Source organism: Kitasatospora sp. NPDC091207, assembly GCF_044768625.1.
In the GTDB taxonomy this organism is placed as follows: domain Bacteria; phylum Actinomycetota; class Actinomycetes; order Streptomycetales; family Streptomycetaceae; genus Kitasatospora.
Genome location: NZ_JBIVVS010000017.1, coordinates 109432 through 166681 on the forward strand (window position 1 = coordinate 109432; position 57250 = coordinate 166681).

Genomic DNA, 57250 nt, shown 5'->3' on the forward strand with positions numbered 1-57250 from the left:
CCGACTTCAGCGACGCGGAGGGCGCGGCCGCCACCCGGACGCTGCTCTCCCGCCCCCGGCGGCCCACCGCGATCATCTACGACAGCGACGTCATGGCGGTGGCCGGGCTGGGGGTGGCCGGTGAGATGGGCGTCGCGGTGCCCGGGGAGCTGTCGATCGTCTCCTTCGACGACTCGGTGCTCGCCCGGATCGTCCACCCGCCGCTGACCGCGCTCAGCCGGGACACCTTCGCGCTGGGCGAGCAGGTCGCGCGCAGCCTGCTCGCGGTGATCGACGGGACCGGCCCCGGCCGGGACCTGCAGATGCCCACGCCGCGGCTGACGGTCCGCGAGTCCACCTCCCCGCCGGCCCCCGGATCACTCGCCGGAGTGGCAGTTGCGCGGACCGTTGACAGCCGGTCTGAACCGGTTTAGGTTCGCAGCGCCGAGCCGGTCCCGCTCGGCGTGCCACCGCGGGCGGGGAGTCGGGCGGCTCCCGGCCGCGCGCCGTGCGCCGGGGGCGTCCGTTGGCCCGGGGCGTCCGTTTCCGCCCGTGGCACCCAGGGTGTCGGGTGCCCCGGAGCCCCGCGTTCGTCCGGTGCGGGGCCGGGCCCGCCTCCGCGCTCCGCCCGGTACCGCACGGCAGGGCGGCCCGCACCACCCGTCGCACCTGGCCCACCGGCGACGCCCTCACCCGGCACCCCGCCGGCCGAGAAGCGAACCACCCCGTTGATCAGCGCCGAGCGCAGCCGCGTGACCACCCGCACCTGTACGTACCTGCCCAGCCGCACACCCGCACGTACCTGCCCAGCCGCCCGCACATGCACCCGGGCCGCCCCTCCCCGGCGGACCGCCCCACCCTCCTCCGCTCGATCGGAGCCACCGCATGTCACGACACCTCCCCCTCCTGCTGAGCGCCGCCCTCGGGGCCGCCGTCCTCGGCGCCGCCCCCACCGCCCACGCGGATCCCGCCCCCGCGCCGGCGGCCCCGGCCGCCGCCGCGGCGACCGGCAGCCAGCCCTACGCCTCCTACTGGTACCCGAACACCATCCTGACCTGGGACCCGGCCACCGACCCGGACGCCCGCTTCAACCGCTCCCGCGTCCCGCTCCAGCCGCGCACCAGCGACCCGGCGCTCAAGGCCAACCCCAACGCCCGCGCCGGCGAGGGCAAGGTCGCCTCGCTGGTCTCCTTCGGGCCGACCTCCAACAACCCCTCGCAGGGCTCGGCCGACCCGAACTACTACGCCTTCGGCTACTGGCAGTACGTGGACAAGCTGGTCTTCTGGGGCGGTTCGGCCGGCGAGGGCCTGATCCTCGCCCCCAACCCGACCGTCATCGACGCCGCGCACCGCAACGGCGTCAAGGTCTACGGCACCGTCTTCTTCCCGCCCGCGGCCTACGGCGGCCAGCTCCAGTGGGTCCGCGACTTCGTCCAGAAGTCCGGCACCCGCTACCCCGTCGCCGACAAGCTCACCCAGGCCGCCCAGTACTACGGCTTCGACGGCTGGTTCATCAACCAGGAGACCGGCGGCGGGGATTCGGCCCTGGCCGGCGAGGTCCGCAACCTCATGCAGTACACCAAGGCGCAGACCGGTACCGAGTACATGTGGTACGACGCGATGACCGAGTCCGGCCCGGTCTCCTGGCAGAACGCGCTGACCTCCGCCAACGACGCCTTCCTCCAGGAGGACGCCAGGCGGACCTCCGACTCGATGTTCCTCAACTTCAACTGGAGCGCCGGCGGCCTGGACTCCTCCCGAACCCTGGCCCGGGGCCTCGGCCGGGGCGAGTACGACCTCTACTCCGGCATCGACACCGAGTCCAACGGCTACAACACCTCCGTCGACTGGAACGCGCTCTTCCCGGCCGGCAAGCCGCACACCACCTCGCTCGGCCTCTACCGCCCCGAGTGGACCTGGAAGTCCGCCACCGACCGCGCCGACTTCTACGCCAAGGACTCCCGCTACTGGGTCGGCGCCAACAGCGACCCGTCGAACACCACGACGTCGTCGAGCTGGAAGGGCCTGTCGACCTACGTCGCCGAGTCCTCCCCGATCACCGCGAAGCCCTTCGTCACCAACTTCTCCACCGGCCAGGGCGACTTCTACAACGCCGGCGGCGGCCGGGTCGCGACCGGTGGCTGGAACAACCTCTCGCTCCAGGACGTCCCGCCCACCTACCGCTGGCTGGTCTCCTCCAGCGGCTCGAAGCTGACCCCGTCCATCGACTTCACCGACGCCTACGAGGGCGGCTCCTCGCTGCGCCTCAGCGGCAAGCTGGACGCCGTCAACACCGTGCGCCTCTACCAGACGAAGCTGCCGGTGGCGGCGGACAGCAAGCTCTCGCTGGTGCTCAAGACGCCGGCGGCCGGGGCGACCGGCCTGAAGGCCGCGATCTCCTTCACCGACGCGCCGGGCACCTTCACCACCCTCGACCTCGGCGCCAACTCCGGTACCGGGTGGGAGCGCCACACCCTGGACCTCTCCGCCTACGCCGGCCGCACCATCGCCCAGATCGGCCTCCAGGCCGACGGGGCCAACCCCGCCTACGACGTGAGGGTCGGTCAGCTCGCCCTCCAGGACGGCGCGGTGGACGCACCCGCCGCGCCGAGCGGCCTCACCGTGCTCGGGGCCAGTGACGTGGTGGCCGGCTCCAGCCAGTCGCTGCGGCTGTCCTGGACGCCCTCGGCCGCCGGCTCGGTGCACCACTACGAGCTGTACCGGCGCAACGCCGACGGCAGCCGCGGCTACCTCGGCGCGACGCCGTCCGACGCCTACTTCGTCAACAAGCTGGAGCGGGCCGGCACGGAGAGCAGCACCACCGTCGAGGTGGAGGCGGTCTCCACCGAGTACGGCCGCTCCACCGCCGCCACCACCACGGTCTCCTGGACCGGCACCCCGCCCGCCGGCGGCAACCTGGCGCTGAACCGCCCGGCCACCGCCTCCGGCCAGTGCAACGGCAACGAGACTCCGGCCAAGGCCGTCAACGGCACCGTGAACGGCGGCAACGGCGACAAGTGGTGCGCCACCGCATCGGCCAAGTGGCTGGAGGTGGACCTCGGTTCGGCGCAACCGCTCACCAAGTTCGTGGTGAAGCACGCCTCGGCGGGCGGTGAGAGCGCGGCGTACAACACCCGGGACTTCACCATCCAGGTGCGCAACTCCACGGCCGACGCGTGGACCACCGTCACCACCGTCACCGGCAACACCGCCGGGACCACCACCCACCCGGTGAGCACCACCGCCCGCTACGTCCGGCTGTCGGTCACCAAGCCGACCCAGGGCACCGATCCCGCCGCCCGCGTCTACGAGTTCGAGGCCTGGGGCGCATAGCCCTCCCGCCCCTTCGTGAAAGGAACCACCCCCGTGCCGGTCACCATCACCGCCGTCGAAAGCACGGACCTCTTCACCGGTCCCGAGGAGGCGCCGCGCCAGCTGCTGCGCGTGACCCTCGACGGCCCGTCCGCCCGGATCACCGTCACCGGCCCGGGCGTGCGCGGTGAAGCGACCGGCACGGGGCTGGTCGAAGTCCCCCTGGAGCTCACCGGCGCCGAACCCGGTGCCCGACTGCCGGTCCTCGTACGGGCGGAGGGCGCCGAGGCCGTCGAGGGCGTCGTCGAGGTCGACGAACCCGGCTGGACGATGTACCTCGTCTCGCACTTCCACTACGACCCGGTCTGGTGGAACACCCAGGCCGCCTACACCTCGCCGTGGGAGCTGCTCTCCGCCGACGCGACGACCCGCCCGCTCTGGGAGCGCAACGGCTTCGCGCTCGTCGACGCGCACCTGGACCTCGCGCTGCGCGACCCGGTCTACAGGTTCGTGCTCGCCGAAGTCGACTACCTGAAGCCCTACTTCGACCAGCACCCGGAGCGCCGTGAGACGCTGCGGCTGCTGCTGGAACGCGGCCAGGTCGAACTGGTCGGCGGCACCTACAACGAGCCCAACACCAACCTCACCGGTGCCGAGACCACGATCCGCAACATCGTCCACGGCATCGGCTACCAGCACGACATCCTCGGCGGCGACCCGCGGACCGCCTGGCAGCTGGACGTGTTCGGGCACGACCCGCAGTTCCCCGGCCACCTCGCCGCCGCCGGGCTGACCGGCAGCGCGTGGGCGCGCGGCCCGTTCCACCAGTGGGGCCCGATCCAGAAGAACTTCCGCGAGGCCAAGGACGACGCCCGGGTGATGCAGTTCCCGAGCGAGTTCGAGTGGATCGCGCCCTCCGGCGACGGCGTGCTCACCCACTACATGCCGCACCACTACTCGGCCGGCTGGTGGATGGACTCCTCGGCCGACCTCGCCACCGCCGAGCAGGCCGTCTACGCGCTGTACCGCAAGCTCAAGCCGGTCGGCGCGACGAAGAACCTGCTGCTGCCCGTCGGCACCGACTACACCCCGCCGAACAAGTGGGTCACCGAGATCCACCGCTCCTGGGCGCGGAAGTACCTGTGGCCGCGGTTCGTCTGCGCCACCCCGCGCGACTTCCTGGACGCCGTCCGCGCCGAGCAGGCCGCCACCGGCCGCCGGCCCAGCCCGCAGAGCCGGGACATGAACCCGGTCTACACCGGCAAGGACGTCTCCTACATCGACACCAAGCAGGCCCAGCGCGCCGCCGAGGTCGCCGCCGTCGACGCCGAGAAGCTCGCCACCCTGGCCACCGTGCAGGGCCTCGGCCGCTACCCCGGGGCGGCGCTGGACAAGGTCTGGCGCCACCTCGCCTACGGCGCCCACCACGACGCGATCACCGGTTCGGAGTCCGACCAGGTCTACCTCGACCTGCTCGGCGGCTGGCGCGAGGCGTACGACCTGGCCGCCGACGTCCGGGACCGGGCGCTGGACGCGCTCACCGCCCGGATCGACACCGCCGGCATCGGCTCGGCCGTCGTGGTGACCAACACGCTCTCCTTCGACCGCACCGACCTGGTCGCCGTCCGGCTCCCGCGGGAGCGGTCACGGGCCGTCCTGGTCCTGGACGACACCGGCGCCGTCGTCCCCAGCGCCGTGGACCGGGGCACCCTGCGGTTCCTGGCCGCCGACGTGCCCGCGCTGGGCTGGCGCACCTGGCGGCTGGTCCCCTCCGCCGACGGGGTCGAGGACACCGCCTGGTCGCGCGCCGACGGCCACACCGCCGCCAACGCCCGCTACCGCGTCACCGCCGACCCGGCCCGGGGCGGCGGCCTGACGTCCGTGCACGATCTGCTCCACGACCGCGAGGTGATCCAGGACGGCCGGATCGGCAACGAGCTGCGGGTCTACGAGGAGTACCCGCAGCACCCCGACTTCGGCGAGGGGCCCTGGCACCTCGTCCCCAAGGGGCCGGTCCTCGGCTCCGGCGGGCAGCCGGCGAGCGTGCGCCGGGAGACCGGGCCGCTCGGTGAACGGCTGGTGATCGCCGGTACCGTCGACGGCGTCCGGTACGAGCAGACCGTGACGCTCTGGCAGGGCGTCGACCGGGTCGACTGCCGGACCAGGGTGATCGACTACTCCGGTGCCGACCGCCTGCTGCGGCTGCGTTTCCCGGTGGACCTGCCCGGCGCGCTGCCGGTCAGCGAAGTCGCCGACGCGGTGGTCGGACGCGGCTTCGCCCTGCCCGACGTGGACTCCGCCGAGGCGCCGTGGACCCTGGACAACCCGGCCAACACCTGGTTCGGCCTGGGCTCCACCGCCCGGATCACGCTCACCGACCCGGCCGGCGTGCCGCTCGGCGAACGCGCCCTCGGCGTCGCCGAGGTGGTCGCCCCCGACCTCGACGCCGCCGCCGACGCCCGCGACCTGGTGGCGGCACTCGCCCGGGTCGGCGTCACCGCCACCACCTCCGGCGCCGACTGGGCCCGCTACGGCTGGCTGGACGTCGACTCGAACCTGCCGGACTTCCGGATCATCCTCGGCGGCCCCGAAACGAACGCCGCCGCCCGGGAGTTGATCGAGCGCGCGGGGGAGGAGTACGCCACCGTACTCAAGGCGCACGGCGCCGTCTGGGTGCCCGCGCTCACCCCGCTGGCCGAGGTCTGGCAGCCCGGCGCCGACCTGCGCGACCTGCGCGCGCTGCCCGCGCTGGTCGTGACGGACCGGGCTCCGCTCGTCCGCGACCTCGGCGACGCGCGGATCACCGCCGTCTGCCCCGGTGCGCTCCACCCCTCGGAGCAACTCACGGACCACACCGTGGGGTTGCTCAGCTTCGGCCTGCCCGGCTTCGCGGTCGACAGCACCGGCGCACTGCACCTCTCGCTGATGCGCTCCTGCACCGGCTGGCCCTCCGGCGTCTGGATCGACCCGCCCCGGCGTACCCTGCCCGACGGCGCATCCTTCCAACTGCAGCACTGGACACACGAGTTCAGCTATGCCCTGACCGGTGGCGCGGGGGACTGGCGGGCCCAGGCGCTCCCCGCCCAGGGGCAGGAGTTCAACCACCCGCTGTACGCCCGGATCACGCCGGCCCGGCAGGGGCCGCTACCCGCCACGCTCTCCTGGCTGCGCGTCGAGCCGGCCCGTGAGGTCCTGGTGGGGACGGTGAAGCCGGCCGGCAACCCGATCGCGCACGGCTCGGCCGCCCCGGCGGACGGGCAACTCACCGTCCGGCTGGTCGAGTCCACCGGCCTGGGCCGCACCGTCACTCTCGGCGGCGCCCTCGGGCTCACCGACCTGCACCGCGCCGACCTGCTGGAGCGCCCGCTGGAGGCGGCCGGGCCGGTGCTCGACCTCGGCGGCTCGCAGATCGCCACCGTGCTGGCCCGGCCGGGCGTGACCGCCGCCGCCGTCGTCGCCGACCCGGCCGGCCCGGTGCTGGGCGCGGTCGCCGAGCCGGCCCAGCCCGTCCACGCCCGCTACTGGCTGCACAACCGGGGCCCGGCGCCGCTCGGCTACCTCCCGGTGTCGGTCGGCGTCTCACCCGGCCTGCTGCGGACGGCAGACCCGGGGGAGCCGGTCGAGCTCTCCGTCGCCCTCTCCTCCCAGCTGCGGGACGCCGCGGTGGAGGGGACGGCGCTGGTCCTTCCCCCCGAGGGGTGGACGGCGAACCTGTCCGCCCGCCCCTACCGGCTGGAGGCGGGCGGACACCTGCGCTTCCCGGTCACCCTGACCCCACCGGCCGGGGTCGAACCCGGCCTGTACTTCGCCGCCGTCCGGATCACCCACGAGGGCCAGCAGATCGAGGACGTCGTCACCCTCGCCGTCGGCGACCTCCCCGGCCTCCTGCCCGTGCCCGGGGAGACCCCCGAGGACTGGACCGCCGCCCAGGGCAGCAAGGCCGAGCAGGGCCGCGACACCGGGCTGACCGTGACGGTGGACGCGGAGTCCCTGCACCTCGCCCCCGGCGGCCGGGCCACCCTCGCCGTCCACCTCGCCAACCGCACCCGCGGCGAGATCCGGGGTGAGCTGCAACTGGTCTCGCCCTGGGGGACGTGGGAGGCGGTCGCGGTCCCGGTCCGCGGCTTCACCCTGGCCGCCGGTGCCACGCGGACCGCCGCCTTCGAACTCGCCGCCCCCGAGGACACCGACCCGGGCGCGTCCTGGGCGCTGGCCAAGGTGATGTGGTTCGGCCGCTGCCAGTACTCGCCGACCGTCGCCCTGGTGGTGGAGGCGTGAGCGCCGAGGCACTGGGCCTGCTCGACGGCCGCCCGCTGCCGCGCACCGAGCTCGACCGCCGTCTCGCCGCCCTGCGCGCCGGCCCGCGCTCCGCCGCCCTGCCGCGGCCCGGCAGCTCCGAGGACCGCCAACTCGCCCGCTGGGTGGCCCAGGTGGTGCTCACGGAGGAGCTGTGCGCGGCGGTCTGCGCCGAGCGCGGCCTGCCGGTCGAGACCGCCGCCGCCACTCGGCTCGACCAGCAGGCCGCCGTCGAACTCGGCTCGATCACCGCCGCCGCCTACGAGGGCAGCGCGGCCGTCCGGGCGGTCTACGAAGCCGTCACGGCGGACGTCCGCCCCCGGCCGGACGAGGTGGCCCACTACCGCGCGATGACCGCCGACCGCCCCGCCCCCGCCCGCTGGCACCTCACCTTCCCCGACGGCGGCAGCTGCGAGGCCGACCCGGCCACCCTTCCGAGCGCCCTCGCCACCGCCCTGCGCGCCGCCGCCCAGGGGGAGTGGGTCACGGCCGGCGACTGGACGGCCGCCCTGCTCACCGTCCGCCCACCGACGGCGGACCCGGCCGACCCGACCCCCACCGTCCACGCCGCCGCCCGCCGCGCCGCCTTCGTCCGCTGGCTCGACCACGCCCGCGCCACCCGCCTCACCCTCCTCCCCGGCCTCGAACACCCCGGCGACCCGGCCCAACCGGACAACCGGCACCGGCACTGACGGGGGCAAGACTCTTTATTTGTCGAACGAGCGGGCCGTTTTGAAGTCTTCCTCAACCGCGACGCCCGCCGCTATGGCTGACCGATCGAATGCCAAAGAGCCGGATAGCGAGAGGGAAGGCCGTTGTTCAGGCTGTTGGCGTTGCTTTCTCTGGCGATTTCCCAACGGATGTTGATGGATTGCACGATTGATTTGTGCTGGTTGTTGTGACGGCCTGCGCTGGTGCAGGCCGTCACCGAGACGTGAAGCTGTCTTTGCCGGGCGGAGGATCGGCTCAGAGTAGCGACGCCTGCACTCTAGTGGCGTTGCCACTCGATCCCGGGAATAGGCCCTTCAGAAACGTCTCCACACCGTCCGGCCCAACCGCGAGAAACGAACACGGGGCGACTGAGTACCACGTCGTCAACCCGTTGGGCTCTCAAGACGATCCCGAGGAGGTCAGATGAGGGGTCTGAGAGCTGGGAGTAAATCACCTCTCTGCCGTGCCCCTCCAGATACTGAGTGAACTGACCTTCAAGTTCGGAGGGCACGCGCCCGACAAGGCGTAGTCCATCCAGAGAAGCCTGAGGGCCGTTGCGAGCATCGAGCGCAATGGCGGACAGTAGGTCGTGGTGATCGTAGTAGGTCGATAGTACCGAGGAAGGGCTTAGTGGAATACCGATCGGAAGAATGAACTCTACGAAATTAGGGTGCATTCCCGCGAATGGATGAGTGGCTGCGATCCCGCTTAGAGCCCCTGTCACATCTCGCCGGCCCATGCCAAATCGAAGAGGCCCTACCCCTTCGAGTGGCTCGACGGACCACTGAACGCGACTTTCATCTTGAAGGGCTCCGCACTTCATCGCCATGCATTTCTCCTTTTGGTTCGCGATTCTCATTATATTGCACGTTCTGCCGTTCCAAGTGTTGTGTCGGATTAGCCGTGGCCTCTGGGTGCTGCCATACCATTGATTTCTGGCGTATGTACAAGACTGCCGCCACCGTCTCCATACCAGATGACCATTGTCTTCCCTTTTCGAGAATGCATGGGAGAATATTTGAGCACCCCTCGCCAGCTGGGCCGCGGCAGACGTGATCCTGGTTGATCACTACATTGGCAAAGTCGATTCCATTGTCGTTCATCCAAAGTTCTATCTTGGGCTCCGCGTGAGTGGACGACCACCACCCGCCCTTCTCTCGCCCGGAGGCTGTGCGCAGCAGGCTATCTATTCGGGGGGTGTATTTCGAATCATATTCGCTTATAAACTCTGGCCCTATGGGCAAGCCGCGATCGCTGGGTTGGTACTCCGGTAGTGACATGAATGCCCCTATCGCGGTCGATGGTGGCGAGCGTCATTGAGATGTTGTGCCAGCGGCAGGTGTCGGGCAGTTGTGTGCAAGTACGGGTGTGTCGCCTGCTATTACGAAGTATGCATGAAGATCTGCGACAGACAGGTTTTCGGCGGTCTGGGGTGGGGTGGCGTAGCTGCGGACGGTGATAACGACGGCCGTGCGGTTATCTGGGGTGGTAAGTTCATGGCCGGGCTCGATTTCCTCGGCCGCAGTCCACCGGTGGCTGGTGGCGTCCCAGTAGGGGTGGTGCGAGGTGGAGACAACGGATTTTGGCGAGGCTTGACTTCCGCCTGAGTCGGCGACGGCGATACTCAGTTCGGTGAACTGAGTATCATTTGGAGTGACAATCTCTGCCGTAACCGGTTTTCCGTCGACGTTGCCGCTCTGCGGGTATGCCGTAGTGACGGAATCACCCGGCTGGATGTCTCCGATGGGCTTGGTGCTCCCATCAGCCATCAGGACCATGGTCTCGGATGGAAAGCTGTTCCTGCACGGAATCGACTGCTTCTCAAGCTCCCTGAGGGGCAAGGTAGTCAGTTTGGCGCCGAATACTGCGGAGGCGGCGGACATGACTAAATCTATGCAAGAATTCTTATTACTGGTGCAGTCAGAACCTGCTTGGAGATCCAATCTCAGGAGTTCCGCACCGACTTGCAAGGCCCCCTGAGCCGAATATTTGAAACTGGGCTTGGGGGGTCTTGATATTCTTGTCGATCTGCCTAATGACCCACTGGTGCGCGACGCTGTGGCGGTCGTCCTTGATGGTCTCGTAGTTCCGGTACTGTGCCGCCCATGGAACGTAGTTCGCAGTTGTTTCTTGGGCGTTGGTCGTGGTGACGGTGCCGCCCGACCCACAGTCGTACAGGGTGCCGCATTCTCCGGACTTCAGGCCGTCAGGGACGCTGAGGTTGACTGGGTTGTTCTCGCTGTCGCCGTAGCCGTTCCACTGCTGTGGGTTGGCCGGGTCGAGGATCGGGTCAGGGCTGATGAATCGGCCGGTGGTCGGGTCGTACTGGCGTGCGCCGAGGTTGGTGAGGCCGGTGGTGTCGTCCTTGGTGCCGCCGACGAATCCCTTAGTTCCGGCCCAGGCGGTGGCGGTCGGCTGTGCGCCGTGCGGGGTACCGAAGGGGTCGGCGGGCACGGCGGGTTACGGGCTGGCCGGCCGTGGTGTTGATCTGGACGTTGTTGGTGCCGTGGGGGTCGGAAGCCTGGGTGAGGACCTCGCCACCGCCGATGGCGGTCGTGATCCGGGTGTAGCCGAGGCCGCCGAAGGTCCCGAGAGAGCGGACGTTGCTCATCGATCCGCTTGCCGTGTCGAGGGTGAGCTCGTCGGTCGGCAGGTTGAGCGTGGTCCTGCCGGGATTGCGGCGGATGAGCTGTACTTGACTCCCGTCGGAAACTACCGACGGGACTTCTGCACTGCAATCAGTCCAGTACGGGCTCAGTTATCGGCGACCCGATCCAGAAAAGCCTCGATAAGATTTAGAAGATCATCGATGAGATAGATCTCAATGTCGGCTGGAATCTGATCGATGTGCGTCTCGGCATCGATTATTTCTGGCACCCGTGACGAGGCGACGAGATAGCTCCAGTGGATGGGCGAAGAGCCGCCTAGGATTCGACGTGACGCCCAATCCTGGAATCCGGCCAGTGGCTCGCCGTCGAGCGCGGAATTGAAGCCATCGATGAACGCCACCACTGTGGAAAATCGATCATCGAGCACGTACATTCGCCGACGGTTTCTGAGATGAAAGCAGAGCTCTTGTATATCCATGACCTACCTGCCATTCCAAGGAGTGAAATTGAGATACTCCCCGTATTGCCACTGCTTTCGATATTGGTCGAATGACATTCCTTTGGAGCCGGTGAATCCGTCGAAGACGGTGCCGTCCTTGATGACGACGAAGTGTTCATCCCAGCGCCCTGCCGGGTCGTGTACCGATGGGCCGAGTACGGGAGCTCCCATGGAATCCTTTACATGATGGATAACTCCGCCGATCTTCTCTTGAATTATCTTGGCGCACTCCTTGCAGTTGTTCATATTGGGTACTGGCCAGCCATTCGAGCCGACCTTGCAGGCCGTTGAATCATTGTGGACCAGTACCGGCGCATTTCCTGCCAGCACATAGTACGTGTGGCACGCGGTCGCTCGCTACCTGCATTTTCGCTGGTCAGGGGCTATATAGCGGTCCGTCGAGGTGTGCCGATGTGCGTCGGTGTGCGTGATTGTTGCCGTCACTACTGCCGTCAGAGGTCTAGTCCATTGGGGAAGAGTCAACCGCCGCGCCGTCTATCCATCGATTGACATCCAAGCTACTGTGGATGTCATGACTGCGGCCTACGAGGACATGCCCTTCAGTGAGCTTCTCCACCATCCCGCCGCGACTACGCGTCGGCTCGACGCCGTCCGCGCGCTGCGGCTGCGCAGACGCGACGCGGAGGACCTGGCCCTGATGCGCGTCGACCAAATGGAGCGCGACACCACCGTCGTGGACTTCACCTCCCGCCTGCTCGCCGGGCTGGTCCGGACCGAGAACATCGGCGCCCTGCGCCAGGCGCTGCCCGAAGCCCTCCCCTGGAGCACCTTCCTGCCCGCCGAGGACATCGACACCCTGCTCGCCGAGCTGGTCGACACGGCGCGCGGCGCGGTGGCCCTGGACAACCTCTCACCAATCGCACTGCTGCTCGCCCAGTGGAGGCACAGCGCCGAGATCTATGCGGACCCTGCCTTGCACGCACTGCTCACCCGTGAACCCGAGGGCGACCTCGGTCCCGTCCCCGCGCCCGGGGCAGCGGAGTGAGCCCGAAGCGCGGAGACCGGGCCGCGCCACCCCCGACCGGCGACGAGTACGACCTCCGGTTCGCCAACACCGAGGCCGCCGACGGCTGGGAACACCTGAGCCGCCAGGCGCCGGGCAACCTGCGCCGCGCCTTCGAGCGGATCCGCGCCACTCCCCGCGCCGCTGACATCCCCGACCGCCAGCACCGACTCAAGGGCAAACTCGGTACCACCACCTACAAGGGGCAAACCCTGGAACGCTGGCAGTACGAAGTCACTGGTGGAGGACGTATCTGGTACCTGCTCGACGATGCCAACCGCACCGCCTGGATCACCTACGCCGGCACCGGCCACCCCAAGGCTACGGACTGACGTGCTCACGGGCGACTGTCCGGCAGAGCACGCACGACCCGCCCCCGGGTCAGCCCCTCTTCCCGTTGGATAGCCCGTTGGGATATCCAACGGGACAACTTGCTCTGCCAGGAGCCCGGTTCCGGTCAGCCCGTCGTGCTGGCCGGTTGTCGCTTCCGCTGCCCCACCGTCTCGTCGGCTCGGCTTGTCGCTGAACTGCTCGCGTCCTGACCGTCCCGACCGCGCGGGGGCGAGTTCGGGCAACTGCTGGTCGGAGCCCCGGCACACGGCACGGCTCGTCCGTGGGCCGGTCGCTCGGCGCGGGTGCGGTCAGTGGGTCGGCGCGACGTCGGCCGCCGCCCTCGGCGAGCGCGACGATAGAAACGAAGGGTCGGCCCCCTGGCCGACCCCGTGCCTGCGATCCGGCCGTAGGACGGTCGCAGGCGACAACTTGCTCCGCAAGGCGCAAGGAGTCCTTACCCCATAACTTGCTCCCGATCTGGTCGGTGCTGCGGTAAGCAGCGCTTACCGCACAATTTGCTCCCATCGGGCACCGATCGAACCCGCCCACGATGCGACTGACCGCTGACCTCCGGCATCCGCGAGGGCCTCGGGTGCTGGTCCGGTCTGGGCCGGTCGGCGATGTCGGGCAAGCTCCAACGGGCGGAGTGAACCGCCCCGGGTTCGGTGGAGATCTCAGCTTGTGGTTGTGACCTGTGGTTTTGTGGTTGTGAGGTAGTAGGTGTTCTCGTACTCGACGGGCGGGACGTGGCCTATCTCACCGTGGAGTCGGCGGTGGTTGTACCAGTCGACCCACTCGGCGGTGGCGAGCTCGACCTGCGACAGCGTGCGCCAGGGCCGCCGGGGCTTGATCAGCTCGGTCTTGAACAGCCCGATCGTGGACTCCAGGAGGGCGTTGTCGTAGTCGTAGGCGTCGCCGACCGACCCGATGGAGGCTGCGATGCCGGCGGCATCGAGGTGCTCGGCCAGACGGAAAGACGTGTTGCCCGCGTCGCTGTGATATATCAACTCGCCCCGTCTGGGCGGGTATCCGTCGCGGTCGCGCTGCCACAAGGCCACTTCCAGGGCGTCCAGGACGAGCCCGGTCTGCTTCGTGGTCGCGGCGGCCCAGCCGACGATGCGGCGGGAGAAGGTATCCACGACGAACGCGACGTAGACAACGCCGGCGAACGCTGGGCGATGGACAACGCCGGCAACTACAGCCAGCCGGCGCTCTACAACTTCTACGTCCCCTGGAAGCCGGACACCCAGCCCCTGTTCGGCGACGTCGACAACGACCAGAAGCCCGACGTCATCAGCGTCGACAAGAGCGGTGACCTGCGAATCATCGGTGGCACCATCGACCCCACCACCTCGCTCGCCGCCCCCGCCGCGGCGGCCCCCGGTAACCGCGAGTACGGGGCCACCTGGGCCGACTACCAGGTCAGCCACCACGGGACGTTCGCCGTCGGGCAGGCCGTCGACGAGATACTCGCCCACTACAACAAGGACACCACCTCCAGGCTGAGGGAAGTCCTCTGCCTGATCCCCAACGGCGGCACCGGGCGCTTCGACACCCTCACGCCGGTCGCGCTCAACCGGCCGGACTGCACCACCTACGAGACCGAAGCACCGTGCCCCGGCTACAACCGGACCAACTGGAGCAGCGCCTCGCAGGTGATCGCCCTCGGTACCCCCGACGGAGAAGCGGTGGGGGGTGAGCCGAACAACGAGACCCACAAGGTCATCATGACCCAGACCTCGATCCTCACCCTGGAGAACAACCAGCTCTATCTGTTCCGGCCCAACGGCCAGGTCGACGGCCTCGATGCGGCCACCCTCATCCCCACCGCCTCGGGGAGCTGGGCCGACCTCGAACTCATCAACCCCGGTGCGGCCAACGGCGCCACCACCATTCCTGGTGCCGGCGACGAGACCTATCAGGCCACGCTCTGGGCCCGGAACCGCACCACCGGTGACATCTACGCCTACCCACTCGGCTGGAAGAGCGACGGGTCCGTCGACTACGCCGCGCTCACCAGGCCGGACCGGGGCATCAAGCTGGCCACCGGCCAGCCGCTGACCTCGGCCGATTTCGCCCGCATCGGTGCGGGCGACCTCAACAACGACGGAACCGCCGACCTCTGGGTCATGGACAACACCAATGCGGTCGCTGTCTTCGCCGGGGTGAACAGCCCCGGAACCAGGGGTAAGGTCACCACCTTCGCCGCCCCGACCTTCGCGGGCTACTCCGACTCCAGTGTCACCATCCGCTCCAACCAGGTCGACTGGCTCTGCGCCGACAACGCGGGCGGACCGTACGAGGGGGCCGAACTCTCCGTCTACGCCTGCTGGCAGACCGTGAACCAGCGGTTCAACTTCGCGGTCGACGGCACCGTCCGCGCCGGAAGCTGGTGTGTTTCCACCAAGGACAACGCCCTCGGCAACGGCACCCGGGTGATCCTCTCCCGGTGCGTGGGAAACACCGGGCAGAAGTGGGCCGTCCGCCCGGACGGCCGCATCTACCTCCCGGCCACGGTCGACCCGGTCAACAACCCCGGCGGACGGTGCCTCGAACTGCCCGGCTGGGCGACCACCCAGGGGACCCGCCTCGGAATCTGGGACTGCCCGGCGCCGCAGGGCAACCAGCAGTGGACCCTCAGGTACGAGGAGCACGCCCCCTGATCCGGCGGCCGGTCGCCGGGACCGGTTGAGGTCGTGCTTGTTCGCGGGGTGGGTCGGGGGCTTTCACCGGACCCGGACCCACCCCGCGCGAAGGTCGGCGTAGTGCTGCTCGGGCGGGGGCGGGGGTGGAGGAGGCTCCTCCGGGCGGGTGGCCGTGCGCTGGTCGCGCCCCGGAAGGGCATGGGCAGTATGGTCGGTTTTAAGGTGGTTTGTCTTGGCCCCGTGACGCCGCTCGACGACCTCGGGCGGGTCAGGGGAGGAGGTGGGATCGATGCCGCACTCCTCCGACGGCCCGGCCCCGAGCGTCGCGCCTCAGGCGACCGGCTCGGGTGCGGGCGAGAAGGGGTTGAAGACCGGCGCGCTCGGCCTGGTCTCCTCGATCGCCATCGGGCTGGCCTCGACGGCGCCCGCGTACAGCCTGGCCGCGACGCTCGGGATCATCGTGGTGGGGGTGGGGTTCCAGGCTCCGATCGTCACCATCCTGGCGTTCATCCCGATGCTGATGATCGCCTACGCGTACAAGGAGCTCAACGCCTCCGACCCGGACTGCGGCACCACCTTCACCTGGGCCGCCCGGGCCTTCGGGCCGCGCACCGGGTGGATGGGCGGCTGGGGGATCATCGTCGCGGACATCATCGTGATGGCGAACCTCGCCCAGATCGCCGGTGTCTACGGATTCCGGCTGATCGGCCTGGACTCGTTCGCGGAGAGCACGCTGTGGACCTCGTTCGCCGGGGTGGTCTGGATCATCGTGATGACGGCGATCTGCTACGTCGGCATCGAGATCTCCGCCGCCCTGCAGCGCTGGCTGCTCTCGATCGAGGTGGTGATGCTGGTCGTGCTGTCGGTCACCGCCCTGGTCAAGGCCTACGGCAGCGGTGCGCCCGACACGGCGGTCCATGTCGGCGCCTCCTGGTTCAACCCCTTCGACATCCCCTCGGCCGGTGCCTTCACGGCCGGTATGCTCGCCGCGGTCTTCATCTACTGGGGCTGGGACACGGCCGTCTCGGTCAACGAGGAGACCGCCGACGCCAAGCGCACCCCGGGGCGGGCGGCCGTCATCTCCACCGTGCTGCTCCTGCTGATCTACACCCTGGTGTCGACTTCGGCGCTGGCCTTCGCCGGGATCGGCACGGAGGGCATCGGGCTGGGCAACGAGACCAACTCCGGCGATGTGCTGTCGGGCCTCGGTGACGCCGTCTTCGGCACCGCGGGCTTCGGCGGGTTCCTCAGCAAGTTGCTGATCTTCATGGTGCTGACCTCGGCGGCGGCCTCCACCCAGACCACCATCCTGCCCACGGCCCGGACCTCCTTCTCGATGGCCACGCACAAGGCCGTCCCCGCCGCGTTCGGCCGGGTGCACCCCCGCCACCGCACGCCGACCTGGTCCACCGTCGGCATGGGCCTGGCGTCCATCGCCTTCTACGTCCTGCTGACCGCGATCAGCGGCAACGTGCTGGCCGACTCGATCGCCTCGGTGGGGCTCGGTATCGCCTTCTACTACGGGCTGACCGGTTTCGCCTGCGTCTGGTACTACCGGCGGGTGCTGACCAGGAGCGTCAAGGACTTCGTCTTCAAGGGGCTCGTGCCGTTGCTCGGCGGCCTGGTGCTGCTGTACTTCTTCTGCTACGCCGCCTTCGACGTCTACGCGGCCCCCGACTACGGCTCGACCTCGATCAATCTGCCGCTCATCGGGGAGACCGGCGGGGTGACCGTGATCGGCATCGGCGCGCTGGTGCTGGGCGGCGTGCTGATGCTGATCCAGTGGGCGGTGGAGGGCTCCTGGTTCCGCCACCCCGACGTGCCGGTGAGCGCCGCCGACCCGGCCGACGCGCCGTAGCCGGCCGGGGCGCCCCGATCGACGACCCTGGTCAGCGGCTCCGGCCGGCCGGGGTCTGGTCGACGAGGACGGCGGTGGCGCGCTCCAGGAGCTCGACGAGCGAGGCGTGCTCGGCCGGCGTGAACGCGGCGGTGAGGGCGCGTTCGAGGACGATCACCTCGTCGTACGCGCGGTCCAGGACGGCTCGGCCCTCGTCGGTCGGGGTGGCGACCTGGACCTTGGCGTGCGTCGGGGAGGGCGCGCGGTCCATGAGCCGCTTGCCTTCGAGGTTGCTCAGCACGCTGGCCATGCTCTGCTGGGTCACCCCGCAGGCGCGCGCGAGCTGGGCGGCGGACATCCCGCCCTCGCGGGAGAGGGTCAGCAGCACGGTGTACTGCGTCATGGTCAGGCCGTGGCCGCGCAGGACCGCCTCGTGGTGCGCCATCAGGGCCTGTTCCGCGCGCCGGATCCGGGTGCAGAGGTACTCGTCGACCGGGACGTCCGGCATGTTTCCACTCCTTGGACTCAGTTTCCTGGGTTGACACAGGATCCTGTGATACCTAGTGTCGGCCGTGCTGTGAAACAGGATACTGAGTCAACACAGGGGGCTGTCACCATGAAGGCAATCATTCTCGACGCCGACGACACGTACCGGGTCGACGAGGTCGGCGAGCCCGTACCCGGCCCCGGCGAGGTGGCGGTTCGGGTGGCCTTCGCCGGCATCCAGTGGGGGGACACGATGGTCCGGGACGGCCACTTCGCCGTGCCGCGCCCCTTCGTCCCCGGCTTCGAGGCGTCCGGCCACATCAGTGCCGTCGGTGAGGGCGTGGCGCGGAGCCGGGTGGGCGAGCGGGTCGTCGCCCTGACCACGGCGGGTGCGTACGCCCAGACCGTGCTGGCGCCCGCGGTGCTGGCACTGCCGATCGGCGACATCCCGCTGCGGACGGCGGCGGGATTCGGCTGGGGGACGCCCACCGCCCATGACCTCGTCAACGACGCCGCCCGGGTCCGGCCCGGCGAGAGCGTGCTGATCCACGCCGCCGCCGGCGGGGTCGGCACGCTCGCCGCCCAGTTCGCCCGGCTGGCCGGTGCGGCGCGGATCGTCGGTGTGGTCGGCAGTGCGGCCAGGGCCGAGTACGCCGCCCGGTTCGGCTACGACCGGGTGGTGCTGCGCGATGCGTTCCCGGACGGGCTCGGCGACGAGCGGTTCGACGTGATCCTCGACCCGGTCGGCGGCCGGACCCGCCGCCACAACCTGCGACGGCTCGCACCGCACGGCCGGCTGGTGGTGTTCGGCAACATCGGCGGCTACGAACCCGTCGAGGTCGATGCCAACGGCCTGCTCATGGACGGGAAGTCGCTGGTGACCCACAACAGCGACCTGCTGGCGCGCACGCACCCCGAGCGGCTCGCCGCCACCGCCCGCCGGGCGCTGGACCTGCTGGCCCGGGGGGAGGTCCGACTCGACATCACCGCCGAGTACGGGCCGGGCGAACTCGGCACCGCCGTCCAGCGGTTGCTCGACGGCCGGACCAGCGGGAAGAGCATCCTGCGGGTCGAGGGCTGGGGCGACGAGGCGGTAGGGCAGCGGTAGCGCGGGCCGGCCTACTCGGGAGCGCCGGCCTCCAGGTTGCGGGTCATCCGCTCCAGGACCGTCACGGCGGTGCGGTACTCCTCGGAGGAGATGCCGGCCGTCGACCGGGAGCGGAAGGCCTCGACGCGGACGGCGACCTCGGCGAGGCGGGTGCGGCCGGCCTCGGTGAGGGCGAGGCGGCCCGGGGCCGGGCGGGCGGCCCAGCCGTCGGCGAGGACGGCCGTGACGGCGGCGGTCAGGTCGGCGGCGCGGGCGTTGGCGGCGAGCACGGTCAGGACGGTGGCGTCGCCGGCCTGCGGGTCGTCGTCGACGAGGTTGAGGACCTGCCAGCGGAGCCGGGTGAGACCGAACTCGGCCAGCAGGGTGTCCATGGCGCCGGTGAGGGCCCGGTCGGTGCGGTTGAGCCAGTGGCCGATGGGCTTCATGGGTGCTCCCGGAGGTGTCGCGGGCGGGGCCGGGCAGGGGTGCGGGGCGTCCGGCGGGTCAGTGCGCGGGGGTGAAGGCGCCGGCGTTCTCGCGGGCCCACTGCCGGAACGGGCGCGCGGGCCGGCCGAGCAGGGTCTCGGTGGTGTCGGCGACGGTGGCGGGGCCGTGGCGGTCGGCGGCCTCCCACAGGTCGAGCAGCGAGGAGACCATCGGCGCGGGCATGTGCCGGCCCAGCTGCTGCTCGGCCTCGGCACGGGTGATGTGCTCGACCGGGATGTCGCGGCCGAGGACGTCGGCGAGGACGGCGAGCTGCTCGCGGAAGCTGAGCGACTCGGCGCCGGTCAGGGTGAGGGACTTGCCGGTCAGGGCCCGGCCCGTCAGTGCGGCGACGGCGATGTCGGCGATGTCCTCGGGGTGGATCGGCGCGATGTGCGCGTCCGGGTAGGCGAGCTGGACCGGCATCGACCGGCCGATGGGCCGGGCCCAGCCGAGGGCGTTGCTCGCGAAGGCGTCCGGGCGCAGGAAGGTGCAGGTGAGCGCCGAGGCGGCGAGGGCCTGCTCGACCCGGAGGCTGTGGCTCGCGAGCGGGTCGTTCGCGGCGTCGGGGCCGAGGACCGAGGAGGAGGAGAGCAGGACGACGTGCTCGACGCCGGCGGCCCCGGCGGCCGTGACCAGCTCGTGGATGCCGGCGGGCTGCGGGTAGAGGAAGACCTGGTGGACGTCGCGGAGCGCGGCGGCGAAGGTCTCGGGCCGGTCGAGGGCGAGTTCGGCGACCTCGACACCGGCCGGAACGGTCAGTTCGGCGGGGCGGGCGCTGGCGGCACGGACGGGGTGGCCGGCGGCGTGCAGGCGGTCGACGACGGTTCGGCCGATCGTGCCGCGGGCGCCGGTAACGAGGGTCTTCACGAGGAGCTCCATTCTTTGCTGAAGGCATATGCATGCTGGCATGCATATAATTTCATGTCAACACATGTCTTCGAAAGGTCATCCGGATACGATGAGAAGCATGACGAAGCACGAGCCGCAAACGGCCGATGAGCTGCTGAACGCCGTCGGCCCGGCCTTCGGGAAGCTGCGCCGCTCCTCGCTCCTGGACGTCGAGAACCCGGTCTCCCAGAAGGACCTGAGCCGCACCCTGGTGCTCAACATCGTCCTGGAGGCCGAGCAGGGCGACGCGCGTGAGGTCACCGTCGGCGCGGTGGCGGAACACCTGGGCGTGGACCCGTCGGTGGCCAGCCGGATGGTGTCCGACTCCATCTCCGCCGGCTATCTGGTCCGCGCCGCCTCCCAGCAGGACGGCCGCCGCACCGTCCTGCACCTCAGCCCCGAGGGCCGGGAGCTGATGAGCCGCTTCCGCCGGCACCAGCGCGCGGCCTTCGAGCAGGTCACCGGGGACTGGGCCGAGGGTGAGCGCCTGGAGTTCGCCCGCCTCATGCTGCGCTACGTCGCCGCCCAGGACGGGCTCCGCCGGCGGGCCGCGGAACGGGACGCCGCACGCTGAGCCGCCCGGCCGAACGACGGGCAGGCGTGAAGCGCGGGCGGCGGGGCAGACGGGGGGCGTCCCGGTCGACCGGCCGGGACGCCCGCCCACAGGGAGGTTGTTCCCCATGACGCTGATCTGGGCGCTCGTCGTCGGACTCGTCGTCGGTCTGCTCGCCAAGCTGGTGCTGCCGGGCCGTCAGCCCGTTCCGCTCTGGCTGACGGTGCTGCTGGGGCTGGTGGGCGCACTCCTCGGCAACGTGCTCGCCTCCGCGCTCGGGGTGCGGCACACGGACGGTGTCGACTGGATACGGCACCTGCTCCAGGTGGCCGCGGCCGCCGTGCTGATCTCGGCGGTCACCCCGGCCTACCTGGGTCGACGCCACTGACGCCACCGACGCTACTGATGCCGAGGGGGCGCGATCCGGCCGGATCGCGCCCCCTCGGCATCGGCGGTCGGGGCGGTTCACCGTCCCCGGTGGGCGGTGATCAGGTCGGCGTAGCGCCGGCCGCTGGTCTTGACCGTCCGGCGCTGGGTGGCGTAGTCGACGTGGACGAGGCCGAAGCGCTTGTCGTAGCCGTACGCCCACTCGAAGTTGTCCAGCAGCGACCAGGCGAAGTACCCGGCCAGCGGAGCGCCCTGGGCGGCGGCGCGGGCGCAGGCGCCCAGGTGCTGCTCCAGGTAGGCGGCGCGCTCGGGGTCGTGGACGGTGCCGTCGGGGGCGACGGTGTCGCGGTAGGCGGAGCCGTTCTCGGTGACGTAGATCCGCCGGGCGCCGTACTCGCGGGTGAGGCGCAGCAGCAGCTCCTCCAGCCCGGGGGCGTGCACCTCCCACGGCATGGCCGTGCGCTCGGGGTTCGGGCCGGGCAGCTGGCGGAAGTGCGGGGCGGGGCCGGTCGGGTCGTCGGCGACGACCTGGCGGAAGTAGTAGTTCAGGCCGAGCCAGTCGAGCGGTGCCCCGATGAGGTCGAGGTCGCCGTCGCGCACGGGCAGGTCCACGCCGTAGGCGGCCAGCATGTCCTCGGGGTAGCCGCGGCCGAGGACGGGGTCGAGCCACCAGCGGTTGATGTGGCCGTCGGCGCGGACGGCGGCGGCCCGGTCGGCCTCGGAGCCGGAGGCGGGCGTTACCGGGCTCAGGTTGTTGACGATGCCGATCCGGGCTCCCGCGACGCTCTCGCGCAGTACCTGGACGGCCAGGCCGTGGGCGAGGTGCAGGTGGTAGGAGGCGTGGACGGCGGCGGTGAGGTCGGTCAGGCCCGGAGCCATCACCCCGTCCAGGTGGCCGATCCAGGCCGAGCAGAGCGGTTCGTTGAGGGTGGCCCAGTCGGTGACCCGGTCGCCGAGCCGGGCGGCGACGACGGCGGTGTACTCGGCGAAGCGTTCGGCGGTCTCGCGGACGGGCCAGCCGCCGCGGTCCTGCTGCGCCTGGGGGAGGTCCCAGTGGTAGAGGGTCGGGAAGGGCGTGATGCCGGCGGCCAGCAGGCCGTCGACGAGGCGGTCGTAGAAGTCGAGGCCGGCCGGGTTGACCCGGTCGTCGGCGAGCGGGACCACCCGGGGCCAGGCGATCGAGAACCGGTAGGCGTCGAGGCCGAGCCGCTTCATCAGCGTGACGTCCTCGGGCCAGCGCCGGTAGTGGTCGCAGGCGGTGTCGCCGGTGTCACCACCGGCCACCTTGCCGGGGGTGTGCGAGAAGGTGTCCCAGATGGAGGGCGCGCGGCCGTCGGCGTCCACCGCCCCCTCGATCTGGTAGGCGGCGGTGGCCGCGCCCCAGAGGAAGTCGTCGGGGAGGGCGCTGAGGTCGTTCACGGCGGGCCTTTCGATCAGTTCGATCAGTTCGACGGGCGGGCTCGGCAGGAGGGGAGGGGCGGGCGGCCCCGGCGGGTGGGTCACTTGACGGCTCCCGCGGTGAGCCCGGCGACCAGGTAGCGCTGGAGCAGCAGGAAGCCGACGACCACCGGCACGCTGACCACCAGTGAGGCGGCCATCACCTGGTTCCAGTACACGTCGCTGAGGGTGGCGTAGCCCCGGAGGCCGACCGCCAGCGTGCGGGTCTCGTCGTTGGTGAGCACGGAGGCGAAGAGCACCTCGCCCCAGGCGGTCATGAAGGCGTACACCGCGACCGCGACGATGCCGGGCACCGCCGCCGGGACGATGATCCGCAGCAGCGCCTGGAGCGGTCCGCAGCCGTCGACCAGGGCGGCCTCGTCGAGGTCGCGGGGGATGGAGTCGAAGTAGCCGACCAGCATCCAGATCGAGAACGGCAGCGAGAAGGTCAGGTAGGTCAGGATCAGGCCGCCCCGGCTGCCGTACAGCGCCACGCCGGTCGCGTTGCCGACGTTGACGAAGATCAGGAAGAGCGGCAGCAGGAACAGGATGCCGGGGAACATCTGGGTGGAGAGCACCGTGACGGTGAACATCCGGCGGCCGCGGAAGCGGTAGCGGCTCACCGCGTAGGCGGCCAGGATCGCGACCAGGACCGAGAGCACGGTGGCGCCGCCGGCCACGATCAGCGAGTTGAGCAGGTACCGCCCGAGCGGGATGGTGTGCCAGATGTCCAGGTAGGGCCGGAGGGTGACGGTGCTGGGGATCCACCGGAACGGCCCCTGGACGTCCTGCAGGGGCTTCAGCGAGCTGCTGAGCATCACCAGGACGGGTGCGGCGGCGAAGAGGCCGAGCGCGGTCAGGACGACCAGGCGCAGCCGGCGGAAGGACGCGGGCGGGTCGATCATCGGGCATCCCTTCGGCGCGAGGTGAGCAGCAGGTAGCCGGAGGTCACCAGCAGCAGGAAGAGCAGCAGGAGCACGGACATCGCGGAGCCGGCGCCGAAGTTCCAGGTGACGAAGGAGGACTGGTAGATGTGGACGGAGACGAGGTCCGCGGCCTCCGGGGCGGACCGGCCGAACAGGATGTACGGCGTGTTGAAGTCGTTGAAGGTCCAGAGGAACAGCACCAGCACGAGCACCAGGTTGACCGGGCGCAGCGAGGGCAGGGTGATCCGGCGGATCTGCTGCCAGACGCCGGCGCCGTCCAGCGCGGACGCCTCGTACAGCTCGCGCGGGATGTTCTGCAGGCCCGCGGTGAGGGTGAGGAAGGCGAACGGCCAGCTGCGCCAGACCGAGACGGTGACCAGGGCGGTGAAGCTGTTGTCGCCGAGCAGCCAGAACGGTTTGTCGTCGACGAGGTGGAGCTGGTCGTGGAGCAGGTGGTTGATCAGGCCGGTGTCCCGTTGGAACATGAACGACCAGGTGATGACGGCGGCGTAGACCGGCAGCGCGTACGGGAGCAGGAACAGGGCGCGCAGCAGGCCGCGGCCGCGGAAGGTGTCCTGCATCATGATCGCGGCGACGGTGCCGAGCAGCCAGGAGAGGCCGACGGCGAGGACGGTGAAGGCGCAGGTGACCCAGAAGGAGTGCAGCAGGGCCCGGCCGACGGGGGCGTGGAAGTCCACCGCCATCCGGTAGTTGGCGAGACCGGCCCAGGGGGCGGCGGTCCAGTCGCGGAGGAAGAACTGGGTGAGCTGTTTGAAGCTCATCACGATGCCGACCACCATCGGCACCAGGTGGATGAGCAGTTCGAGGACGAGGGCGGGGAGCAGCAGCAGGTAGGGCAGCGTGCCGCGACGGGGGGAGAAGCGCTTGCGGATCACCTCAGTTGGCCGGCATCTGCTGCTGGGCCTTGGTGAGTTCGGACTTGACGGATTCGTCGGTGGGGGCCTTGCCGGCGGCGGCCGCGGCGAGCAGGTTCTTCACGGCGGTGCCGACCAGGGTCTCGAACTGGCTCTCGTTCGCGACCTGCGGGAGGGGCTCGGCGCTGGTGGCGAGGACCTCGGTGAGGGCCTTGAGCTCGGGGGTGGCGAAGGCCGGGTCGGCCTGGGCGTCCTTGACCGGCGGGATCGAGCCGTAGGTCCGGTTGAGCTGGGTCTGCTCCTCGGTGCCGGTCATGAACGTGACGAAGGAGAGGGCACCGTCGGTGTTCCTGGTGTTCTTGAAGACGGCGAGGTTGATGCCGGCGACCATCGAGGTGGTGGCGCGTTCGCCGGTGGCGCCGGCCGGGGCGGGTACGGGGGCGACGCCGTAGTCCTCGGGGTTCATGCCGTGCGACTTCAGGTTGACGCCGGCGGCCTGCCACATCAGCATCGCGGCCTTGCCGGTGGCGAAGTCGGTGACGGACTGGTTGTTGGCGTACTCGGCGTTGCCGGGGGCGGTGATCTTCTCGGTGCCGAGCAGGCCGACGTAGCTCTTGACGGCGGCGACGGTGCCCGGGCTGTCGAAGGCGGGCTTGCCGGCGGCGTCGAAGAAGTCGGTGCCCTGCTGCTTGGCGAGGACGAAGGCGTGGTGGACGTTCTCGGAGACGTTGCCGCCCTCCAGGGCGAGGCCGTAGCGGCCGCCGGTGGTGATCTTCTTCCCGTCGGCGACCAGGTCCTCCCAGGTGGCCGGGGGCTTGTCGATGCCGGCCTCGGCGAAGAGCTTCTTGTTGTAGTACAGGCCGTAGGCCATCGAGTAGAGCGGGACGGCGGCCGGGTCCTGGCCGGGCGCGCCGGCCGAGGCGAGGGCGGCGGGCAGGAACCGCTCCTTGCCGCCGATCTTCGCGAGGGCGGCCGCGTCGAACGGGAGCAGTGCGCCGGTGGCCTGGAGCGAGGCGGACCAGGTGTTGCCGATGTTCAGCACGTCGGGGCCCTGGCCGGAGCTGGTGGCGGCGAGGATCCGGTTGAGCAGGTCGGCCCAGGGGATGACCTCCAGCTTCACCTTGATCCCGGTCCGCTGCTCGAACTTTCTCAGTTCCGGCTCCAGGACCTGGCGGTCGTTCTCCAGACTGGTGCCCTGGTTGGAGGCCCAGTAGGTGAGCGTGCCGGGGCTGCTGTTGTCTCCGCCGCCGGACGCGGAACCGCCGCCGCAGGCGGTGGCGGTGAGGACCAGGGTGGCGACCAGGGCGGTGGCCGCAGCGGCTCGGCTGATGGGCATGACCGATTGCCCCTCTCGGGCGGGGTGGGCGGGCTTCGTGGTGAAGTGCCTTGATGCGCGGCTTACTTCAGGCCGTGATTTAACGTGTGAGAAAAGCTTCCGTCAAGGGTTCGGACAGCGATAGATTCGGATCAGGAGGGAGATGCCATGACCGTGCGAGGCAAGAAGACGGTGCGTGACCTGCGCAGAGGCAGTCGGTCGGCACTGCTGCGGCGGCTGTACTTCGACGGGCCGCTCAGCCGGCAGGAGCTGGGCGCGGTCACCGCGCTCAGCGCCGGGTCGATCAGCAATGTGACCGGCGAGCTGCTCGCCGACGGGCTGATCGAGGAGTGCGGCTCGGTGGAGTCGGACGGCGGCCGGCCCCGGATCCTGCTCCAGGTCGCCGCCGGACGGGGCCGGCTGGTCGGCGTGGACGTCGGGGAGACCCAGGTCCGGGTCGCCCTGTTCGACCTGGCCCGGACCGAGCTGGCCGCCAGTGACCGGCCGCTCTCCGACTGCGGCCACGACGTGGACCACGTGGTGGAGCTGATCCTGGCCGGACTGGCCGAGGTGCTGGCACGCACCGGTACCGACCCGGCCACCGTGCTCGGCGTCGGCATCGGCGTCCCGGGCATCGTCGACCAGGGCGACCCGGCCTCCGACGGCCTCGGGATCGTCGTGCACAGCCAGACCGTGGGGTGGGACGCCGTCCCGCTCGGACGGCTGCTGCGGGCCGGTACCGACCTGCCGCTGTTCATCGACAACGGCGCCAAGACGCTCGGCCAGGCCGAGATGTGGTTCGGCGCGGGGCGCGGCGTCCAGCACGCGGTGATCGCCCTGTTCGGCTCCGGGGTCGGGGCCTGCGTGATCGCCGACGGGGTCCGCTTCCGCGGGGCCACCAGCAGCGCGGGGGAGTGGGGGCACACCAAGGTCCATGTCGGCGGCCGACGCTGCCGGTGCGGCGCGCGCGGCTGCCTGGAGGCGTACGTCGGGGCCGAGGCGCTGGTGGAGCGGTGGGGCGCGGCGTCGCCCGACGGCGGCGAGAAGGCGGGGCTGGCCGCGCTGCTGGCGGCCGCCGAGGCGGGCGAGCCGGCGGCCACCGCGCTGCTGGCCGAGGCGGCGGAGTACCTCGGCGCCGCCATCGCGGACCTGGTCAACCTGTTCAATCCGGAGCGGATCGTGATCGGCGGCTGGGCGGGTCTGCTGCTGGGCCCGCGGCTGCTGCCCGCGATCCGCGCGGCGGCCACCGACTACGCGCTGCGCTTCCCCCGTGAGCAGACGTCGATCGTGCTCGGGACGCTGGGGCCGGAGGCGGTCACGGTCGGCGCGGCGACACTGCCGCTGACCGACTTCCTGGACTCCGGGGGAGAGTTCCCGCGGCGGGCCGAACCGCCGGTGCGGGAGGTGCGGGCCACCTCCGCCTGACCTGGCGCCTTTGGCCGATTCGTTGCCGCACAAGCTAGTTCACGGTGTGAGGAAAGTCGGCGCGAAGGGTTGACACCCCCGATCGGCAGCCCCGAGACTCCCGGTCGGGGGCGCTCCCCGAGCCCGGACGGCGGGTCGGTGGCGCTCTGTCGGACCCCCGGCGACCGGCCACTCCGGCGGCTCACGCTGCCCGGGCCCGGCCGGCCGCCGAGCACGGCCACCACCGGGCCCGGCGGGCCGACCGCCGACCGCCGGGCCGCCCTGTCGTTCCCCACCACCCGGTACCCGCGCCGCACCGGGTGCGGGCAGCGGCGCGCCCCCGCCCACCCCACCCACCCCCACCCGCAGGAGAAGCCCATGAGGCTCGCTTCAGCACGCCCCCGCAGGGCCCCGGCCGCACTGGTCGGCCTGGCCCTGCTCTCGGGCGCCGTCCTGGCGCTGCCCGCGCCGGCCGCCCGTGCCGTCGACGCCGCCGACGCCCTGATCTCCCAGGGCCGGGCGGTCACCGCCTCGTCCACCGAGAACGGCGCGACCCCGGCCGCCTACGCCGTGGACGGCTCCACCGGCACCCGCTGGTCGTCCGCGGCGAGCGACCAGCAGTGGCTCCAGGTCGACCTCGGGGCCACCGCCGCGATCACCAAGGTGGTGCTCACCTGGGAGGCCGCGTACGGGCGTTCGTACCAGATCCAGACCTCGGACGACGGGGTCTCCTGGCGGACGGCCTACGCCACCACCGGCGGTACCGGCGGCACCGAGACGCTCGCCGTCTCCGGCAGCGGCCGCTACGTCCGGATGAACGGCCTGGCCCGCGGCACCGGATACGGCTACTCGCTCTGGGAGTTCCAGGTCTACGGCGGTTTCACGCCGGGCGGCACCGACTGCGGCACCGCCAACGCCGCCCAGGGCCGGCCCGCCACCGCCTCGTCCGCGGAGAACGGCGGCACGGCGGCCGGCAACGCCGTGGACGGCTCCACCGGCACCCGCTGGTCCTCGGCGCCGAGCGACCAGCAGTGGCTCCAGGTCGACCTCGGCGCGGTCCGGCAGCTCTGCCGTGTGGTGTTGAACTGGGAGGCCGCGTACGGGCGTTCGTACCAGATCCAGACCTCGGACGACGGGGCCTCCTGGCGGACGGCCTACGCCACCACCACCGGTACCGGCGGCACCGAGGCGCTCGCCGTCTCCGGCAGCGGCCGCTACGTCCGGATGAACGGCCTGGCCCGCGGCACCGGATACGGCTACTCGCTCTGGGAGTTCCAGGTCAACACCACCGACGGCCCCACCGTGCCGCCGGTGCAGGGCGGCGGCGACCTGGGCCCCAACGTCCTGGTCTTCGACCCCGCCACGCCGGGCATCCAGGCCAAGGTCGACGCGGTCTTCGCCCAGCAGGAGTCCAACCAGTTCGGCAGCGAGCGCTACGCGCTGCTCTTCAAGCCGGGCACCTACAGCAACCTCAACGCCCAACTCGGCTTCTACACCTCGATCGCCGGCCTCGGCCTGAAGCCGGACGACACCACCATCAACGGCGACGTCACCGTGGACGCCGGCTGGTTCAACGGCAACGCGACGCAGAACTTCTGGCGCTCCGCCGAGAACCTCGCGCTCAACCCGGTCAACGGCACCGACCGCTGGGCCGTCGCCCAGGCCGCCCCGTTCCGCCGGATGCACGTCAAGGGCGGCCTCAACCTGTCACCCGACGGCTACGGTTGGGCCAGCGGAGGCTACATCGCGGACAGCCGGATCGACGGCGCCGTCGGCAACTACTCGCAGCAGCAGTGGTACACCCGGGACAGCGCGATCGGCGGCTTCTCCAACGGCGTCTGGAACCAGGTGTTCTCCGGCGTTCAGGGCGCCCCGGCGCAGGGCTTCCCCAACCCGCCCTACACCACCCTCGACAGCACGCCGGTCTCCCGCGAGAAGCCGTTCCTCTACCTGGACGGCAACGACTACAAGGTGTTCGTCCCGGCCAAGCGGACCGACGCCCGGGGCGTCTCCTGGGACGGTACCCCGCAGGGTGGTTCGCGACCGCTCAGCCAGTTCTACGTGGTCAGGCCGGGAGCCACCGCGGCGACCATCAACGCCGCGCTGGCCCAGGGGCTCGACCTGCTCTTCACCCCCGGCGTCTACCACGTCGACCGGCCGATCGAGGTCAACCGGCCCGGCACCGTGGTGCTCGGCCTCGGTCTGGCCACCGTCGTACCGGACAACGGGGTGACGGCGATCAAGGTGGCCGACGTCGACGGCGTGCGGCTGGCCGGCCTGCTGGTGGACGCCGGACCGGTCAACTCGCCCGTCCTCGTGCAGATCGGCCAGGACGGCGCCGCCGCCGACCACGCGGCCGACCCGACCACCCTGCAGGACGTGTTCATCCGCGTCGGCGGCGCCGGACCGGGTTCCGCGACGGCCGGCATCGTGGTCAACAGTGACGACGTGATCGTCGACCACACCTGGATCTGGCGCGCCGACCACGGCGCCGGCGTCGGCTGGACCACCAACCCCGCCGACTACGGCCTGCTGGTGCGCGGGGACGACGTGCTCGCCACCGGCCTGTTCGTCGAGCACTTCAAGAAGTACGACGTCGAGTGGTCCGGGGAGCGCGGCCGGACGATCTTCTTCCAGAACGAGAAGGCGTACGACGCGCCGAACCAGGCCGCCGTGCAGAACGGCGCCACCAAGGGCTTCGCCGCCTACAAGGTCGACGACGGCGTGACCGCCCACGAGGGGTGGGGCCTCGGCAGCTACTGCTACTTCAACGTGGACCCGACCATCCGGATCGACCACGGGTTCGAGGCGCCGGTGCGGCCCGGGGTGAGGTTCCACGACCTGCTGGTGGTCTCGCTGGGCGGCAACGGCCAGTACGAGCACGTGATCAACGGCACCGGCGGCGCGACCTCCGGCACCGCCACCACCCCGTCCACCGTGGTCGCCTACCCCTGACCCGCGGCGCTCGGGGGGCTTCGCGAGGAAGCCCCCCGGGCACGCGGCCCCCGAGGCGCCCCGGAGGAGGGTCGCCGCCCCGGTCACGCTCCCGCGAGCGTGGCCGGGGTCGGTCCGTCGGGCCGGACGGTGATGCCGTAGGCGGAGCCGGTGGGGGTGCTGAGGAAGCGCGGGGTGTACTCCAGCAGGAGGTCCAGCAGGGCGGTGGTCTCCCGCAGGGCGAACTGCGTGCCGAGGCAGGCCCGGGCGCCGAGCCCGAAGGGGTAGTAGGCGCCCAGGTGGGCGGGCTTGCGGCCGGGGGAGGTGAACCGGGCGGGGTCGAAACGCTCGGGGTCGGGCCACAACTCCGGGTCACGGTGGGTCAGGTAGGGGCAGACCAGCAGATCCGTGCCGGCCTCGATCCGGTGGCCCGCCAGGGTGTCGGTGGCCGGCGCGTGCCGGGGCAGGATCCAGGCCGACGGGTAGAGCCGCAGCGTCTCGTGGACCAGCGCCTGCACCGCCTCGCGCCGCTCGGCCGAGCCCTCGGGACCGGCCGCCAGTGCCCGGGTGCGGGCCTCGGGGTTGCCGTCCAGCAGGAGGAAGAGCCAGGTCAGCGTGGTGGCGGTGGTCTCGTGCCCGGCCACCAGCAAGGTCACCAGCTCGTCCCGGATCAGCCGGTCGGTGTACTCGGGGTGCTCGTCGGCGGCGTCGATCAGCACCCGTAGCAGGCCGTCCCCCGCCGGGTCGCGGCGGGCGGCGTCGATCGCGGCGTGCGCGACGGCGTCGATCCGGGCCAGGTCGTCGGCGACCGCGTCCCGGGCGTCCGCGCCGTCCGCCGGCAGTGTCGGCAACGCGGCCACCACCCGGGCCACCGAGGCCAGTTCGCGGTCGGTGCGGTCGTCCAGCGGGCGGCCGGTCAGGGCGCGCCAGATGGTGTCGAGGGCGAAGTGCCGCATCTCCTCGCCGACGTCCAGCTGCTCGCCGGTGCGGGCGTACCCGGCCCATCGGTCGGCGGTGCGGCGGGCGGCATCGGCGATCCGCCGCTCGTAGCGGCGCATCCCCGGTCCGGTGAACTGGGACTGCAGGATCCGCCGTTGGCGCTTCCAGGCCTCCCCGGTGGCGGAGAGGACGCCCTCGCCCGCCAGCATCCGGGCCCGGTGGGAGCGCTTGACGTAGCGGTCCGGGTGGCGCCCGAGCACATGCTGGACGGCGTCCGGGTCGGTGACCAGGACGGTGGGGTGCGGCCCGAGCCGGAACGCCGCGACACCGCCGAGCCGTTGCCGCGCCACGGTGAGCAGCTCGACCAGCTCGGACCGCTCGGCCCGCCACTGGGCGACGGCCTCGGCCGGCAGCTCGGGGACGGGCCGGGCCGCCCCGTCGGCGGTCGGGGGGACGGGGACGGGGTGGGCTTCGGTGGCCACGGCGTTTCTCCTCTGCCGGCGCGGTCGACTGCTGGGCGGGCGCGGACTGCGCGTCCCGCCCGGCTGACTGTACGTCAGCGCACCATTACCGTGGGCCGGTTCGGGCGAGCGGCCGAGAGGCCCGGCCACTCGCCCGGAGCGGAGCGTGTCGCGGGACCCGGCCGCACCGCCGGGGCCCGCGACGACGGCAGGGTGCCGACCGGGGTGGCACCCCGTCGTGCCCCCGGTGACCCCCGCCGTACAGGCGGCCGGGCCGCGGCTCGTCCCCCTCGACGAACCGCGGCCCGGCCTGGTCCCGTAGATCTCCGGATCAGATCGGATCAGATCAGAACAGGTCGGATCAGAACAGGTCGGATCAGATCAGATCTGCTGCCAGAGGGCCGGGACGATGTTGGGCTCCCAGCCCACCTGGGCGGTGTGGCCCTGGATGCAGCGGTAGCTGACGCCGTTCCAGGTGACCACGTCACCGGCCTGGTAGGTGGTGCCCGGCGTCCAGGTACCGCCCGGGTTGCCCGGGTCGGTGCCGACCACCAGCGAGTAGGTCGTGCCGTGGGCGACCGAGCCGGTGCCGGTCACGGTGATGGTGTAGGTGCCGGCCGGGACCGAGGACCCGACCGAGACGTTCAGCGTCGCGGAGGAGCCGGACTGCACCGAGGACGGGCTGACCGAGGCGGTGACCCCGCTGGGAGCGCCCGAGGCGGTGAGGTTCACCGTCTGGGCGGAGCCGGCGGTGGTGGCCGTGCTCACCGTGGCACTGGTGGTGCCGCCCGGGAGGGCGTTGCCGGTGGTCGGGCTCACCGCGACCGAGAAGTCGTTGGTCGGGATCGGGCCGGTGCCGACCGAGGTCTTCCACAGGGTGTACGCGACGCCGTCGGCGCTGCGGTCCAGCGCGGTGGCGTTGATGTTGCTCGTGGTGTCGCACGCCTGGTGGTAGCAGGAGTCGTAGGCCCGGTTGGCGGTGCCGCCCCACTTGGCCGCCTGGGCGGCGGTCTTGACGGCGCTGGCGCCCGCCGCGTAGCCGGAGGTCGGGATACCGCCCTGCTGGAAGGAGTAGTCGTCCGAACGGCCCTGGCCCTCGACGTTCTCCTCGGGCTGGACGCCCAGGGAGTCCCAGTAGGCCTTCATCGGGGCGGAGGCGGCGGAGCCGATGTTGTTGATGAAGTAGCCGGCGTTGGGCGAGCCGACCATGTCGAAGTTGTAGTAGCCCTTGATGGCGCTGCGCTGGGTCGAGCCCAGCTGGTTGACGTAGTACTGCGAGCCCTGCAGGCCCTGCTCCTCACCCGTCCACCAGGCGAACCGGACGTGCCGGGTCAGGGTGGGGTTCTGCTGGGCGAGCGTCAGCGCGTTCTCCAGCAGGACGGCGGAGCCCGAGCCGTTGTCGTTGATGCCCGGGCCGGCGGCGACGCTGTCCAGGTGGGCGCCGAACATGGTGACCTGGTCGGCCGGGCCGCCCGGCCAGTCCGCGATCAGGTTGTTGGAGCTGTAGGTGCAGGAGGTGCAGGTCTGCTCGCTGACGGTGTAGCCGGCGGCCTGCAGCTTGCCCTTGATGTAGGCGAGCGACTGGCTGTGGCCGGCGGTGCCGGCCCGCCGGTTGCCGCCGTTCTGGGTGGCGATGGTGTTCAGCTGGGCCAGGTGCGCCTGCACGTTGGCGACGCTGATGTCGGGCACGGTCGGGTTGGGGTTGCCGCCCCCGACGGTCAGCGTGTACTGCGCGGTGTGCGTGGCGGAGCCGGTGCCGGTCACGGTCAGGACGTACGTCCCGGCCGTGGCGGCGGCGGTGGTCGACACGTTCAGCGTCGCGGAGGAGCCGGCCTGCACCGAGGCCGGGCTCACCGAGGCGGTGACGCCGGCCGGGGCGCCGGAGACGGCCAGGTTGACGGTCTGGGCGGTGCCCGAGGTGACCGCGGTGCTCACCGTGGCGGTGGTGGAGGAGCCGGGCTGCACGGAGCCGGACGCCGGGCTGAGGGCCAGCGAGTAGTCGTTGTTCCCGGTCGGCGCGCAGGTGGGCTCACCGGTCTGGGCGGTGACGCTGATCGCGTCCCAGGCCGCCTTGGTGCGGGTGTACAGGGCGCAGGTGGGGTCGAGGCTCTTGGCGGCGGTCAGGGTGGCCACCCGGTACTTCTTGTGCGTCATGCCGCTGGTCTTGAGCAGCATGCCGCCGTAGAAGATCCGGCCGGCGTCCTTGATGCCGACGCCGGTCACCGTGGAGTTGTTGCAGGTGGGGCTGGTGGGCTTGCCGCCGCCAGGGTTGGAGCCCTCGGCGAGCAGGTAGAACCAGTGGTTCAGCGGACCGGCCGCGGCGTGCACCTCGGTGCTCGGGATCGACGCCGAGTAGCAGTTCGGGTTGTTGCTGACCAGCGAGGGGTTGTACATGTTCCGGATCGGCCCGCTGCCGACCAGGTTGATCATCTCGCCGACGGTGTAGTCGGGGTTGTCGTACGGGGACGGCTCGTTGGCGTACGCCTCGGTGAGTGCGCCGAAGATGTCGCCGGTGGCCTCGCCGAGGCCGTTCTCGTTGTTGGCGCCGCCCGGCGTGTACTGGTCGATGCCGTGGCCGAACTCGTGGCCGACCACGTCGATCGAGGCGATCCACTCGTTGGCGTTGTTGTGGCCGATCGAGACGGAGGAGCCGTCCCAGTAGGCGTTGACGTCGTTCAGGCCCACCTTGACCGGCCAGCTGCCGCCGTTGCCGTTGTGGCCGCTGCGGCCCAACCAGTCGCGGAGCATGTCCCATTCCTTCTGCGCCGCGAACATCACGTCGGCGCAGCCGGTCTCCTTGCTGGTCGGGTTGCCGGTGCCCCAGGAGTCGCTCGACTTGGAGAACACCTGGCCGGAGCTGTAGTCCGCACAGCTCAGCCCGGACCGGCTCGGGTCGCGCAGCGAGTACGTGCCGCCCGAGGCGGTGGTGCTGATGGTGACCGGCGCCGGGCCGTTCCACTTGCTGTTGGCGGTACCGGCCTTGACGTCGTCGTAGCTGTCGATCACCGCACCGCTGCGGGCGTCGACGAAGACGTGCAGCCGGCTCGGCGCCGCGGCGGTCCGGCCGTTGACCACGGTCTCCCAGGCGAGCCGCCCGGTGCCGTCCTGGACCTTGACCACCAGGCGGCGGGTGTCGACCCCGTCCACGGCGGCCAGCTCGGCGCGCGCGGTCTTCTCCGCGTCGGCGGCGCTGACCAGCGGTGCGGTGGCCAGCGGCGCGACGGCCGTCCCGCCGACCGGCCCGGTGGCCGCGGACTGCAGGCCGCGGACCTTGCCCTGGCCGTCGGCTATCACGACGGCGTCGCCGCCGACCACCGGCAGGCCCCGGTAGGTGCGCTCGTAGGCGACGGAGTAGAGGCCGCCGAGCCACGGGGTGACGGACTGGCGCTCATAGGTCTCGCCCGGGCCCTTGGCCAGGGCGTCCAGGCCCGCCGCGGCCGCCTGGTCGGCGGCGGAGACGGCGGCGGCCAGCGCGCTGGGCGGCGCGCTCACGGCCGGGCCCGGCTCGGCGGCGGCCTGCCCGACCGCGGTGGCGGTGAGCATGCCGGCCAGGACGGTCAGGGTGGTTCCCGCCGTCAGTAATCTGCGTTTCATTCCGGGGCTCCTCGAACGTGGGGGTGCTCGACCGCGGACGACGTGCCTGTCTGGCGCTCACCGCGGGGCCGCATCGGGGGACGGCCGCTGCGGGCGTCCGCGTTCGGGTGCCGGAACCCTCACACGCCGTCATGCCACGGTCAACGGGTCCGGCATGGCATTCGTGCGGTTGGCAAGTTCTGTCAAGCTGCGGGTTTTGTGGAGAGGTTGAGACCAAGAGGTTGAGACCACCTCATGTACGGACCGCGGTCGGTCCAGTACCGTCCTGTTCATCGGAAGGACCGGAGCCGGTTCGCCGGAGCCGGTCCGCTTGGGTCGGTGCGCTTGGGTCGGTGCGCCGGAGTCGGTCCGCTCGGGCCGGTCTGCCGGAGTCGGTGCGCTCGGGCCGGTCCGCCGGAACCGACGCGCCACCGGACCGACGTGCCACCGGACCGACTCGCCATCGGACCGACTCGGGAGGGCAGCCCCGTGCAGCGGAACCACGCCGACGTACCGACCGTCGGTCCGCCGTCGGCCGACTCGCTCTGGCGGGCCTTCGGCGCCCGCCTGCGGCACTGGCGCCGGCGGGCCGGCCTCACCCAGGCCCAGCTCGGCGCCGAGATCGGCTACGACCACACCGCCGTCAGCAAGCTCGAACACGGTGCCCGCCGCACCACCCCGCGGATCGCCGAGCGGCTGGACGGCCTGCTCGACGCCGGCGGCGAACTGCGCACCGCCTGCCTCCGGGCCGAGGAGGCCGACGCGGGGGAGTGGGACCGGCCCGCCCGGGCCACCGCGGCGCCCGCGCCCGCCGCCCCGGCCGGCTGGGCCCGCCCGCCGCTGCCCGGCGGCCCCGACGCCCCCGAACCGGCGCTGCCGCCGCTCGCCGCCGGCGGCCCGCCCCGCCGGCTCCCCGACTACGGGCTGCTCTGCCCGCTGCACGGCGCGGCCGGCTGCGCCGTCCCCGAGGCGGGCGAACTGGCCGTCCTGCACGCCGCGTTCTGCACCGCCGACCCGGACACCGCGCCGCCGCTGGACGCCGACACCGCGCACGCCCTCACCGGCCTGCTCGCCGCCCACCTGCGGGCCGGCGAGGCGCCCGCCGGGCCGGGCACCGCCGCCGTCGAGGAGACCCTGCGGGCGATCCTGCGCCGGCTCGCCCGTACCACCGACACCCGGGCCCGCCGCCCGCTCGCCCGGCTCGCCGCCGAGTACGCGCACGCCGCCGGCGGGCTGCGGATGCAGCACGGTCGCAACGCCACCGCGATGGCTTGCTTCGACCGTGCCCTCACCTGGTCCGAACTGGCCGACGACCCGGCCACCCAGGTCGCCGCGCTGAGCGACATGAGCACCCTCGCCCGGCTCGACGGCGACCCGGCCGCCGCGCTCGGATTCGCCCGCGAGATCGCCCGCGCCGCGCCCGGCCGGCACTGGGCCGGCGCGATGTCCCAGGTCGGCCAGGCCCGGGCGCACGCCCTGGCGGGGGACGTCCGGGCGACGGTCCGGCACATCGCCCGCGCCCGGCTCCACCTCGACCACATCGGTGAGCACGACGAGACGGACGCGCCCTGGCTCTCCATCGCCTCGATGCGGCTGCGGGTGGAGTCGGGCGCGGCCGCCGCGCTGCGCGACGCCTCCGCCGCCGTCGGGGACCACCGGCTGGCACTGCGCGCCGTGGACGCCGCCGACACCGCGCTGCGACTCCTGGCGCCCGACCAACTGCCGACCACCCGGCTGCTGTTCACCATCCGGATGGCCGACTGCCACCTGTGCGCCCACGATCCGCAGACCGCCGTGGCCCTGCTCGCCCCGGTGCTGGACGACGCCGCGACCGCGCTGCCCGCCCTCGCCCGGCACGAACTGCTCGGGCTGCGGGCCAGGCTGGGCGCCCAAGGCCTGGCGGTATCTTGACGAAGGCGGGCGATCACGCCACTCGTGGGCCCCGGCCCCGGCGGGCCAGGATCGAACCACCGCCGAACAGGGCGGGCCCCGGTACCAGTCGAGGAGCACCCCGATGACCCCCAGCGCCGTTCTCGGCGTCCCCGCCGCCGCCCCGGCCGTCGCCGCCGCGCACTTCCTCGCCCGCCTCTCCTTCGAGACCGACGTCTCGGACGTGCACGCCGACCTGGCCGCCGGCGTCCCCGGTGTGGTGGTGGTCGACTCCCGCGCCGAGGCGGCCTGGGCGCAGGGCCGGATCCCGGGCGCGGTGCACATCCCCACCGCCCGGATCGCCGAGCTGGCGCCGCTGCTGATCGACCCCTCGGCCACCGTCGTCACCTACTGCTGGGGCCCCGGCTGCAACGGCGCCACCCGGGCCGCCCTCGCCTTCGCCCGGCTCGGCCACCCGGTCAAGGAGATGCTCGGCGGCTTCGAGTACTGGGCCCGTGAGGGCTTCGCCTACGACACCGACCACGGCACCGAGCAGCGGCCCGTGGACGACCTGACCGCTCCCCGCTCCGGGATCTCCTGCGCCTGCTGAACCCGATCGCGACGAAGGCCCGGGCGCTGCCGCCCGGGCCTTCTCGGCGGTTCGGGTCCTCCGGGGGTCCGGGTCTTCCGGGGCTCGGACTCACCTGGCGTTCCGGTCTTTCGGTCGGTGGGGCGGTCGGGGGGAGGTGAGGGATGTCGTTGTGGTCGGGGCGGCCTCACCGGGCCTTTGTGGCCGCCGTGTTGCGGCCCTGTGGCGTGCGGTTGCGGGAGGTCTCGAGGCTGCTGAATCCCTGGTCGGGGCGTTGATTGATCGACGCCGCCTTCCTAGACTCGGGGGCGGCGGAGAACGTCGGCCGCCGGTCCGGACGGCCGGCAGGCACCCCCTGCTCCGCAGGGGGATGTCCGGGGTCGGACTCGGCTGACATGACGTCATTCGCAGGCGCGGTCGTGGCCCTGGTGGGCTGAGGACGGAGAACGTCGTGGCACGGCGGACGGGTGGACGCGGCGCCGCGGGTCCCAGGCCGGCGGCCCGGTTCGACATCGGCCCGGTGCGGCGCGCCGGCTGCCCCTGTCGCTGACGGCGGCCGGCCGGGTCCTCGGCTCCGGGGCGGGCACGCCTTCCCGCCCGTCCTCCTTCCTGCCTTCCCTCTGCTTCCGCCTGCCTTCCCCCGCTCCCCCCCCGACAGCCCCGCCGAGGAGACCGTATGGCCACCGACCTGTCCCCGTCCGACGCCGAGCAGATCCGCCAACTGCTCGCCCGCTTCTCGCACGCCTTCGACAACGCCGACACCAAGGCGCTGGGGGAGGTCTTCGCGGCCGACGGAGTGCTGGAACTCGCCCGCACCGGAGCGGTGTTCAGCGGCCTGGAGGACATCCGGGTGTTCAGTCGCGACCTCGGAAACCGCTCCCCCGACCAGCACACCCTGGACAGCGTGCTCACCGCGGAACCGGACGGCACCGTCCGGGGCCGCAGCCGCTACCTGGCGATCCAGTCCGACGGGACGGTCAACAACGGGGACTACTTCGACGTCTACGTCCGGACCGAGGACGGCTGGCGGATCGCCCGCCGCCGCTCCGTCCCGCGCTACCCGCTGAGCGCCGGCGAGGCGTAGCACCCGCGGGGGAGGCCGGGTGGCGCGGTCGGGGCGACGCCGTCCGAGCGCGTTCACCGGGGCCGGTGGTCCTCGGTGGTGTGGTGCCCGCCGTCTGCGTCGGCGTCGGTGCCTGCGTCTGCGTCGGTGTCTGTGTCGGTGCGGCTGTCGGTGTCGGACTCGTCGTCGGCCTGGTGGCCGGGGGCGGCTCAGCTCTCGGCGTCGACGTCTGCGGCCTCGCTCAAGTCCTCGATCCGGACGGGTCGGTGACCGTCGAAGACGACCGCGAGGCCGTACGGGTCGCAGATCGGCAGCCGCCCCTCGGCGAACCGCAGGTGCCAGGCGTCGACGTAGAAGTTCAGCTGCGGCTCCTCCAGCGGGACGTCGGCGGGACCGGGGCCGCGGTAGCGGCCGAGTTCCGCCGCGGTGAGGCCGAAGAATCCCGGGTCGTCCTCCAGCGCCCCGCGCACGAAGCCGAGCCCCAGCGTCAGGTAGTGGTCGACCCGGCCGAGGACCTCGGCGACCAGGGCGAGGTCCACCTGGTCGAGGTCGTCACCGTGCTCCAGCAGGATGTTGGCCTCGACCGGCGCCCCGTAGCGGGAGCCGGCGGGCGGGTGCTCCGGAGTCCAGACCCGAAGCCCGTCGGGCCCCGGTACGAGGAGGAGCGCCCCGATCCCGGGGTGGAACACCCTGTCGGCCACCGCCACGCCCTCTCCCGGGATCTCCTGCATCCTGACAGTGTGCCCGCCGCGCGGAACGACGGGCAGGTCGGTGGCGGGGGTCGGGGACCGGGGGGTGGGGGCCGGGCCCGGGTCGGGGTCGGCCCTCCTCGCCCCGGCCCTGGCCGGGCCGCTGCCGGGTACCCCTGCCGAACGGCAGGGGTACCCGGCCTCTGACGGGCGTTCAGAACCTGCCGAACAGCACATGTGCTGCCCGGTGGTCGGGCGAGAAGCTGGACCCGTCAGCAGGAGGAAGCCCCGGCCCTGGGCCGGCAGGCGCGCCAGACGAGGGAGTTCGGCATGTCCGTCATCATCAACACCGCCCGGGTGAGGGCGACCACCGGGGCGATCGCCGTCGCCGCGCTCCTTGTCGCCGTGGGCGGTTGCGCGTCCTCCTCGCCGGCCGCCGGTGCCGGGAACGCGTCACCGGGGGCGGTCACGACCGGGGCCTCGGCCTCCGCCGTTCCGGGAGCGGCGGCACCGGCGGCGGTGGGCGGGTCGGCGCGGATCTCCTACGCCTACTCTCCCGACGACGACATACGCTTCACCTTCGAGGTGGAGTCGGCGCCGTTCAGCCGTCCCGTGGCGGGGGCGCCGCAGGGGCTGCCCTCCGATGCGCGCGGCACGGTGCGGATCTCGCACCACGTCGCGGCGCTGGACCGTACGGTGACGTCCGAAGGCTCGGTGGACTGCCTGCTGACCGGCGACCGAACGGCCTCGTTCAGCGCCGTCGTCACCCGGGCCGACCCGGAGGCCGCCGACAGCGTCGGCAAGCGCCAGGGCTTCAGCGTCCTCGACGGCGGCTCGCCGGACCGCCCCGACCGGGTCGGGTTCTCCTGGGGCGTGGCGAACCTGGACACGGACGCCGCCGGTCAGGTCGTCGAGGGCCGGGTAGGCACCTGTATGGCACCTGCGCCCTTCGCCCCCGTCGTCACGGGTGACCTCACCGTACGGCCCGCCGACCTGCCCCCGCTCCCGGCGGCCCCGGGTACCCCCGCCGGCGCTGCGAGTACCCCGGCCACTCCGAGTACTCCGGCGGGCCCGTGACCAGGGCCCCGGTCCCTGCCCGGTTCGTGCCCGCCGCCGAACCCCGGGCCGGACACGTACCGTCGGCGGGCGGCCGGCTAATCGGCCGTGCAGCCCCAGTAGCCGATCTGCGCGGGCTCGCCGTCGTGGTACAGGACGGTGCAGTGGCCGATTCCCCGGCCGGGGTAGGGGAGGGACGCGGTACCGACGGCCGCTTCCCACTGGGCGCGCGTCGGCCGACCGTCGGGTGCCCAGCGGCGGACCTCGCGGTCGGTCAGCGGCCGGACCATGGCGAAGTCGTCGTCGGCCCGGGGATCGAGGAGCGCGTAGAAGTCGAGTACCGTTCCGGTGCCACCGGTGAGGATGAACTCCCGCCAGTCGCCGTCCCCCCAGAGGTCGGCGATGTCCCGGCCGGGGAACCCGTGATCGTCCCTCGCCAATTCCCGCTCCTGCGCCTGGCGCAGCGCCTCCGCCAGGTCCGGCCGGTACGGCCCGGTGCCCGCCCACTCATCGCCACCCATGCCCAGGGCCTCCCCGTATCCCGCCTGATCGACTCTCCGCCGCAGGCTAACGGCGGTCACCGACAGCGTCCGGGCCCGTCGACGGCGCCGGGCCCGCCGGGCCGACGCGTCCGGGCGCAACGTCCGGCTCGGTGCCGGCGCTGGCGGCCGCCTTCGGTCCGAGGGACCGATCCGGATCGACCGGGCGGCGGCGGACGGGCACCCGAGCGTGGGTCGGCCCTCACCTCGGCCCTCACCTCCGGCCTCACCTCCGCTCGGCCTCGGCCCCGCGCCGCAGTGCCTTTGTCGGGTGTGTGGCGGCCTGTGCTGTTCATCCGCCGTCCACGCAATGGTTCAGACCAATGGGCGGGATCGTCGATAGCATCCGCGAATGACCAGGGAGACCACCGCAGATGCCCCTGCCGAGCTCCGACGGCCCGGCGTGGCCCGGCTGTTGGTGCTGCTGCTCTGCGCGGCGCTGCTGACGTCGGACGGCTGGCTGATCGGTCGGGGCGCGGCGAGGATGATCGCGATCGGGGGCTGTGGCGACGGCCAGGAGCGGGCCTGCGAATCGGCCGACCTGTGGGCCGGCCTGTCCGTCCCCCTCGGGGTCATCCTCGGGACGGTCCTGCTGGTGGGTACGGCCTTCGCCCTGGCAGCCGACGGCTCCACCTCGGCCTCCTCCGACCTCCCGATCGGCGCGGGCACCCTCCTCGGCCTGCTCTGCCTGCTGGTCGGCGTCGCCCTGGGTGCCGACACCACGAGCGGGTGGCTGCTCGGGCCGGCCGCCCTGGTCGCCGTGGGTGCGATCTCGTCGGCGCCGGTCGAGGCCCGACGTCGTCGCGGGATCCTCGCCGAGGAGCGACAGCGGGCCGAGCGGGCCGAGCGCCTCGACCGCCACGGGGTGACGGTGCAGGGCACCGTCGTCGACCTCCGGGGCACCGGCGTCGTCCTCAACGACTGCCCCGAACTGGTCGTCACCGTCCGCTACAGCACCGCCGACGGCGTGGAGCGCACCGAGGCGTTCACCAAGACGTTCCCCGTCTACGACGTCCCGCGCCGTGGGGACCGGCTCGCCCTGCGGTACGACCCCCGGTCCCCGGAGCGACCCGAGCCGCTCCCTCGGACCGCGACGCCGGACGGCGCCGCTGACAGCGTTCCGGGCTGAGACCCGCACCGCGCGCCGCGGTGAGCGTCCCTGGGTGAGGACGCGACCTCGGCGCACCGACCTCAGCGCGCCGGGGTGAGTACGCCGACCTCAGTGCGAGAGCTCGACCGACAGATACGGGCTCAGCGCCCGCAGGAAGTCCGCCGCGTCGAACATCGCGCCGGCCGAGGCGACGCCCGTGGTGCGCGTGCGCCCGGTCAGGATGCGCTCGACGGCCTCCACCGCCAGCGGGGCGGTGATCGCGTAGATGTCCCGGCCCCGGGCCGTGGCACGGCGGTCGACGCCACCCGCGGTGACCAGGACGTCGACGAGGAAGGTCTGGTCCGACCGCCCCAGGTCGTCGACCGGCTCGGGCGCCGGTGTGTCCTCCGTGGCGAGGTCCCCCGCCGCCTCGACGGTCATGTAGGTGCGGACCTCGGGCACGGCCAGATGGCTGGGGAGGGTGACGACATCGGCCATCGTGAACTCCCCGAACACCGCTCGTCGGCCCAGCGGCGCGGGGAAGTGCCACTCCTGCTCGGCCGGCTTGTCGTCGTGGTACTGCAGCGCGCCGTCCGCGAACCTCACCCGGCGGCCCGCGCGGCGGTCGTGCGACACCTGTCCGGCCTCCCGGGTCCCCGGCGTGGGGTGCCAGCTGTCCAGCCCGTAGGCGATGTGCGCGACATCCGCGGCCGTCCACTCGCCCATCACCGCGGTCGTCAGCAGATCGCCCAGGCCACCGTAGAAGGCCATCGCGGGGACCACCGGGATGCCGGCCTCACGGGCGGCGCCGGCGTGGTCGGCGAACATCGTGACGTTCGCCTCGATCTCCGCGGCGACGTCGACGTACGGGATCCCCGCGCGCAGGGCGGCCTCGACGACCGGGCCGCCCGTCACCGCGAACGGTCCGGCGGCGTTCACGACGGCCGCCGCTCCGGCGAGGGCGCGGTCCAGGGACGCCGGGTCGTCGACGGTGGCCGGCCGGGGCTCCACGCCCGGCCACTCGGCCGCCAGCGCGGCCAGCCGGGCAGCGTCGCGGCCGGAGACGATCGTGGTGAAGCCGCGCCTGCGCAGCTCGGCGACGATGAAGCGACCGGTGTGCCCCGTCGCCCCGTAGACCACCACTGCAGCCGTCGTGTTCATCGTTCTCCCCGCTCTCGTCGCCTTGGTGATGACCAGTCTGGCGGTGGTGGGGGTCGACCCGTGATGGTCCGGAACGACATGACCCGTACAGTTTCGGACATGCCCACTGTCGCGCTGCCTGCCGTCGGACATCTGCTGCACTTCGAGCTGGCGGTGGCTTACGAGATCTTCGGCAATCCCCCGCGTGAGGCCGTGGACGGGTGGTACGACGTGCTGCTCTGCGGGCCCGGTCCGGTGCGGGTCGGTCCGTTCACGGTCGAGCCCGACCACGGGCTGGAGCGTCTGGTGGACGCCGACACGGTGATCGTGCCCGCGTGCGCCGACATCGACGATCCGCCGCCGCCGGACGTGGTCGAAGCCGTGCGCGCGGCCCACGCGGCGGGGGCACGGGTCGCCTCGCTCTGCACGGGGGCGTTCGTCCTCGGCGCGGCGGGTCTGCTGGACGGCCGGCGGGCCACCACCCACTGGGCCCACACCGATGAGTTGAGCGCGCGCCATCCGCTGGCCGTGGTCGACCCGGATGTGCTCTACACGGACAACGGGAGTGTGCTCACCTCTGCGGGCAAGGCGGCCGCCGTGGACCTCTGCCTGCACCTGATCCACCTCGATCACGGTGCCGGCATCGCCAACTCGGTCGCTCGCCGCCTGGTGATGTCGCCCCATCGGCCGGGCGGCCAGGCCCAGTTCGTGGCGACGCCGGTCCAGGTGTCGGGTGAGCACATGCTGTCGACCGTGCTCGCCTGGGCCCAGCAGCGGCTGGACCGGCCGCTGACGGTGACCGACATGGCGCGCAGGGCCAACACCAGCCCGCGCAATCTCGGCCGGCAGTTCCGCTCGGTGCTCGGGCAGACGCCGCTCCAGTGGCTGCTGACCCAGCGTGTGCGCCGCGCCCAGGAGTTACTGGAAGCCACCGACGAGAGCGTCGAGGCGGTGGCCCTGGCCACCGGGATGGGGACGGCCACCACACTGCGGCGCCAGTTCAAGCGGATCGTCGGCGTCCCGCCCAACAGCTACCGGCAGTCGTTCCGCGGCGCGAATCCCGGCTGACCGGTCGGGGCGCCGCACATCCCGTTCGGTCGAGAGGCGTTGGCGGCAACGCCGGAACTCGGGCGGGGCCGGTTCCGGGCGTCACGGGCGCCCCGGGTGAGTCGCGGGTGTCCGGAGCCGGCCGCGGTCGGGGCCGGGTGGAGCGATCATGACAGGCGGATCAGGTCAACCCGTGGCCGATATCGATGAACGGGCGCTCCGGGCAACGGAAATGGGTGCCGAGATTCCGGGTGACTGCCATGATGCAGCGAGAACGATGTGACATTGCACATTGCCCTCGCCGTGCGGCGAGGGCGACAACCGAGGGAGAGACCCCGTGAAGACCCTTACCGCCGTACTGGCCACCGCCGCGACCCTGGCCACGCTCGCCACCGCCCAGGAAGCCGTCGCCGCGCCCGTCCCCGGCCCGGTGGGCGCCACCGTGACCTGCGGCACCCCGGGCGCGCCCGGCTTCCTGCTGACGCGGGCCTGTGTCGAGGTGACCGGCAACCAGGTCTCCTTCTACGGCCAGGCCACGCCCACCAACCCGGCCTGGCAGCCGCAGCAGGTGGGCTTCCGGGTCGCCGGCACCGTCGTCGGCAGCGCGCCGCTGGCCCCCGTCACCCCGACCGTCCTGGTGCTGGCGGGCGGGACGCGCGTCACCGGCTTCACCACCACCGCGCCGTGCGGCTCGACGGTGATCGCGAACTTCTCCGTGGACCAGTGGGGTTGGCCCACCTCGGACGCGACCGTCTCGGCCGTCGTGGCCTGCTGACCGTCGTGACCTGGTGACCGCGGTGATCAGCTGACCTGCTGGCCGGGGCCGGGGCCGAAGTCGGGGCCGGGGCCGGGCCGACCGCGGGGCCCGGTCACGGCTGCTCGTCGACGGGGCGGCCGAGCAACGTCCGGATCTCCGTGCGGAGGCGGAACCAGCCGCCGACCCCCGCGACGGTTCCGGTGACCAGGGCGGCCACGGCGTAGCCGATGAGTGAGAGCAGTGGGTGGCCGGCGATCTCGCCGGTGCGCGGGCTCATCCACATCGGCTCGCGGTGGCCGTCCGGGTAGGCGTCGGAGCTCCGTCGCTCGGTGCGCTCGCCGCCGTTGAACGTCCAGTGGTAGACGCAGGTGTGATGGTCGAACCCGATGGTGTCGGGGGCGTCGAACGAGCCCTCCAGCCGGCAGCCGGTGACCTCGGCGGTGACCGAACGCGGGGTGCGGACCCAGTCCCGGATGCCGGTGGCGGCGAGGTCCGCGGCCGACGCGCCGAGCCAGAGCGCGAGGGTGAGGAGGAAGACGGCCACCGTGCCGAGCGAGATCCGGTCGCCGCCCGGCAGGCCGAACGAGGCGGCCGCGGCCGTCAGCAGGCCGGCCGCGCCGGTGATCCAGAGCGGGAGGACGGGCAGCGGGGCGAGGGGTGATCCCCAGGACCAGAAGAACAGCGCTCCGCACACCGCGCCGGTCAGCGAGCCCGCGACGGTGAGGGCGCGCCGGTGGAGCGACCGGTCCGGTTCCATCGGATCCCCTTCGGTGCGGCGGAGTTCAACGCCCATGCTGCCCCGGGCCGGTGTCGTGGGGCCACCCGTCGAAGGGCAGGGGTGCGATGCCGCGCAGCCCGCGGCGGGCACGTCGCGCGTCCGCCCCGGTGGTGGGGCCGGGGCGGACGCGGTCGCCGCGGTGTCACGGCGGGCCGCTGGTCAGAGCGCGCTGTCGGGGATCCACGAGCCGTGGATCATGGCCGGGACCCGGCGCGGCAGTCGGACGGTGGCGATCGGCGGGGCGGAGAGCTCGGAGGCGTCCAGGACGAGCAGCTCGGAGCTGTCGGTGGTGAGGTCGCCGACGACGGTGAGCAGGTAGCCGGCGTCCTCCTCGGTGGCGCCTTCGGCCGGGACGAACACGGCCTCGCTCGGCAGCCGGCCGGTGCCGAACGGCCGGAGCCGGCGGCCGCCGGTGGCCCGGTCGTACCTGACCAGGGTGTGGCTGCCGATCCCGAGGTCGTCGGGGAACGCGAGCGCGTACTGGTAGCGGTGCTCGCGGCCGAGGTAGTCCTCGTTGATGGTCGGGAACTCGACGGTGAGGTCGTCGGTCTGTTCCTCGCGGACGGTGCCGGTGCCCAGGTCGACGGTCCAGCGCCGGGAGCGGGAGCCGGAGTTGGGCTCCGCGCCGCGGTCGGGGGCGCCGACCCACCAGTTCCAGGAGCGCTGCCAGCCCACCCGGCCGACGGCCGGGCCCTCGATCACGACGCGGCCCCGGGCGTCCTCGTAGGCGTTGGCGAGGTGCATGGTGTAGCCCTGGCCGATCTCGTACCAGCGGACCCCGGCGGCGCCCCCGGCGCCGCGCGGCATGATGCCGATGCGGGAGGTCTGGGCGTCGTGCCAGCAGTACGGGATGCCGGAGTGCTCGGCGGGGTCGAAGGTGACGGAGCCCTCCAGGAAGACGACGTAGTGCGCGGTGACGGCGAAGTCGTGCTTGAGGGCGGCGCTCGCCCCGGGGACCTCCTGGCTCTCCAGGACGGTGCCGTCGGGGGAGGAGACGTGGTGGATCAGGTAGGGCGGGAAGGGTGAGGAGGCGAAGAAGTGGAGTTCGCCCGTCACCGGGTCCACCTTGGGGTGCGCGGTCATGGCGGTGCGCAGCTTGCCGCCGAAGTCGTAGGCACCCACGGTCTCCAGGTCGCGGGTGAGTTCGAAGGGGAGGTTGGCCTCGCACAGGGCGAGCAGGCGTCCGGCGTGTTCGATGACGTGGGTGCCGGCGGTGGAGGCGGTGAGGTCGGGGCCGTGGTCGGTGAGGTAGGGGGCGCCGTCGAGGGCGGGGGTGTGGACCCAGCGGTTGCGGTACCACTCGGCGCGGCCGTCGCGCAGGCGGATGCCGTGGACCATGCCGCTGCCCTTGAACCAGTGGGTGGGGGTGATGCCGGGCTTGGGGTTGTGGCTGTTGCGGATCAGGCGGCCGGTCAGTTCGGGGGGCAGCCGGCCCTCGACGGTGAGGCCGGTGGCGGTGATCTCGTCGGCGACGGGGGTGTAGTGGCCGGTCAGGTACGGCTGGGCGGCGGTCATGGCGGGAACCTCTTCCGGTGAACGCGGGGCGGCGGTGGGAGCGGTGGCGGTGGCGCGGCCGGGCCGCTCCGGACGATCCGGTCGCGGTCGGGTGCGACTCGCGGCGGAGGGCGGAGGGCAGAGGGCAGAGGGCGAAGGGCGGCCGGCAGTCGCCCGGCTACCGGCGCTCGGCCTCGGCCTTGAGGTGGCCCAGCCAGCTCTCCAGCGAGGCGCGGAGTGCCGCCGTCAGCTCGACGGGCTGAGCCTCGACCGGTGCGCCGCCCCAGGACTCCTCGGTGTGGACGGTGACCACGCCGTCGGCCTCCCGGAAGGTCCAGAGGTGTACGCCGTCGATGCCGGCGGCCGGGCCGCCCCAGACGATCCGGCGGCCGGGCACCAGTTCGCGGACGGTCGAGGTGATGTCGAGGCCGTGGGTCAGCCACTGGAAGGAGGCGCCGGTGGCGAGCGGGCCGTCCAGCCGGGCCCGGTCGATGTCCGGGTTCCAGGCGGCCCAGGAGTCGATGGCGGTGTGCAGGGCCCAGACGACGTCGAGCGGGGCGTCGATGGTGGTGGTGAGACGGACGACGGCGGGGGCGTTCTCGTCGATGGTGACGGTGTGCTCGGTCAAGGCGGGTCTCCTTCGGGGAGTACGTCGGGCGTAGGGGGAGGTGCGGCGGGCCTGCGGCCCGGTCGTCGCACCGGAACTGCTATGTGTGGTTGACCACTCACTTTGACGGCCGCAAGGACGGCGGGGCGTCGGTCGCGCGCAAGGCGCGGGGGTGGGGCGGGTCGTGGGTGGCGGATCGTCAGGGGTGGTCCGTCGGCGCCACGCCCGGTGGTGCCCTCGTCCGCACCCGGTGCGTCCGGCCGCCCGGGCGGGCCCGGTGTGCCGGTGGCGCGCGGGGCGCTCAGTAGTGGGTGATCCCCGCCGTCAGGGTGCGGGTCCAGGGCGCGTCGACCTCGTCGGCGCCCATCGATACCAGGAGGTGGCAGAGCGTGCCGGTGGCGAAGAACTCCTGGATCTGGCGCTCCTCGCCTCCGGAGGCGCCCCGCACGTACTCCACCAGCCGGGCGTAGCCGGCCCGGACGGCGGCGCGGATCGCGGGCTCGGAGACCGCTGCGGCCTGGGCGTGCAGCTGGACGAGCATCAGGTCGTTGTCGCTGATCAGCTTGGCGTAGGCGTCCCCCATGGCGGCGAGTACCGCCTCGGGCGCGCTGCTGTCCGCCGCTGCGGCGCCGTGCTCCAGGCTCGCCCGGACCCGGGTGAAGCAGTGCTCGACGACCGCGACGAACAGGGACTCCTTGTTGGGGAAGAGCCGGTAGACGTAGGCCTGCGAGATGCCGGCGGCCTTGCCGACCTCGGTGGTGGTGGTGCCGAAGTACCCCCGCGAGGCGAAGGCTCCGATGGCGGTGCTCAGCACCGTCTCGCGGCGCTCGTCCGCCGTGGACAGTCGGCGGGGTCGTTCGTTCGTCATGTGAGTAGTGAATCACTCACACTGGTGGGCGTCAATCCTCCCGGTGCCGTCCCGCCCGCCCGCACGGGTCGGGCAGGCGGGATCGGACGGGCGGGGCCGGGCGGGTGGATCAGCGCACGTACCACTTCTGGTTGGTGGTGCCGGCGCAGTTCCAGAGCTGCAGCTGGGTGCCGGCCCCGGTGCCCAGGTCCTTGGCGTCCACACACTTGTCGGCCTGCGGGTTCACCAGGTCCCCGGCGCCGGAGAGGACGAACTGCTGGGCCGGGCCGTTGTTGCAGTTGGCCACCTGGATCGCCGCGCCGTTGGCCACCGACGCCCAGGCGACATCCATGCAGAGGCCCTGGGCGCGGACCGTGCCGTCGGGGCGGAAGTCCCAGGTCTGCCAGGCGCCGCCGGTGCAGTCCTGGAGCTCCAGCCGGGCCCCGTCCGTGACGTTGCGGGCCGTCGCGCCGATGCACCGCCCGGAGGCCCGGCCGGCGATCGGCCGGCCGACCGCCGGTGGTGCGGCCACGGGCGCGGGCGGGGCGGCGGAGGGCGCGGCCGGGGCGGGTGCGGCCGGGGCCGGCGCGGGGGCGGCCGGCGCCTGGGTGGCGGGCGCCGGCTGTGCCGGGGGAGCGGGCTTGGCGGCGGCCGGCGGCGCGCTGGCCACCGTGGTCCGGTACACCGTCGGGGCGGGCGCGGGCGCGGCCGGGGCCGGTGGCACGGCCCCCGGCTCGGGCACCGCCGCCTGGACGGTGACGGTCGCGGCCGGTTCGGGAGCGGGCTCCGCCGGCGGGGGAGTGGTGGGGGTGAGGTCGGCCGGGGCCGGGGTGGTGGCCGCCGGGGCGGCCGGGTCCAGACCGGAGGGGGTGGTCGAGGCGGCATCGGTGACCAGTGCGCGGCCGGCCTCCACGGGTGCCCGGGGCGGGGTGTGGCCCGGCAGCTGAGCCGTGCCGAACGCGACGGCCCCCACCAGTGCGGCGGTCGCGGCGGTCGTGCCCCAGACCCGCGCGCCCGGCAGCAGCCCCCGGGATGGTGAGGGGGTGCGGCGCGCGAAGGTGTCGGCGAAACGGTCGGCGGACTGCGGCTGCGTCGACGGCGGGTCGGACGGGGACACCGGGGGCCTCCAGAGGGTGTGCGACGGCGGACGGAAGGCTCCACGGGCAACACCACAGCGATGTGAACTTCTCCCGCCCGGGAGATGATGCTTGGTCAACCCTGCGGACAACACGTGCGGTTGGGCACAATTGCGTGAACTTCTGTTCACTCCGTGATGGGTCGGTGGCCGATTGGCACGACTAGCGTGACCACCGGCCGGGGCTGTGCGTCACGCACATGACAGGGGGTGCTCCGCCGCTGCCGCTCGCCGTGCGACCAGGGAAGAGAAGAGCAGTGTCATGGAGTACAGCGCCTCGACGGTCCACCGGCGAGCCGACGGCGGGTCCGAACCCCTGTCCGCCGAACGTCGGACGGTGCCGCCGGCCCCCCACTGTTCCGACCGCCGGGCCGAACTGCTGCTGGCCGAACGCGAGAGCCTCCACCGGTTCGTCACGAGCTTGATCCGCCAGGACCCGCACCACGTGGAGGACATCGTCCAGGAGGCCCTGCTGCGCGCGTGGCAGGCGGCCGACACCCTTGACTGGCAGGACCGGCCGATCCGTCTCTGGCTGTTCCGGGTCGCGCGCCGCCTGGTCATCGACGACTGGCGCAAGGACCGCGCCGTCCCGGTCGGCATCGCGGCCGAGGGCTTCCCCGCCGCCGACCCGGTCGCCGACCCGACGGCGCAGGTGCTGGACCGGCAGGTGCTGGTCGAGTCGCTCCGCTCCCTCGACCGGATCCATCAGGAGGCCGTCGTGCACGTCCACCTCTTCGGCCAGGCCGGAGTCGACGCGGCCCGCGCCCTGGGGATACCCGGCGGGACGCTGAAGTCCCGTACGCACTACGGGGTGCAGGCGCTGCGCCGGCACCTCACGGACCGGGGCGTCCTCGCCCGGGGAGTCGCCTCGTGACCGCTGTGACCGCTATGACTGCCCTGACCACGGTGACCGCCGAGTCCGCCGAGCCCGCCGCGAACGCCGCCTCCCTCGCTCTCGCGGTACCCCGGGGCGTGCCCGGGCTGATCGGCCTGGGCGGTCTGCTCCTCCTGCTCGCCGTTCTCGCCCACCTCGCCGTCCGGCGCGGCGGCGGGTGGCGGGCGGCCCGTCGCCGGCTGCGCCGCGAGGCCGCCGCGACGGCCGCCGGGTTCGCCGCGCCCGTCCGGGCCCAGCTGCGCTTCCGCCGCGGCCTGCGGCTGATGCTCCGGCTGCTGGGCTCCCGGGAGGGCTGGGCCGACGCGGAGCGGGCGGTGCTGGGCGCCGGGGTGGTGCCGGGCGTCCGGCCCTACGGGGCGCTGCTCGGCCCGGCCCTGGTGGGGGTGCTGGTGGCCTGCGGGCCCGGCGCGCCGCCGCGGCCGCCGGAGCCCTGGGTCGTGGACGACGCCGACCCGCGGCTCTGGTGGATCGCCCGGGAGGACGTGACCGCGACCCCGGTCGGGGGCGGGCGACCCGCGCCCCTGCTGGCCCTGCTGGGCACCGACGGGCGGCACGCTGTTCTGCTCGACCTCGCCGACGGGCCCGCCGTCACGGAGTTCGGCGGCGAGCGGGGCCTGGCCAGGGCGGTGCTGCAGGCCGTGGCGGCCCAGTTGGACACCCGGCTGCCGGTCGGCGCGGTCACCGTCGCGGACGGTGTCCACCCGCACCACCCGGGCCCCGAGCCGGCCGCCGCCCTGCTGGCGGCCGAGCGGGCGGCGGCCGGCGGGCACCCGGCCTTCGCGGTCTGCGCCACGGTCGTGGACGAGGAGCGGCCGGCGGCCGGGGTCCGGGTCCTGACGCTCGGCGGGTCCCGGGGCAGCGCGAGGCTGCTGACCGCCGACCGGGACGGGCTGCGGATCCGGGGCAGCGGGTTGCGGGTCGACGCGGTGGCGCTGGCCAGGGCGACCGCACGGATCCTGCGCGGTCTGCCGCCCCATCCCGCGTTCGACGCCGCGCCGGCGGACGACACCGACCTGGTCGAGCCGGACCTGACCGGGCCCACCCCGACGACGGCGACCGGCACGACCGCGACCGGCACGACGGCGACCGGCGAGCCCGTGCCGACCGTGACCGCACCGGCGCCGGTCGGCCCGAAGCCCACGCCGACCGCACCGGCGCCCGAACCCGTCGCCCCCGAGCCCCCGGCACCCGCACCCGCGTCCGTCGACCCGGCGGCCGCGGAGCCGGCCCCGTTCCGGGTCGGTCCGGTGGCCCCCGCCCCGGACCGGAGCGATCCGGTGCCGGCCGGGCGGCAGCGCTTCGCCCGTCGCGCGCCCGGGACGGACGGGGCCGCCCCGGCGGCCGCCACCCCGGCCCCGGACGGGCCGGTCGCCGACCCGGTGGTCTCGGGCGTCCGGAGCCGGCTCGGCCGGCTGAGCCCGGTGGCCGGACCGGACGAAGGGGCCTTCGGCCCGGTCCGGGCACCGGCGGCCCAGCCCCCGGGCGCGCCGCCGGAGGAGGACGACCTGGCCGAGCCGGACCTGGCCGGGTACGGGCCCGGCGTCTCCGCCGCCGTCGCGGAGTGACCGGGGTTCGCTCCGTCACCGCTGCTCAGCCCATTCCCGCTAGCCGCCCCGCCGCCGACCCGACCCCCCTGGAGAACACCCGGTGAAGCTCACCGTCACCCTCGTCGACGGCGCCGACCGCCGCCGCGACCACGTGCTGGACCTGGCACCGTACGCGACCGTCGGCGAGCTGGCCGCCGCGGTGGACCGCGACCCGCCCGGGGCGCCGGACCCCCGCCAGGAGGCCGGCCGGGCCGGTGGGGTGGAGGCGTTCCTGGCGGGGGAGGGCACGGCCCCGCCACGCGGACTCCACCTGGGCGCCCGCCCGCTGGACCCGGAGACCCTGGTCGCGGAGTCCGGGGTGGTCGAGGGCGCCGTCCTCGGGCTCGGCGCGCCCGTCGCGGCCCCGGACCGGATCAGGATCCCCCCGGTGGACGGGCCGTCCGACGGCCCGGCGCACCTGGAACTCCACCTGGTCTCCGGGCCCGGCGCCGGGCGGACCTGGCGGCTGGGGCCGGGCAGCCACGAGATCGGCTCGGACCGGGCCTGCGCCGTCCGGCTGCGCGGCGCCGACGTCCCGGCCGGCGGCCTCTGGCTGACCGTCGGCCAGGACGGCTCCGCCTCCTGGCACCGGACCGGGGGCGCCCCGGGCGAGGTCCGCGGCTGCGTCCCGGGCCCGCCGCCGGCCCCCGGCGGCGAACCCGCCGCCGCAGCCGCCCCGCGGCACGGGGTCGTCACCGCCTGGCCGCTCGGCGGTGACCTCGCGGTCGGCGCGGCGCTGCTGCGCCTCGTCGAGCCCGTCGAGCCGGACGCCGCCGTGGTGCCCTCCGCGGACGGCGTCGGCGTGGACTACAACCGCCCGCCGCGGATCGCCCCGCACCTGGACGCCGAGCGGCTCCGGCTGCCGCTGCCTCCCACCACACCCGCGCGGCGCCCGTTCCCGCTGCTGATGATGCTGGCGCCGGTGGTGCTCGGCATGGTGATGGTCGCGGTCTTCCATTCGTACTTCTACCTGGTGTTCATCCTGTTCAGCCCGGTGATGGCGCTTGCCAACTGGATCGGCGGCAGGCGCAGCAACCGCCGGCAGCACGAGCAGGACGAGGCCCGCTACCGGGCCCGTCGCCGGACGCTGGAGCGGGAGATCCGGGTGGCGGCCGACCGCGAGCGGGAGGTGCGCGGCCTGGCCGGGCCGGACCCGGCGACGGTCGGGCTCACCGCCGTCGGCCCCGGCAGCCGGCTCTGGGAGCGGCGCCGCCGCGACCCCGACCACCTGGTGCTGCGGCTCGGCACGGTGGACCAGCCGTCCGTGAAGGAGCTGGACGACCCCGCTCGCGACGAGAACCACCGGGCGGTGCGCTGGAACATCCCCGACGTGCCGATCGGTGTCGAGGTCGCCGAGCACGGCGTGGTCGGCGTGGCGGGCTCGGAGGAGCCCGTCCAGGCGCTCGCGCGCTGGCTGGTGGCCCAGTCCGCCGTCCTGCACAGTCCGCGCGACCTGCGCGTGGTGGTCCTCTCCGACCGGTCCCGCGCGGACGGCTGGGCCTGGGTGCGCTGGCTGCCGCACCTGCGCCCGGCGGCCCGGGGCGGCCCGCTGGTGTCCGTCGGCAACGACCCCGAGTCGACCGCGAACCGGATCTCCGAACTGGTGGCCCAGATCCAGGCCCGGCAGCGGGTGCTCGGCTCGTCCATGGGCAAGGCGATGTTCAACGAGCCGGACGTGCTGGTGATCGCCGACGGCGCCCGGCAGCTGCGCGAGGTGCCCGGGATGGTGCAGGTGCTCACCGACGGCCCCCGGGTGCGGGTGTTCAGCATCTGCCTGGACACCCAGGAGCGGCTGCTGCCCGAGGAGTGCAGCACCGTGGTGCTGGCCGCCGGGCACCGGCTGACGGTCCGCCGCACCGGGGCGCCCGACCTGACCGACGTCCGCGCGGACCTGGTCGACGCCGACTGGTGCGAGCAGGTCGCCCGGGCCCTGGCGCCGGTGCGGGACGTCAGCCCCGAGCACGACGCCGGGCTCCCGCAGCAGGTCAGGCTGCTGGACCTGCTGCGGATCGAACCGCCGGACCCGGCGCAGCTGCTGGCCCGCTGGCGCCGCCGGCCCGCGTCCACCGCCTTCCTGCTCGGCACCGGCTACGACGGGCCGCTCTCCCTGGATCTGGTCCGTGACGGCCCGCACGCCCTGGTCGCCGGCACCACCGGCTCCGGCAAGTCCGAGCTGCTCCAGTCCTTCGTCGCCTCGCTGGCGGCCGCCAACCGGCCGGACGAGCTGACCTTCGTCCTGGTCGACTACAAGGGCGGCTCGGCCTTCCGCGAGTGCGCCGAACTCCCGCACACCCTCGGCATGGTGACCGACCTCGACGCCCACCTGGTGGAGCGCGCGCTGGCCTCGCTGGGCGCCGAACTGCGCCGCCGCGAGCGGCTGCTGGCGGACGTCGCGGCCAAGGACCACCCCGAGTACCGCTCCAAGCGGCTCGCCGATCCCGCGCTGCCGCCGCTGCCCCGACTGCTGCTGGTGATCGACGAGTTCGCCACCTTGGTCCGGGAGGTGCCGGACTTCGTCCCCGGGCTGATCGGGATCGCCCAGCGCGGCCGCTCGCTCGGCATCCACCTGGTGCTCGCCACCCAGCGCCCCTCCGGCGCCGTCACCAGCGACATCCGCGCCAACACCAACCTGCGGATCGCGCTGCGGGTCACCGACTCGACCGAGAGCCAGGACATCATCGACACCTCCGAGGCCGTGCACATCCCCGCCTCCGCCCCCGGGCGGGCGCTGGTGCGCCTCGGACACCGCTCGACCGTGCCGTTCCAGGCCGCCTGGGCGGGCGCCGCCCGGCCCGGGGCGGACGCCCGGGGGCCCGCCGCGCCGCCGCGCCGCGCGGGCGGCGCGGTGCGCGCCGTCGAACTCTCCTGGACCGGACTCGGCCGCCCGGTCGCGCTGCCGGCGGCGGACGTCGACCCCGGCGCGCCCGCCGCGCCGGCCCCCACCGACCTGCAGGCCCTGGTGGACGCCCTGCGCGAGGCCGCGGCCGGGCTGGACGACTTCGTGCCGCAGCCCAGCCCGTGGCTGCCCGCCCTGGCGGAGGAGGTCCGGCTCGACGAGCTGGTGGCGCTGCTGCCCGAGTACCACGGCCGCGGCATCCCGCCGATCCCCTACGCCCTGGAGGACGTGCCGCAGTTGCAGGAGCGCCGGGTCGCCACCGCCGACCTGGCCACCTTCGGGCACCTCTACGTGGTCGGCGCGCCCCGCTCCGGCCGGACGCAGGTGCTGCGCACCCTGGCCGGTTCGGCCGCCCGCACCGCCTCCTCGGCCGACGTGCACCTCTACGGCATCGACGCCGCCGGCGGGGGCCTGGCCGCGCTCACCGCGCTGCCGCACTGCGGCGCGGTCGTCTCCCGGCACGACCTGGAGCGGCTGGAGCGCCTGCTGCACCGGCTCACCGCCGAACTGACGAAGCGTCAGGAACTCTGCAGCGAGAAGAACGCGGCCGGTCTGAACGAGCTGCGCGCCGTGCTGCCCGCGGCGGAGCGACCCGCGCACATCCTGCTGCTGATCGACGGCTGGGACGCGCTGGCGGGCCTGCTCGACGACCACGACAACGGGCGGCTCGCGGACGTCGTCACCCGGCTGCTGCGCGAGGGCGCGGCGGTGGGGATCCACGTGGTCGCCAGCTCGGAGCGCTCCCTGCTCGGCGGCCGGCTGGCCGCGCACAACGACCACAAGCTGCTGCTGCGCCAGGGTGACCGCAACGACTACCAGCTGGTCGGCCTCTCGCCGAGCAAGGTGCCCGGCGCGGTGCCGGCCGGGCGCGGCTGGCACGTGCTGAGCGGCACCGAGACCCAGGTCGCGCTGCTCGCCCCCGGCGCGGGTGGCCAGGAGCAGGCCCGTGCGCTGGCCGCGATCGGTGTCGAGACCGCCCGCCGGGACGCCAGGGTGCCCGCCGCCCGGCGGCCGTTCCCGGTCGCCGCGCTGCCCCGGTCGGTCGACTTCGCCGAGGCCTTCGAGACGGTCGGGCCCGAGCTGCGCCGCCCGATGTGGGGCCTGCTCGGGCTGGGTGGTGACGACGCGGGCCCGGTGGGGGTGGACTTCGCGGGCGCTTCGGCGGTGTTCGCGGTGCTCGGCCCGCCCGGATCGGGCCGCAGCACGGTCCTCGCCTCGCTGGCGGTGTCCCTGCTGGCCGGCGGCACCTCGCTGGTGGTGCTGACCCCGCGGCACTCGCCGCTGCGGGCGCTGGCCCGGCACGCCCGGGCGCGGGTGCTCACCGAGCCGGACCCTTCGCCGCAGGACGTCCAGGCCGCCCTCGACGGGCTCGACGGGCCCAGGGTGGTGGTGGTCGACGACGCCGACCTGCTGGCGATGCCGGCCTGCGACCGCATCCTCAAGGACATCGCCGCGTTCGGTCGCGACCGCGGCCTCGGACTGCTCTACGCCGGCCCGGCCGACGCCCTGCAGGTCGCGATGGGCAGCTGGGTGACGGCCGCCAAGCGGGCCCGCCGGGGGCTGCTGCTGGCGCCCAAGAGCCTGCAGGAGGGGGACATGATCGGCGTCCGGCTGCCGGTGCACCTCATCCGCACCACCCCGTCGGTCGGCCGGGGCTGGACCACCGGCCGGGCCGGGGAGCCGATGGCCGTGCAGGTGCCGCTGACGGTGCTGCGCGCCGAGGGCTGAGCACGCGGCGGGGGCCGGGACGGGTGTCCCGGCCCCCGTACGGTGCTGGTGTCACTTGCTCTCGCGCAGGCTGGCGGCCATGTCCTGGTCCATCTGGTGCATCTGGTCCTTGATCTGCCGGAACTGCTTGGCGAAGCCCTTGATGCCGTCCATCGCGGCCAGCAGGCTGGTGTTGAACTTGTCGTACGCCTCCTGCATCGCGGGGCTGGACTGCTGGAACACCATGCCGTCGCCGAGCAGGCCGTTCACGTCGTTCTTCAGGTCGTTCAGCATCGGCACGATGTTGTCGCTGGCCGAGTCCAGCCGGCCCGAGGTGGCCTCGATCTTCTCGAAGTCCAGGGAGATGTTGGGCATGGTCGTCCTCTCGAAGGGTGGTGGGTGACCGTGGCCGGGGGCCGGGTCAGTACATCGTCGGGGGGTCGTAGTTCGGGTCCTGCTCCGGTGGGCCG

Annotated in this window: 48 protein-coding genes (2 of these 48 running past the window's edge); 23 read left to right on the top strand and 25 right to left on the bottom strand. The window is 72.8% G+C overall.

The window, feature by feature from the left end; translation table 11 throughout:
• The 4 genes from ACIQTO_RS25655 to ACIQTO_RS25670 form a co-directional block, all read left to right on the top strand.
• Positions 1-413, top strand: the 3' portion of a protein-coding gene (locus ACIQTO_RS25655; RefSeq protein ID WP_402392318.1) for a LacI family DNA-binding transcriptional regulator. 664 nt of this gene lie to the left of the window's left edge; only the last 413 of its 1077 coding nucleotides appear in the window; the start codon falls outside the window, past its left edge; it ends in the stop codon at positions 411-413.
• A 451-nt stretch (positions 414-864) separates the two neighbouring features.
• Positions 865-3312, top strand: a complete 2448-nt coding sequence (locus tag ACIQTO_RS25660) for a discoidin domain-containing protein (protein WP_402392321.1) — start codon at positions 865-867, stop codon at positions 3310-3312.
• 33 nt (positions 3313-3345) lie between these two features.
• The gene (locus tag ACIQTO_RS25665) at positions 3346-7569 is read left to right on the top strand and encodes an NEW3 domain-containing protein (protein ID WP_402392323.1); all 4224 of its coding nucleotides are present in this window, start codon (positions 3346-3348) and stop codon (positions 7567-7569) included.
• Positions 7566-8279, top strand: coding sequence for a hypothetical protein (locus ACIQTO_RS25670; RefSeq protein WP_402392326.1), 714 nt, complete (start codon positions 7566-7568; stop codon positions 8277-8279). The genes ACIQTO_RS25665 and ACIQTO_RS25670 overlap by 4 nt, the downstream gene beginning before the upstream one ends.
• A gap of 816 nt (positions 8280-9095) precedes the next feature.
• Here ACIQTO_RS25670 and ACIQTO_RS25675 read toward each other — a convergent pair.
• From ACIQTO_RS25675 to ACIQTO_RS25695, 5 genes are all read right to left on the bottom strand, one after another.
• The gene (locus ACIQTO_RS25675) at positions 9096-9578 is read right to left on the bottom strand and encodes a DddA-like double-stranded DNA deaminase toxin (protein WP_402392328.1); all 483 of its coding nucleotides are present in this window, start codon (positions 9576-9578) and stop codon (positions 9096-9098) included.
• A 33-nt stretch (positions 9579-9611) separates the two neighbouring features.
• Entirely contained in the window at positions 9612-10181 is a 570-nt protein-coding gene (locus ACIQTO_RS25680; protein ID WP_402392331.1) for a polymorphic toxin-type HINT domain-containing protein, read from the bottom strand.
• Between the two features lie 37 nt (positions 10182-10218).
• Complete coding sequence (locus tag ACIQTO_RS25685; RefSeq protein ID WP_402392333.1) at positions 10219-10752, bottom strand: RHS repeat-associated core domain-containing protein; 534 nt, start codon at positions 10750-10752, stop codon at positions 10219-10221.
• A 300-nt stretch (positions 10753-11052) separates the two neighbouring features.
• Positions 11053-11340 carry a hypothetical protein gene (locus tag ACIQTO_RS25690; RefSeq protein WP_402392336.1) on the bottom strand — a complete coding sequence of 96 codons (288 nt, stop codon included), beginning with the start codon at positions 11338-11340 and terminating at the stop codon, positions 11053-11055.
• Positions 11341-11388: 48 nt separating this feature from the next.
• The gene (locus ACIQTO_RS25695) at positions 11389-11736 is read right to left on the bottom strand and encodes a hypothetical protein (protein ID WP_402392338.1); all 348 of its coding nucleotides are present in this window, start codon (positions 11734-11736) and stop codon (positions 11389-11391) included.
• A gap of 202 nt (positions 11737-11938) precedes the next feature.
• Between ACIQTO_RS25695 and ACIQTO_RS25700 the strand changes: the two genes are divergently transcribed.
• Together ACIQTO_RS25700 and ACIQTO_RS25705 are read left to right on the top strand one after the other, a co-directional pair.
• Positions 11939-12412: a hypothetical protein gene (locus tag ACIQTO_RS25700; protein ID WP_225446715.1), complete on the top strand. Its 474-nt coding sequence runs from the start codon at positions 11939-11941 to the stop codon at positions 12410-12412.
• Positions 12409-12762: a hypothetical protein gene (locus ACIQTO_RS25705; protein ID WP_110673530.1), complete on the top strand. Its 354-nt coding sequence runs from the start codon at positions 12409-12411 to the stop codon at positions 12760-12762. The genes ACIQTO_RS25700 and ACIQTO_RS25705 overlap by 4 nt, the downstream gene beginning before the upstream one ends.
• A gap of 675 nt (positions 12763-13437) precedes the next feature.
• On the opposite strand, the gene ACIQTO_RS25710 is transcribed toward ACIQTO_RS25705, so the two are convergent.
• Positions 13438-14043: an integrase core domain-containing protein gene (locus tag ACIQTO_RS25710; RefSeq protein WP_402392477.1), complete on the bottom strand. Its 606-nt coding sequence runs from the start codon at positions 14041-14043 to the stop codon at positions 13438-13440.
• Between ACIQTO_RS25710 and ACIQTO_RS25715 the strand changes: the two genes are divergently transcribed.
• Entirely contained in the window at positions 13942-15426 is a 1485-nt protein-coding gene (locus tag ACIQTO_RS25715; protein ID WP_402392342.1) for a ricin-type beta-trefoil lectin domain protein, read from the top strand. The genes ACIQTO_RS25710 and ACIQTO_RS25715 overlap by 102 nt on opposite strands.
• A gap of 271 nt (positions 15427-15697) precedes the next feature.
• Entirely contained in the window at positions 15698-17266 is a 1569-nt protein-coding gene (locus ACIQTO_RS25720; protein WP_402392345.1) for an APC family permease, read from the top strand.
• A 31-nt stretch (positions 17267-17297) separates the two neighbouring features.
• On the opposite strand, the gene ACIQTO_RS25725 is transcribed toward ACIQTO_RS25720, so the two are convergent.
• On the bottom strand, positions 17298-17753 hold the full coding sequence (locus tag ACIQTO_RS25725; RefSeq protein WP_402392347.1) for a MarR family winged helix-turn-helix transcriptional regulator: 456 nt from the start codon (positions 17751-17753) through the stop codon (positions 17298-17300).
• Between the two features lie 108 nt (positions 17754-17861).
• On the opposite strand from ACIQTO_RS25725, the gene ACIQTO_RS25730 reads away from it, so the two are divergent.
• On the top strand, positions 17862-18839 hold the full coding sequence (locus ACIQTO_RS25730; RefSeq protein ID WP_402392349.1) for a zinc-binding alcohol dehydrogenase family protein: 978 nt from the start codon (positions 17862-17864) through the stop codon (positions 18837-18839).
• An 11-nt stretch (positions 18840-18850) separates the two neighbouring features.
• Here ACIQTO_RS25730 and ACIQTO_RS25735 read toward each other — a convergent pair whose 3' ends face one another.
• Entirely contained in the window at positions 18851-19264 is a 414-nt protein-coding gene (locus ACIQTO_RS25735; RefSeq protein ID WP_402392352.1) for a MarR family winged helix-turn-helix transcriptional regulator, read from the bottom strand.
• A gap of 58 nt (positions 19265-19322) precedes the next feature.
• Positions 19323-20171 carry an NAD(P)H-binding protein gene (locus tag ACIQTO_RS25740; protein ID WP_402392354.1) on the bottom strand — a complete coding sequence of 283 codons (849 nt, stop codon included), beginning with the start codon at positions 20169-20171 and terminating at the stop codon, positions 19323-19325.
• Positions 20172-20271: 100 nt separating this feature from the next.
• Between ACIQTO_RS25740 and ACIQTO_RS25745 the strand changes: the two genes are divergently transcribed.
• Together ACIQTO_RS25745 and ACIQTO_RS25750 are read left to right on the top strand one after the other, a co-directional pair.
• Positions 20272-20766 (top strand): MarR family winged helix-turn-helix transcriptional regulator, encoded by a 495-nt coding sequence (locus ACIQTO_RS25745; protein ID WP_402392357.1) that lies wholly within the window; start codon positions 20272-20274, stop codon positions 20764-20766.
• 106 nt (positions 20767-20872) lie between these two features.
• A complete protein-coding gene (locus ACIQTO_RS25750; protein ID WP_402392360.1) occupies positions 20873-21133 on the top strand; it encodes a GlsB/YeaQ/YmgE family stress response membrane protein in 261 nt (86 codons plus the stop codon).
• 77 nt (positions 21134-21210) lie between these two features.
• On the opposite strand, the gene ACIQTO_RS25755 is transcribed toward ACIQTO_RS25750, so the two are convergent.
• The 4 genes from ACIQTO_RS25755 to ACIQTO_RS25770 form a co-directional block, all read right to left on the bottom strand.
• Positions 21211-22551 (bottom strand): GH1 family beta-glucosidase, encoded by a 1341-nt coding sequence (locus ACIQTO_RS25755; RefSeq protein WP_402392480.1) that lies wholly within the window; start codon positions 22549-22551, stop codon positions 21211-21213.
• Between the two features lie 80 nt (positions 22552-22631).
• Complete coding sequence (locus ACIQTO_RS25760; RefSeq protein ID WP_402392363.1) at positions 22632-23474, bottom strand: carbohydrate ABC transporter permease; 843 nt, start codon at positions 23472-23474, stop codon at positions 22632-22634.
• Positions 23471-24391, bottom strand: coding sequence for a carbohydrate ABC transporter permease (locus ACIQTO_RS25765; RefSeq protein ID WP_402392365.1), 921 nt, complete (start codon positions 24389-24391; stop codon positions 23471-23473). The genes ACIQTO_RS25760 and ACIQTO_RS25765 overlap by 4 nt, the downstream gene beginning before the upstream one ends.
• A gap of 1 nt (position 24392) precedes the next feature.
• Complete coding sequence (locus tag ACIQTO_RS25770) at positions 24393-25706, bottom strand: ABC transporter substrate-binding protein (RefSeq protein WP_402392367.1); 1314 nt, start codon at positions 25704-25706, stop codon at positions 24393-24395.
• Between the two features lie 147 nt (positions 25707-25853).
• Between ACIQTO_RS25770 and ACIQTO_RS25775 the strand changes: the two genes are divergently transcribed.
• Positions 25854-27110, top strand: a complete 1257-nt coding sequence (locus tag ACIQTO_RS25775; RefSeq protein WP_402392370.1) for an ROK family protein — start codon at positions 25854-25856, stop codon at positions 27108-27110.
• A 357-nt stretch (positions 27111-27467) separates the two neighbouring features.
• Positions 27468-30044: a discoidin domain-containing protein gene (locus ACIQTO_RS25780; protein ID WP_402392372.1), complete on the top strand. Its 2577-nt coding sequence runs from the start codon at positions 27468-27470 to the stop codon at positions 30042-30044.
• Positions 30045-30127: 83 nt separating this feature from the next.
• Here ACIQTO_RS25780 and ACIQTO_RS25785 read toward each other — a convergent pair whose 3' ends face one another.
• Positions 30128-31444: a cytochrome P450 gene (locus ACIQTO_RS25785; RefSeq protein WP_402392374.1), complete on the bottom strand. Its 1317-nt coding sequence runs from the start codon at positions 31442-31444 to the stop codon at positions 30128-30130.
• A gap of 360 nt (positions 31445-31804) precedes the next feature.
• A complete protein-coding gene (locus ACIQTO_RS25790) occupies positions 31805-35017 on the bottom strand; it encodes a M28 family peptidase (protein WP_402392376.1) in 3213 nt (1070 codons plus the stop codon).
• Between the two features lie 468 nt (positions 35018-35485).
• Here ACIQTO_RS25790 and ACIQTO_RS25795 point away from each other — a divergent pair, with 468 nt between their 5' ends.
• The 3 genes from ACIQTO_RS25795 (at position 35486) to ACIQTO_RS25805 (ending at position 38538) form a co-directional block, all read left to right on the top strand.
• On the top strand, positions 35486-36907 hold the full coding sequence (locus tag ACIQTO_RS25795) for a helix-turn-helix domain-containing protein (RefSeq protein ID WP_402392379.1): 1422 nt from the start codon (positions 35486-35488) through the stop codon (positions 36905-36907).
• A 103-nt stretch (positions 36908-37010) separates the two neighbouring features.
• Positions 37011-37475: a rhodanese-like domain-containing protein gene (locus ACIQTO_RS25800; protein WP_402392381.1), complete on the top strand. Its 465-nt coding sequence runs from the start codon at positions 37011-37013 to the stop codon at positions 37473-37475.
• 655 nt (positions 37476-38130) lie between these two features.
• Positions 38131-38538 carry a nuclear transport factor 2 family protein gene (locus tag ACIQTO_RS25805; RefSeq protein WP_402392384.1) on the top strand — a complete coding sequence of 136 codons (408 nt, stop codon included), beginning with the start codon at positions 38131-38133 and terminating at the stop codon, positions 38536-38538.
• A 188-nt stretch (positions 38539-38726) separates the two neighbouring features.
• Here ACIQTO_RS25805 and ACIQTO_RS25810 read toward each other — a convergent pair whose 3' ends face one another.
• Positions 38727-39248 (bottom strand): hypothetical protein, encoded by a 522-nt coding sequence (locus ACIQTO_RS25810; RefSeq protein ID WP_402392387.1) that lies wholly within the window; start codon positions 39246-39248, stop codon positions 38727-38729.
• Between the two features lie 288 nt (positions 39249-39536).
• On the opposite strand from ACIQTO_RS25810, the gene ACIQTO_RS25815 reads away from it, so the two are divergent.
• Positions 39537-40283, top strand: a complete 747-nt coding sequence (locus tag ACIQTO_RS25815; protein WP_402392390.1) for a hypothetical protein — start codon at positions 39537-39539, stop codon at positions 40281-40283.
• 77 nt (positions 40284-40360) lie between these two features.
• Here the strand turns inward: ACIQTO_RS25815 and ACIQTO_RS25820 are convergent, their stop codons facing one another.
• Entirely contained in the window at positions 40361-40783 is a 423-nt protein-coding gene (locus tag ACIQTO_RS25820) for a hypothetical protein (RefSeq protein WP_402392392.1), read from the bottom strand.
• A 370-nt stretch (positions 40784-41153) separates the two neighbouring features.
• Here ACIQTO_RS25820 and ACIQTO_RS25825 point away from each other — a divergent pair, with 370 nt between their 5' ends.
• Positions 41154-41930: a DUF3592 domain-containing protein gene (locus ACIQTO_RS25825; RefSeq protein WP_402392394.1), complete on the top strand. Its 777-nt coding sequence runs from the start codon at positions 41154-41156 to the stop codon at positions 41928-41930.
• Positions 41931-42020: 90 nt separating this feature from the next.
• Here ACIQTO_RS25825 and ACIQTO_RS25830 read toward each other — a convergent pair whose 3' ends face one another.
• Positions 42021-43052, bottom strand: coding sequence for a saccharopine dehydrogenase NADP-binding domain-containing protein (locus ACIQTO_RS25830; protein WP_402392397.1), 1032 nt, complete (start codon positions 43050-43052; stop codon positions 42021-42023).
• 99 nt (positions 43053-43151) lie between these two features.
• Between ACIQTO_RS25830 and ACIQTO_RS25835 the strand changes: the two genes are divergently transcribed.
• Both ACIQTO_RS25835 and ACIQTO_RS25840 read left to right on the top strand, forming a co-directional pair.
• Complete coding sequence (locus ACIQTO_RS25835; protein WP_402392400.1) at positions 43152-44099, top strand: GlxA family transcriptional regulator; 948 nt, start codon at positions 43152-43154, stop codon at positions 44097-44099.
• 316 nt (positions 44100-44415) lie between these two features.
• On the top strand, positions 44416-44853 hold the full coding sequence (locus ACIQTO_RS25840; RefSeq protein WP_402392403.1) for a hypothetical protein: 438 nt from the start codon (positions 44416-44418) through the stop codon (positions 44851-44853).
• A gap of 94 nt (positions 44854-44947) precedes the next feature.
• Here ACIQTO_RS25840 and ACIQTO_RS25845 read toward each other — a convergent pair whose 3' ends face one another.
• From ACIQTO_RS25845 to ACIQTO_RS25865, 5 genes are all read right to left on the bottom strand, one after another.
• The gene (locus ACIQTO_RS25845) at positions 44948-45592 is read right to left on the bottom strand and encodes a hypothetical protein (RefSeq protein ID WP_402392405.1); all 645 of its coding nucleotides are present in this window, start codon (positions 45590-45592) and stop codon (positions 44948-44950) included.
• Between the two features lie 180 nt (positions 45593-45772).
• Positions 45773-47128, bottom strand: a complete 1356-nt coding sequence (locus tag ACIQTO_RS25850) for a carotenoid oxygenase family protein (protein ID WP_402392407.1) — start codon at positions 47126-47128, stop codon at positions 45773-45775.
• A gap of 157 nt (positions 47129-47285) precedes the next feature.
• Complete coding sequence (locus ACIQTO_RS25855) at positions 47286-47735, bottom strand: SRPBCC family protein (protein WP_402392409.1); 450 nt, start codon at positions 47733-47735, stop codon at positions 47286-47288.
• A gap of 280 nt (positions 47736-48015) precedes the next feature.
• Positions 48016-48582 carry a TetR/AcrR family transcriptional regulator gene (locus ACIQTO_RS25860; RefSeq protein WP_402392412.1) on the bottom strand — a complete coding sequence of 189 codons (567 nt, stop codon included), beginning with the start codon at positions 48580-48582 and terminating at the stop codon, positions 48016-48018.
• 109 nt (positions 48583-48691) lie between these two features.
• On the bottom strand, positions 48692-49678 hold the full coding sequence (locus ACIQTO_RS25865; RefSeq protein WP_402392415.1) for a ricin-type beta-trefoil lectin domain protein: 987 nt from the start codon (positions 49676-49678) through the stop codon (positions 48692-48694).
• A gap of 280 nt (positions 49679-49958) precedes the next feature.
• Between ACIQTO_RS25865 and ACIQTO_RS25870 the strand changes: the two genes are divergently transcribed.
• The 3 genes from ACIQTO_RS25870 to ACIQTO_RS25880 all read left to right on the top strand — a co-directional run bounded on the left by ACIQTO_RS25870 (position 49959) and on the right by ACIQTO_RS25880 (position 56801).
• Entirely contained in the window at positions 49959-50570 is a 612-nt protein-coding gene (locus ACIQTO_RS25870) for a sigma-70 family RNA polymerase sigma factor (protein WP_402392417.1), read from the top strand.
• A gap of 14 nt (positions 50571-50584) precedes the next feature.
• Positions 50585-52156 (top strand): hypothetical protein, encoded by a 1572-nt coding sequence (locus ACIQTO_RS25875; protein ID WP_402392420.1) that lies wholly within the window; start codon positions 50585-50587, stop codon positions 52154-52156.
• Positions 52157-52238: 82 nt separating this feature from the next.
• On the top strand, positions 52239-56801 hold the full coding sequence (locus tag ACIQTO_RS25880; RefSeq protein ID WP_402392423.1) for an FtsK/SpoIIIE domain-containing protein: 4563 nt from the start codon (positions 52239-52241) through the stop codon (positions 56799-56801).
• Between the two features lie 51 nt (positions 56802-56852).
• Here ACIQTO_RS25880 and ACIQTO_RS25885 read toward each other — a convergent pair whose 3' ends face one another.
• Together ACIQTO_RS25885 and ACIQTO_RS25890 are read right to left on the bottom strand one after the other, a co-directional pair.
• On the bottom strand, positions 56853-57155 hold the full coding sequence (locus ACIQTO_RS25885) for a WXG100 family type VII secretion target (RefSeq protein ID WP_360634883.1): 303 nt from the start codon (positions 57153-57155) through the stop codon (positions 56853-56855).
• A 46-nt stretch (positions 57156-57201) separates the two neighbouring features.
• A protein-coding gene (locus ACIQTO_RS25890; protein ID WP_402392426.1) for a hypothetical protein crosses the window boundary here: on the bottom strand, positions 57202-57250 show its 3' end. The gene runs 761 nt beyond the window's last position; only the last 49 of its 810 coding nucleotides appear in the window; its start codon lies off the right edge, out of view; it ends in the stop codon at positions 57202-57204.

Coding starts and splice junctions, on each gene's coding strand:
- ACIQTO_RS25660 (WP_402392321.1), top strand. CDS start 865: ATGTCACGACACCTCCCCCTCCTGCTGAGCGCCGCCCTCGGGGCCGCC.
- ACIQTO_RS25675 (WP_402392328.1), bottom strand. CDS start 9,578: ATGTCACTACCGGAGTACCAACCCAGCGATCGCGGCTTGCCCATAGGG.
- ACIQTO_RS25680 (WP_402392331.1), bottom strand. CDS start 10,181: ATGTCCGCCGCCTCCGCAGTATTCGGCGCCAAACTGACTACCTTGCCC.
- ACIQTO_RS25690 (WP_402392336.1), bottom strand. CDS start 11,340: ATGTACGTGCTCGATGATCGATTTTCCACAGTGGTGGCGTTCATCGAT.
- ACIQTO_RS25700 (WP_225446715.1), top strand. CDS start 11,939: ATGACTGCGGCCTACGAGGACATGCCCTTCAGTGAGCTTCTCCACCAT.
- ACIQTO_RS25715 (WP_402392342.1), top strand. CDS start 13,942: ATGGACAACGCCGGCAACTACAGCCAGCCGGCGCTCTACAACTTCTAC.
- ACIQTO_RS25720 (WP_402392345.1), top strand. CDS start 15,698: ATGCCGCACTCCTCCGACGGCCCGGCCCCGAGCGTCGCGCCTCAGGCG.
- ACIQTO_RS25725 (WP_402392347.1), bottom strand. CDS start 17,753: ATGCCGGACGTCCCGGTCGACGAGTACCTCTGCACCCGGATCCGGCGC.
- ACIQTO_RS25730 (WP_402392349.1), top strand. CDS start 17,862: ATGAAGGCAATCATTCTCGACGCCGACGACACGTACCGGGTCGACGAG.
- ACIQTO_RS25735 (WP_402392352.1), bottom strand. CDS start 19,264: ATGAAGCCCATCGGCCACTGGCTCAACCGCACCGACCGGGCCCTCACC.
- ACIQTO_RS25745 (WP_402392357.1), top strand. CDS start 20,272: ATGACGAAGCACGAGCCGCAAACGGCCGATGAGCTGCTGAACGCCGTC.
- ACIQTO_RS25750 (WP_402392360.1), top strand. CDS start 20,873: ATGACGCTGATCTGGGCGCTCGTCGTCGGACTCGTCGTCGGTCTGCTC.
- ACIQTO_RS25760 (WP_402392363.1), bottom strand. CDS start 23,474: ATGATCGACCCGCCCGCGTCCTTCCGCCGGCTGCGCCTGGTCGTCCTG.
- ACIQTO_RS25770 (WP_402392367.1), bottom strand. CDS start 25,706: ATGCCCATCAGCCGAGCCGCTGCGGCCACCGCCCTGGTCGCCACCCTG.
- ACIQTO_RS25775 (WP_402392370.1), top strand. CDS start 25,854: ATGACCGTGCGAGGCAAGAAGACGGTGCGTGACCTGCGCAGAGGCAGT.
- ACIQTO_RS25780 (WP_402392372.1), top strand. CDS start 27,468: ATGAGGCTCGCTTCAGCACGCCCCCGCAGGGCCCCGGCCGCACTGGTC.
- ACIQTO_RS25790 (WP_402392376.1), bottom strand. CDS start 35,017: ATGAAACGCAGATTACTGACGGCGGGAACCACCCTGACCGTCCTGGCC.
- ACIQTO_RS25800 (WP_402392381.1), top strand. CDS start 37,011: ATGACCCCCAGCGCCGTTCTCGGCGTCCCCGCCGCCGCCCCGGCCGTC.
- ACIQTO_RS25805 (WP_402392384.1), top strand. CDS start 38,131: ATGGCCACCGACCTGTCCCCGTCCGACGCCGAGCAGATCCGCCAACTG.
- ACIQTO_RS25810 (WP_402392387.1), bottom strand. CDS start 39,248: ATGCAGGAGATCCCGGGAGAGGGCGTGGCGGTGGCCGACAGGGTGTTC.
- ACIQTO_RS25815 (WP_402392390.1), top strand. CDS start 39,537: ATGTCCGTCATCATCAACACCGCCCGGGTGAGGGCGACCACCGGGGCG.
- ACIQTO_RS25820 (WP_402392392.1), bottom strand. CDS start 40,783: ATGGGTGGCGATGAGTGGGCGGGCACCGGGCCGTACCGGCCGGACCTG.
- ACIQTO_RS25825 (WP_402392394.1), top strand. CDS start 41,154: ATGACCAGGGAGACCACCGCAGATGCCCCTGCCGAGCTCCGACGGCCC.
- ACIQTO_RS25830 (WP_402392397.1), bottom strand. CDS start 43,052: ATGAACACGACGGCTGCAGTGGTGGTCTACGGGGCGACGGGGCACACC.
- ACIQTO_RS25835 (WP_402392400.1), top strand. CDS start 43,152: ATGCCCACTGTCGCGCTGCCTGCCGTCGGACATCTGCTGCACTTCGAG.
- ACIQTO_RS25845 (WP_402392405.1), bottom strand. CDS start 45,592: ATGGAACCGGACCGGTCGCTCCACCGGCGCGCCCTCACCGTCGCGGGC.
- ACIQTO_RS25850 (WP_402392407.1), bottom strand. CDS start 47,128: ATGACCGCCGCCCAGCCGTACCTGACCGGCCACTACACCCCCGTCGCC.
- ACIQTO_RS25860 (WP_402392412.1), bottom strand. CDS start 48,582: ATGACGAACGAACGACCCCGCCGACTGTCCACGGCGGACGAGCGCCGC.
- ACIQTO_RS25870 (WP_402392417.1), top strand. CDS start 49,959: ATGGAGTACAGCGCCTCGACGGTCCACCGGCGAGCCGACGGCGGGTCC.
- ACIQTO_RS25875 (WP_402392420.1), top strand. CDS start 50,585: ATGACTGCCCTGACCACGGTGACCGCCGAGTCCGCCGAGCCCGCCGCG.
- ACIQTO_RS25885 (WP_360634883.1), bottom strand. CDS start 57,155: ATGCCCAACATCTCCCTGGACTTCGAGAAGATCGAGGCCACCTCGGGC.